The sequence below is a fragment of the Streptomyces sp. NPDC002784 genome (genome assembly GCF_053592135.1).
Map to the genome: position 1 here is coordinate 1 of NZ_JBSFVD010000003.1, position 55,920 is coordinate 55,920.

The following is a 55,920-nucleotide window of genomic DNA, read 5'->3' on the forward strand; positions in this document are numbered from 1 at the left end:
CCGCTGTTCCTGCGCGCCGGGCGCACCCTGGGCGCCACCGGCCTGAAGGGCACCTGGCACATCGTGATGCCGGGAGCCCTGCCGGGCTATCTGGCCGGTCTGAAGCAGGGCTGGGCGTTCTCCTGGCGCTCACTGATGGCCGCCGAGATCATCGCCTCCTCCCCCGATCTGGGCGTCGGGCTCGGCCAGTTGCTGGAGAACGGCCGCAACAACGCCAGCATGTCCCAGGTGTTCCTGGCCATCTTCCTGATCCTGCTCGTCGGCATCGCCATCGACCTGCTGATCTTCAGCCCCCTGGAGCGCTGGGTGCTGCGCACCCGCGGTCTGCTCGCGAGGAGCTGATCCGCACCTCAGGTCAGCGGCTTCTCCAGTACGGCCTTGCGGTGACTGAACGTCTCGATGGAGTAGCGGCCGTGGTAGTTGCCCGTGCCGCTCTCCCCCACCCCGCCGAACGGCAGGTCGGAGACGGTGAGATGGGCGAGCGGGAGACCGAGCCCGAGGCCGCCGGATGACGTCTCGGCGGCGATGCGCCCACGCGTGTCGCCCGACTCGGTGAAGACGTACAGGGCGAGCGGCTTGTCGCGGTCGTTGATGAAGCCGATGGCCTCGTCCAGGCCGGGAACGGTGACGATCGGCAGGATGGGGCCGAAGATCTCCTCGCTCATCACCGGCGAGGCGGGGTCGACGTCGGCCAGCACGGTCGGCGCGAGGTACTTCGACGCGCGGTCACCGGAGCCGCCCACGACCACCCGCCCCGAGTCGAGCAGCCCGCTCAGCCGGTCGAAGTGCCGTTCGTTGACGATACGGCCGTACTCGGGCGAGGCCGCCGGGTCGGTGCCGTACAACGACTCCACCGCGCGGACGAGTTCGCGCTCCAGCGCGGCGGCGGTGGCCGGGTCGGTGAGGACGTAGTCGGGCGCCACGCAGGTCTGCCCCGCGTTGAGGAACTTGCCCGCGGCCAGCCGGTCGGCGACGACCTTCAGGTCCGCGTCCCGGTCGACGAACGCCGGTGACTTGCCGCCGAGTTCGAGGGTGACCGGGGTCAGGTGCTCGGCCGCGGCGCGCATCACGATGCGGCCGACCGTGCCGTTGCCCGTGTAGAAGATGTGGTCGAAGCGCTCGGCCAGCAGGGCCGTGGTCTCGGGAACTCCGCCCTCGACGACCGCCACCGCCTCCGGATCCAGATAGTCCCGCAGCAGCCGGGCCAGCACCGCCGAGGTCGCCGGGGCCAGCTCGCTGGGCTTGGCCACGACCGCGTTGCCCGCGGCGAGGGCGCCGAGGAGCGGGGTCAGCAGGAGTTGCGCCGGGTAGTTCCAGGGGGCGATGACGAGGACGACGCCGAGCGGGTCGTACTGCGTCCAGGCGCGCGCGTCGGCTCCGAGGTGGTCCGGGACGGGGGCGGGCTCGGGGCGCAGCCAGCCGTCGAGGTGATCGAGGGTGTGGTCGATCTCGCGGACGGTGAAGCCGATCTCGGTGCGCCGGGCCTCGGTGGCGCTCTTGCCGAGGTCGGCGTGGAGGGCCGCGGCCAGCTCCGGGGCGTTCTCGGTGAGCATCGCGCGCAGCCGGCGCAGTTGCGTGACGCGCCACTCGACGGGCTTGGTGCGGCCGGTGCGGAAGGCGGCGCGCAGTCGCGCCACGGTGTCGGCGGGGTGGTTCACGGTGCCTCGCTGAGGATCGACGTATTGATGCATAGGCCAACCATTGTGGCCCGCACATCATTCCCGTACTCGCCTTCCCTCCCTCCCGTCTCTACACATAAAGGATAAATAAGAGCAGAATGTAGAAATGCGGCGCTGTCCGCATACCGCACCAGACGCGGTCAGGCCTAGTCGAAGGAGACGAGTGATGGCCAACGTCTCGCCCACCAGAGGTGACATCACCAGCCACCCTGACGCACCCGAAATGCGGGATCGGTACGCCCGCATGCTCGGCGGTCGCGATGTGGCGCTCGTGGACGGACCGGTGTTCCTGCTCGGTCTGTACTGCGCCGTATCCCCCTGGGTCGTCCACTACACGACCAGCCAGCCGGACCTCGTTCCGCACAACCTGGTCATGGGCATCGCGATCGGCCTCCTGGCCCTCGGGTTCACCCGCGCCCCGGAGCGCATGTACGGCCTGAGCTGGGCCATGTGCGCGCTGGGCGTCTGGATGATCGTCTCGCCGTGGATCGTCGGGGACGGCCCTGACGCGGGCGTGGTGTGGAACAACATCATCATCGGCGCCCTGGCGTTGATCCTCGGCCTGGTGTGCGCCGGTACGGCGGCGAAGAGCGTCCCCCGGCCGTAGAGCCACGAAGGCCGCAGAGCCACGAAGTGAGGAACGAGAGTCAGAAGGAGGACGCGTCGGCCGGTCCGTGACGACACGGGCCGGCCGGCGCCCTGTGTCCGCGGTCAGTCACCCCGCCGGGTCGCTGACACACCCTCTCCTCCGCCCAGGAGCGCTCGACCGAGTTCCCGGCGATGGTCCGCCACCCAGTCGTGAGCCGCCCGCACCTGCTCCACCACACCCTGGTCCCGCAGGGCGACCATGGCCTCCTCCCCCCGCTCGGCCCCGGCCGCGATGCCCCGTCGGCACCGGTCCTGCCACCACAGCACGGTGTCGATCAGGCCGTCGAGGTCACCCTCGCCGTACGTCTCGCGCACGAGCCCGATCCGCCGGGCCACCTCGGGCACGTCGGTCACGCCCGGGCCGAGGTCGAGGTACTGCCAGCAGACATGGGCGACGTCGTGCACCCGCTCCCCCGGCGCGGCGAGGTCCCAGTCGATGAAGGCCCTGGGCCGCCCATCGTCGTCGTAGACGGTGTTCTTCGGGGCGAGGTCGTTGTGGCAGACCACGTCCCGGTCGCCGGCCAGGGGTGTGCCGTGGGTCAGGTCGTGGAACTCCCGGACCAGCCGGACGGTCCGCACCAGGGCGGCGTCCGTGCGGGCCGCGGCCCGCTCCTCGGGGCTCACCGCCGCGCGTCCCTCGATGAAGTCGAAGACCTCCCGCCCCCGCTCGTCGGTGCCGAGGAAGCGCGGGGCGCCCGGCCACCGGTGGCGTTCGAAGTGGGCCAGCAGGCCGCGTACGTACGCCGATCCCGGTGACGGCTCGCGCCGGACCGTCGCTCCCACCCGTACGACCCTGTTGACGGCCCCGCCGTCCAGCGCGTGTTCCTTCATACGCCCGAGTATCGCCAGTGCCCGGAAGGCGACGGCATCGCGGCCACCCTGCCCGGTTCGACCCCGCCGATCAGAGCCGGCCGAGCCATGCGGCGTACCAGGCCACCGTGGTGTCGATGGTGTCGGCCAGGGGGGTCGGGGCCGCGCCGAAAGCCCGCTCGAAGGCCGAGGAGTCCATGATCTGGGGCTCGGTGTGCTGGTAGAACATCTCCGCGTACTCGGCCATGAACTCCTCGTCGAAGGGGCCGAAGGGGCGGGCTTCGGGCACGGGCACGATGTTCAGCGGCCTGCCCGCCCGCTTCTCGATCATGGCGAGGATCTCGCGGGTGCTGACGGCGGGCGCCGTGGGCAGGTGCCAGACGCGGCCGTCGCCCTCGGGCCGCTCGCCCAAGGTTGCGAGACCGGCGGCCACGTCCTCGATGTTCGTGTAACTGTGCGGCAGGTCGATGTCACCGAGGCCGGGCACCTCACCGCCGGTCAGGGCGGCCGGGAACACGGCACCGCCGAGGGTGGAGTTGAGCACGCCGGGGCCGACGAAGTCGGCTGACCGGCCGAGGACGACGCGGGCGCGGCCCTCCCGGTGGGCGGCGAGGTACTTCTCGTCGAGTTCGGCCCGCATCCGCCCCTTGCGGGTGGTGGCCTGCCACGGCGAGTCCTCGGTCATCACCGCTCCGCCGGTCTCGCCGTACGGATACAGCGTGTCCAGCACCACCAGGCGGGCGCCGACGGCCTCGACGGCGGCCAGGACGGCCTCCTGGATCCGGGGCATCACCTCGACCTGGAGGTGATAGCCGACGTTGACGCAGTGGTAGGCCACGGCGGCTCCGGCCACGGCGGCCCGCGCGCCCTCGGCGGTGGACACATCGGCGGCGAACCGCTCGACCCCGTCGAGGGTGGGCCCCTCCCCCTTGCGGTCGACGAGCCGCACCGGGTGACCGCGGCGGACCAGTTCCCGGGCGAGCGCGGTTCCGGCGGGCCCGGAGCCGAGGACGACGTGCAGAGGGCGTGCGGTGGCAGTCATGGCTGACCCCTCCTGGAGGGTGAGTTATTCAGTGTCGTTTCTGTTAGAGACTATAACTCTCGCGAGAGGGTATGGCAATGGGCGGCCAGGCGTAGGGTGCGCAGGAAGATCACCTGCGTGAGAAGGGGCGTACGCCATGGTCGTGAAGGACGCCGAACTGCCGCACCTGCGCCGCTGCGTGGAGCTGGCGGCCGAGGCGCTGGACGCCGGGGACGAGCCGTTCGGTTCGGTGCTCGTCGGGGCGGACGGTTCGGTGCTCGCCGAGGACCACAACCGGGTGGCCTCCGGCGACCGCACCCGGCATCCCGAGTTCGAACTGGCCCGCTGGTCGGCTGCGCACCTCACCCCCGAGGAGCGGGCGGCGGCGACCGTCTACACCTCCGGTGAGCACTGCCCCATGTGCGCGGCCGCTCACGGCTGGGTGGGCCTCGGCCGCATCGTCTACGTCGCCTCCAGCGAGCAGCTCGGCTCCTGGCTGAGCGAGCTGGGCGTGCCCGCCCCGCCGGTGCGCACGCTGCCGGTCCGTGAGGTCGCGCCCGGCGTGACCGTCGAGGGCCCGGTGGCGGAGCTGGTGGACGAGGTGCGCGCCCTGCACGTCCGCTTCCACCGCCGGCAGGGCTGACCCGGGGCGCCTTCCCGCCGAGATGCAGGGCCGGTGCGGCCATGACGACACACAACGACGACGTGGACTGGAACCGCTGGCCGGTCGCGGACCACCTCGCCGAGAACTACCGGGAGGTGCACCCCTCGGACGCGGCGGTCATCGCCCACCACTCGGCGTTCTACCGGCGGCCGGCCCCCGGATCGGTGGCCCGCTCGGTGGAGTCCGGGGCGGGACCGAACCTGTATCCGCTGACGCTCGCCGCCGCCGTGAGCCGCCGGATCGAGGCCGTGGAGGCCGGGGCCGGGAACATCGCCTATCTGGAACGGCAGATCCTGTACGGCCCGGAGGCGAGCCGGCTGCCCTTCCACGCCCTGTGCCGGCGCCTCAACCCGGCGGTGCCGGCCACCCCGGCGCAGGCACTGGCGCAGGTTCAGATCGGGCAGCCGGGCCAGCGCGAGGCGGGTCCGATCCGGTACGTCGGCATGTTCTCCATGAACGCCGCCACCAGATACCCGACCCGGACCGGGTCACCGAGGTGTTCGCGCCCCTGACCCGGGAGCTCACCGTCACCCGCATCGGCTCGGACCCGACGCTTCCGGACCGCGACGGCTCCGGGACGGCGCGCTGAGCACGGCGAAGGCCCCACCGGTCGCGCGCCCGGTGGGGCCTCGCCTGCCTGGCGTCAGCGCGCCGTCCGGACGCGGGAGCGCCGGTAGAGGACGGCGCCGCCGAGGACGAGGGCGGCGCTGCCCGCCAGCGCGGGAACGGTGTGGTCCGCCCCGGTGTGGGCGAGCGAGGCCCCGGGACGGTCGGGAGCCTCCTCCGCGGGCTTCGGACCCGGCTGTGCGCGGGGCGGCGCGGGCGGCCGGGGGGCAGGTTCCGCGGGGCGGTCGGGTCGTACGGGGCGGTCGCCGGAGGAGTTCTCCGACTCGTTGCCGACGGCCGCGTTGCCGAGGCCGACCACGTTCACACTGTTGCCGCTGACGTTCACCGGGAGCTGGACCGGCAGCTGCACGCCGTTGCCGGAGACCACACCGGGCGAATCCTCTGCTCCGCCCCGCGCGGACGCTCCGCCCCCGGCGGACGCTCCGTCCCCGGCGGACGCTCCGTCCCGGGCCGACGCTCCGCCCGGTGCGCCGCGCTCGTCGCCCGCGCTCGTGTTGGCGCAGGTGTTCCCCGCGGCCGGGTTGAGCAGCCCCACCACGTTCACGGTGTTCCCGCACACGTTCACCGGGACGTGCACCGGGAGCTGGAGGGTGTTGCCGGAGATCACTCCGGGCGAGCCGACCGCGGCGCCGTCGGCCCCGGAGTCGGCCTGCGCGGGCATCGTCACAGCCATCGCACCGGACACGGCGGCGACGGCGATCACACCGTTTCGGGTAACCCGTCTCATAGGTTCCCTGCCTTCCAGAGATGGACGCGGGCGCTCACCCGCACCGGATTAAACGCAGGCGAACCATCGGAGTTATGGCTAATCGGCCTTTCACCCCATCGAGTGGCAGGCTTATCGAACTAGCGGCAAAGCTGCTGTATGTGGATTCAGTGCCGCGTATGTGCATGCAACGGGCGGCGAGGAGAGCGCGGACAGCGGCCTGCCGCGGGCGCTCCCGCTCGCCCGGAGACGGAGCCCCGGAGACGGAGCCCCGGAGGCGCAGCCACGGAGGGCCGCTTATCGTGATCGAGGGCGCCGGATCCCGGTCCGCCGACGGGCGCCCGTGGAGGCATCGATGCTGGGCAAGCTGTCGAAACGGCCCGCCCTGCGGCACTTCGCCGTCATCTCGGCCGTAGGGCTGACCGTGCTCGGGCTGGGACTGCCGGCGGCCGACGGTGACGAGCCGGATCTGACGCGGTTCTACCGTCAGAAGGTGGCGTGGGGGAAGTGCCAGGGCATGGAGGCGCCCAAGGACCTGCAGTGCGGCAAGGTCACGGTCCCCCTCGACTACGCGGACCCGGAGGCCGGGACGCTCGACCTGGCGCTGGCCCGCTACCGGGCCACGGGTGAGGCGCGCGGCTCGGTGCTGCTGAACTTCGGCGGTCCCGGCGGTGCGGGCGTCGACCAGCTCGCCTACGGCGGCAAGGACTTCATGGGCCTGACGGACGACTACGACGTGGTGACCTTCGACCCGCGCGGCGTCGGCCGGTCCTCGCCGGTCAGCTGCGGCGACGGCGCCGAGGCGACCGCCGACTCGACCGACGACAGCACCGAACTCGACGCCGATCCGCAGGCGGTGCTGGAGCAGATACGCGCCACGGCCGCCGCGTGCGCCAAGCACTCCGGGCCCGTACTGCCCCACATAGGCACCGTGAACGCCTCCCGAGACCTCGACGTGATGCGCCGAGCGGTCGGCGACAGCAAGCTCAACTACCTCGGCTTCTCCTACGGCACCCGGCTCGGGGCGGTCTACGCGAAACAGTTCCCCGACAAGGTGGGCCGCATGGTGCTCGACGGCGTGGACACCCTCACCGAGCCGCTCACCGAACAGGGCGTGGCGGGCGCCCAGGGGCAGCAGAAGGCGCTGGAGGAGTTCGTCGACTGGTGTGCCGAGGACATCGGCTGCCCCTTCGGACAGGATGCCCGCACCGCGCGCGAGGAGGTCGAGCGGCTCGTGGAGTCGCTGGACGAGGATCCCGTGCCGACGGACTTCGGGGACGAGTTCACCGGCCAGGACCTGGTGGGCGCCATCGGGCAGGCGCTGTACAGCGAGGACCTGTGGCCGTCGCTGCAGCGCGCCCTGACCTCCCTGGTGGAGGACGGCGACACCCGGGGCGTGCTGGGCTTCGCCTCGGGCGGTATGACCGTGCCCGGCCGCAACGGCGACGACGACGGCCACAGCGGTCTCGTGGACACCGAGGACGTCCCCCTGGACAACCTCCCCGCGGCGCTGATGGCGATCAACTGCGCGGACGATCCCGACCGGCCCAGCGCCGAGGACATCACCCGCAACCTCGACCGGCTGCGCGCCGCGTACGAGCGGGCCTCCCCGGTGTTCGGCCGCTACCGGCTCACCGAGGTCCTGATGTGCTACGGCCGCCCCAAGGGCACCGACTTCATCCGCGAGAAGGTCAAGGACCTGGACGGCCCGAAGATGCTCCTGATCGGCACCCGGGGCGACCCGGCGACGCCGTACCGCTGGACCACGCAGACCGCACGCCGCCTCGGCCCCTCGGCCGTGGTGCTCGACAACCGCGACGGCGGCCACACCGGGTACGCCTCGTCCAAGTGCGTGCACGAGAAGGTGGACGCGTTCCTGCTGTACGGCTCCCTGCCGGCGAACGGCAGTTCCTGCGGGCCGGCGCAGGAGGACTGAGGCGGCCCGCTCAGTCCTCCCGGTACGCGATCCGGTGCAGGGCGGCCGCGGTCCGGCCGAAGCCGTCGTCGCCGAGCAGTTCCCGCAGTTCGGCGTTGAAGCGGTCGATCTCGGGGCGGGCCGCGCCCAGGGCGGCGGTCCCGGCCTCGGTCAACTCCAGGACCACGGCCCGGTGTTCGCCGGGGTGCGCCCGCTTGGCGAGGAGTCCGGCCGTGGTCAGCCGGGTCACCAGGCCCGTGACGGCCGACTCCCGCAGGCCGAGCGAGCGCGCCAGCTGCTGCTGGGTGATGCCCGGGCGGTCCTCGACGGCGAACAGCGCGCCGAGCTGGGCGGTGGTGATCCCGGCGGCGGCCACACAGCGCCGGTCGGCGGTGGTGCGCAGCCGGTGCGCCGCTCGCTGCAGCAGGAAGTAGAGGCGCTGATCGGGCTCGGACATGGCCCGATCTTGACAGAGGCGGCATCCCCGCGCCACTCTCACTTCACTACTGAAGTGAGGTTCTGATGACCGAGTCCCTGGACCTGGCGTCGGCCAGGAACGTACTGGCCGCCCAGCCCTTCAGCGCCCTGCTCGGGGCCCGCCTGACAGCGTTCGGCGAGGGCGCGGCGACCCTGGAACTGGACATCCGCGACGAGCTGCTGCAGCAGTTCGGCTACGTCCACGGCGGGGTGCTCGGCTACGCCGCGGACAACGCGACGGCCTTCGCCGCCGGAACCGTGGCCGGGCCCCGGCTGACCACCTCCGGGCTCACGCTCGACTTCCTGCGCCCGGCCAAGGGCGAACTCCTGCGGGCGCACGCGGAGGTGGTCCGCGCGGGCCGCACCCGGGTGGTGTGCCGCTGCGATCTGGTCACCGTCGACAGCCAGGGCACGGAAACACTGTGCGCGGTGTCCCAGGGCGCCGTCGCGGTGACCTGAGCGAGGTTAGCGGTGAAATGCCCGGAACGCCTGTCCCGTTTGCCCCCCATGCCCTATTCGCGAATCAGTCCTATCGTGCTGTCATGGAGCATGCACTGAGTCCCGCCACACTCGCCGAGCTGCGCCGCCCGCGCCCCTACCCCGCGGTGTCCGTACTGACCCCGACGCACCGCAGGGAGCCCGACAACGCCCAGGACGCGGTCCGGCTGCGCAATGTCGTGGCCGACGCCAAGAAGCGGCTGGAAGCGGATCCCGCGGTCAGCCGGGAACGGCGGATCGACGTCGTCCGGCAGCTGGAGGAGGCGCTCACCGAGGTCGACCTGACGCACGCCGAGGACGGCCTGGCGATCTTCGCCGCGCCGGGTGAGCACCAGGTGTGGTCGCTGGCGCGCCCGGTGCCCGAGCGCGTGGTCCTCTCCGACACCTTCCTCACCCGCAACCTCGTCTCGGCGCAGGCCGCCGAGCGGCCGTTCTGGGTGCTCTCGGTCTCCGCCGACCGGGTCGCGCTGTGGAGCGGCGGAACCGACCGGGTGGTGGAGGAACACATCGGCGGCTTCCCGCTCACCCGGAGCACGGACAACTTCGACGCCGAGCGCCAGGAGCGGATCGGCGATCTGCCGAGCACCTTCCGCGACGAGGACACCCGGCACTTCCTGCGGGAGGCCGACACCGCGATCGGCGGGCTGCTGCGCGACGATCCGCGCCCGCTGTACGTCACGGGCGAGACCGCCGCGCTGTCCCTGCTCGACGAGGTCGGCAGCGTCACCAAGGACGCCGTCCACGTCCGGCACGGCGGCCTCTCGCACGCGACCCCGGACGCGGTGTGGCAGGCGGTACGGCCCATGGTCGCGGCCGACGGCCGTAAAACCGTCGACGAGGTGGCCCGGGAACTGGAGACGGCCCGGGGCCGCAAGGCGTACGCGGCCGGTCTCGACGAGGTCTGGCAGAGCGCCCGCGAGGGCCGGGTCCGGCTGCTGGCGGTCGAGGAGAACTACCGCGCGACCGTCCGCGACGACGCCGGCGACCATTTGGTCCCGGCCGACAGCGGCGACCTCGACGCCCGCGAGGACATCGTGGACGAGATCGTCGAACAGTGCCTGGAGACCGGCGCCGACGTCCGCTTCGTACCGGACGGCACCCTGGACGACGCCACCGGCATCGCGGGCGTCCTGCGCTACTGAGCCGGGTCACACGCTCCCGAAGAGCGCGCTGAGCCCCTCGTCCACGGCCGACCCGACGTCCTCCTGGCCGACGGCGACGACCGCGCAGCTGCGCGCCAGGAAGCGGCGCAGCGCCGAGGTGTCGAACTGCAGCAGGGCCAGCCCGTACGGCGAGTGGAACTCCAGCACCGTACGGGCCGGGCCGCACGGCCAGATGTGCACGTCCCCCGCTCCGGCCGGGCCGTGCAGCCCCTCCGCCAGCAGCGAGCGGGCGAAGGTCCAGGTGACGCCCTCGCCGTCGAGGGACACCTCGGACGGGAAGTCGATGTGCACGGCCAGCGGGTCGGCCGAGCTGTACCGGAGCGTGGCGGGAGCGGGCAGCGTCTCCTCGTCGGCGGTGATGAGACGAGCGCGGACAGGCTGCTCAAAGGTGACGTCCATAACGATCTCCCCCGTGGTGATCGATGAGGTCGGACCGGCGAAAGCCGGGATGTCTTTAAGACCTCGCAGACGCCCTTCGCATTACCCCTGCGCCGGATTCCCTTGAGTGACCTGCGTCACGCCCAGCTGGAGCATTCTCGCCTTACCCGCCCGAAGCCACCCGAAGCCCCCGCGACAGACGCGGGCCCCCTCGAACAGACTGCCGTCGAACACGAGGGTGGGCTCCTCATCGTCGGCCCGACGCCCCGTCAAACCACGTACCCTGTCTACGACTTGACCCGGCGGAACAGTACGCCATCGGCATGGCGGGACCGGCCCGTGAAGACACTGGCATATGCCAGAAGCACCACCGGATCGGGTGTTGCCGAATCCCTTACAGCGCGTCTCGGGCTGTGCAACAGTCGTAACGGTCCCTCCGTCAATCTGGTCGTACCGTCCCCTTCACCGGAGTGCGTCATGCCGTCCCATCTCTCTGCGGACCGCCCAGCCGCCCAGCCGCCCGGACGCGGCTCGGTCGACGCGCTGATAACGCAGGCGCGACGCCTCAAGGGCGACGTGGACGCGGTACGCCGGGACACGCCCGGTGACGGTTCGGACCCGCAGGACCGCTGGCAGCGCGCGCTGTACGACCTGGCCCTCACCCAACTCGACGACCTCGACGCCCACTTGGCCCAGCTGCGGGAGGGACCGCCGCCGGTGCCCACCGCATCGGCGACGCCCGCGGCCCCCGAGCCCGCGCCGCCCGGCGCATCGCTGCTCAGCCGCGTCGGCAGCGCGGAGTGGAACCTCCTGACCGACGAGGCCAGTTGGTCCGGCGAGCTGTACCAGATCCTGGGCCGGGACGCCTCCGCTCCCCCGCTCACCCTGGACGAACTGCCCTCCCTGGTCCTCGACGAGGACCGGCCGCGGCTGACCGCGATGGTCACCGACTGCCTCGTCGACGCCAAGCCGATCGACGGGGAGTTCCGCGTCGTCCGCCCGGGCGGCGAGGTACGGACCGTCCACATGATGGGCGAGCCGGTGCTCGATGCCGACGGCAGCACCGCCTCGATGTGGGCCGTGCTGCGGGACGTCAGCGAACTGCGCCGCAGCCAGCGCGAGGTGAGCGAGACCCGTGACTCGCTCCAGCGCCAGCGGCACCGCGCGCAGACCGAGCACCGGCTGGCGGTCGAGTTGCAGGAGGCTGTGCTGCCGCCGTGGCGCGGCTCCCTGCGCCTCCCGCGTCAGGGCCCGGAAACCCTGGACCTCGCCGCCCGTCACCTGCCCTCCACCAACGGCTCGCCGATCGGCGGCGACTGGTACGACGCCCTCGAACTCCCCAGCGGCGAGACGCTGCTGAGCGTCGGCGGCCTCACCGGCCAAGGCGTGGCCGCGGCCTCGGGCATGGCGACCCTGCTGGGTGCCGTGCGCGGCATGGCGATGGCCGGCACCGCGCCCGGCCAGCTGATGTCCTGGCTCAACCAGTTACTCGACGCCACCGTCCAGCCCGCCCTCGGCAGCGCCGTCTGCTGCCGCTACCGGCCCGCCACCCGCACCCTGGTCTGGGCACAGGCGGGACACCCCGCCCCGCTGCTGTTCCGCGGCGGGACGGGGCGCAGACTGGCCGCACCGGACGGCGTCCTGCTGGGCGCCACGCCCGGCGCCTCCTACGACCAGGCCGAAGTGACCCTGACCGGCGGCGACCTGCTGCTCCTGCACACCGATGGACTGGTGTCCGGGCAGGGCGGAGCCGACGTGTCGGACCGTCTCCTCGATCTGGCTCCGCGCTTCGACGCGGCGCACTCCGCGCAGGACTGCGTGCGGATGGTGATGGAGGAGTTCGGCGCGACCGAGCGCGCGGACGACGCCTGTGTGCTGGTCGCCAAAGTCATGTGAGCCTGATGATGTGAGCAGGGATCGAGCGCACGGGACCCTGTACCCGTGCCATCCCCTTATGCCCGTGCGCTGCTACCGCCCTTCGCCGGCTTGGGCAGGGCCACTCTGATCTCCTCCCGCAGCTCGTGGATTTGCGGATAGCTGGAGTACTCGGCGGTCAGCCGGTACATCTGACGCAGCCGGTCCCAGGTGCGGTGGGAGGAGTTGGATCCCATCGACACCAGCGCGAGGCGCGCGTAACGGTCGGCCTGTTCGGGGTCGTCGGCGATGAAGCAGGCGGAGGCCATGGACAGGAAGTCGAAGATCTTCGACCGCTGCCGCCCGTCGACCCGCAGGGACAGCGCCTTCTCCGCGTAGTGCTGGGCGTGCACGGCCGCCTGCGGCTCGAACTCCGCCAGCGTGCGGTAGGCCAGGGCCTGCATGCCGTACAGGTCCGCCTCCTTGAAGGTCTGCATCCAGCTCGGGGGCGGCACATCGCCCTTGTCGGAGACGAACAGGTCCTCCGCCTGTCCGAGGGTGCGGCGCATCGCCTGGCCCTTGCCCATCGAGGCCTGGGCCCAGGCCTCGATGGTGTAGAGCATCGCCCGGGTCCGCGGCAGCACCTCGGCGCCGGAGCCGGACTGGGCGAGCTTCATCAGGTCCAGTGCGTCGTCGGGCCGGCCCAGGTGCACCATCTGGCGAGCCGCTCGGGAGAGCGCCTCCCCGGCGCGGGGCCGGTCGCCGCCCTCACGGGCCGCGTGGGCGGCGATGACGAAGTACTTCTGCGCCGTGGGCTCCAGGCCGACGTCGTGTGACATCCAGCCCGCGAGGACGGCGAGATTGGCGGCGACGCCCCACAGGCGCCGCTGGAGGTGGTCCGGATGCCGGTAGGCGAGCATGCCGCCCACTTCGTTGAGCTGTCCCACGACCGCCTTGCGTTGCAGCCCGCCACCGCGGGCGGCGTCCCAGGCACGGAACACCTCTACGGAACGCTCCAGTTCCTCGATCTCCTGCGACCCGATGGGGGCGGCCTCGTAGCGGTCGAACCCAGCGGGGTCGGCGTGCAGGGGATCGTCGAATCGGGGAGCGTCGGCCTTGAGAGTCGGATCGGAGAGCAGCCAGTCGTGCATGGCGCTGCTGAGTGCGGATCCCGCGGCGAGCGCGGCACCCGCGCCCACCAAGCCGCGTCGGTTGAGCATGAGGTCCATTCCCGTGAATTCGGTGAGGACCGCAGCTGTCCGTTCGGGCGCCCACGGCACGCCGTCGGGATGTTCCACACTCCCGCCGCCCTGCCGTTTCCCCGCACGCCCGTGCCGGACCAGACCGAGGTCCTCTATGGTCACGACACGGCCGAGTCGCTCGGTGAACAGAGCCGCCAGCACCCGCGGCACCGGATCGCGCGGGATCTCTCCCATGTCGATCCAACGCCGCACCCGCGAGGTGTCGGTCGACAGCTGGGGGTGGCCCATGGCCGCCGCCTGCCGGTTGACCAGCCTCGCGAGTTCACCCTTGGACCAGCCGGCCAGGCCGAACAGGTCCGCGAGGCGGGAGTTGGGTTGTCCGTTCACGTCAAGCCCCCAGGTTCTCGGCTGAGTTGACAGTAGCCCGGGGAGAGTTGCCGGGCGACTATTCGCCAGGGTTCGCCAGGGTGCGCCAGATGGTGTGCCACTGGGCATCGGGTGTCAGGTAGGAACGCGCCACCCCGACCCGGTCGCCGCTCTGCAAAGGGCGCACTCCCCAGGGTGCACTCCTGCGGCCGGGCCGGGTAGCGCGCTTGCGCAGAACAGGCAGTGAAGGCACACGAAGGGATCTGTTTCGCCCATGTACGCAGCATCGTCCTCCGTGTCCGCCCCGCCCCGGACGCTGTACCCCCGCCCGGCGGGCAGCGGCCCCTACCTCGACCCCGCCCGCTCGGCGGCGGCCCCCGTCATCGGTACGGGCCGTACCCGCCGCGCCACGGGGCTCGGCACCCAACCGCTCAGCGGGAGACTCGACTTGTCCGGCCCTCAGGGCGCCCAGCTGCGTACGGCCATCGCGTCGGTGCACCGGATCTGCCCGGAGTTCGCCCCGGTCCAGGTCCTGCGCCGGAGCGGGCGGTCCGTGCTCCTCGTGGGGACGACAGGACGCAGCACGGCCGTCGCCAAATGTTTACTGGATCAATCGCCGGTCTGGGCCGAGCGGATCAGGCACGAAATAGCTGCCTACCGCTCGTTCGTCCGGCACCGCCCCCCGGTGCGGGCGCCCCGGCTGATCGCGGCGGACCCGGACAACTGCACGCTGGTCATCGAGCGGATGCCGGGGCGCGTGGCGGCCCTTCAGCGGCACCCCTCCGAGGCCCCGCCCCGCACGGATGTCAGGGCGGCCCTGGGGGCGATCTGCCGGCTCAACGCCTGGCGGCCGCCGGCGGGCACCTTCGACGCCCCGCTGGACTACGCCTCGCGCATCTCCCGCTACCACGAGCTGGGGCTGCTCACCGACCGGGACATGGGAGACCTGCAGAAGCTGCTGCACGGCATCACGCATTCGGCGGGCCGGCAGGGCATGGGCCAGTTCTGCCACGGCGAGGCACTGCTGTCGAACATCCTGCTCTCCCCGGCCGGTCCCGTACTGGTGGACTGGGAGCACGCGGGCTGGTACCTCCCGGGTTACGACCTGGCCACCCTCTGGTCGGTCCTCGGGGACGCACCGGTCGCGCGCCGGCAGATCAGCCAGATCGCCCAGTCGGCGGGTCCGGCCTCACGGGACGCGTTCCTGGTGAACCTGATGCTGGTACTGACCCGCGAGATCCGTACCTACGAGACGGCCGTGCAGCGTTCGATGCACGACCCGGCCCCGGCGGCACCGGGCACGGCCCACCCGGGTGCCGCGCCGTCCGGCGAGGAACAGCGCCTGCTGCTCAGGCGGCTGCACGACGACTGCCAGATGGCCCGACGGGCCGTACGGGCCGCGGTCGGCACTCGCTGAGGGGGACGGCGGTCCGCGGTGCGCCCTGAGCAGCGGCGCACCGCGGACCTTCGTATGCCCGCCTCTTCCCCTGCTCCTGGGCATGATTGACGGATCGTCGGCAGGCCGGTACCACGGACGCAATGCCCGGCCCCGCACGGCTCATCGCGCCACACCGTCCCAGGAGGCTGCATTGCGACGATCCGTCACCGCCCTGAAGAGAGCCGCCGGTCCGGTGGCCTGCGCCGCCCTGGTGCTGCCGCTGCTCGGCGCGGCCCCTGCCCCGGCCCCGTCGCCCGCACTGCTCCTGCAGTCGGCGTTCACCTCCGCCGCCGCCGAGTACGGCGTGCCGCGGAGCGTGCTGCTGGGCGTCTCCTATCTCCAGTCCCGTTGGGACACGCATGCCGGAGCGCCGAGTGTGACCGGCGGCTACGGCCCGATGCATCTGACCGACGCCCGGACCGCGCTCGCCGGCGCGGCCCATCACAGCGAGGGCGCGGAGGACGCCCGCGGTGACGAGGCCCGCGCCCCGCTCGTCCCCGAGGAGCGGATCCCCGAGGAAGGTGAGATCCCGGCGCGGCTGCGGACGCTGCCGAAAGCCGCGGAGCTGACCGGCCTGAGCCCCAATCGGCTCCGCACCGATCCCGCCGCCAATGTCGCGGGCGGTGCCGCGCTGCTCGCCGCCGCTCAGCGGAGCCTGGGCGAACCGGCGAGCGCGGACCCGGCGGACTGGTACGGCGCGGTGGCCCTGTTCTCCGGCGCCGACGACCGCGCCACGGCGGCGGCGTACGCGAACGACGTCTACGACGTGATCCGCACCGGCGGCGCCCGCCGCACGGACGCCGGTCAGCAGGTCGCCCTGGCGGCCCGGCCGGACCTGGCGCCCGACACCGCGCCCCTGGAGGACGCCGGACTGCGCGCCCCGGCCGCCGGTGACACGGAGTGCCCGGCGTCGGTGTCCTGCGAGTGGATCCCGGCGCCGTACGAGGAGTTCGGGGACGGCGACTACGGCAACCACGACCTCGGGAACCGGCCGGAGTCCCAGAGCATCGAGTACATCGTCGTGCACGACACCGAAGGCGCCTGGGAGGGTGTCCTCCGGCTCGTCCAGGACCCGACCTACGTCTCCTGGAACTACTCCCTGCGCTCCACCGACGGCCATATCGCCCAGCACCTGAAGGCGAAGGACGTCGGCTGGCACGCGGGCAACTGGTACGTCAACGCCAAGTCGATCGGCCTGGAGCACGAGGGTTTCCTGGCGAACCCGGACGCCTGGTACACGGAGGCGATGTACCGCTCCTCGGCCCGGCTGGTGAAGTACCTCGCCAAGAAGTACGACATCCCGCTGGACCGGCAGCACATCCTCGGCCATGACACGGTGCCGGGACCGACCGCCGCGACGATCAGGACCATGCACACCGACCCGGGCCCGTACTGGGACTGGCAGCACTACTTCGAGCTGCTCGGCCGGCCGTTCGCACCGACCGCCGGGAAGAAGGGCGGCATGGTGACGATCCGCCCGGACTACGCCGAGCACCGGCCCGCGTACACGGGCTGCACGGCGGCGGGCCAGCCCTGCGCACCCCATGGTTCGAGCGCGGTCCGGCTGTACTCCGGGCCGGGGACGTCGTACCCCTTGATCAAGGACATCGGCCTGGGGAGGACCCCGTCCACCGGGGTGAACGATCTGTCCTCGCGGGTCTCCACCGGGCAGCAGTACGCGGTCGCCGGGCGGGACGGGGACTGGACGGCGATCTGGTACCTGGGCCAGAAGGCCTGGTTCCACAACCCGGCTGAGCAGCCGACGGCCGTGCACGCGACGGGCCTGGTGGTGACGCCGAAGGACGGTCTGGAGGAGGTCCCGGTGTACGGGCGGGCCTATCCGGAGGCGTCCGCCTATCCGGAGGGGGTGCCCGCCCAGCCGGTGTCGCCGCTGCCGTACCGGCTGCCGAAGGGCCAGAAGTACGTGGTCGGGGACAAGGTGCCCGGCCAGTACTACTACGCCGTCACCTTCGACGAGACCGCGCACCGGGTGGTGACCGGCAAGGAGCTGTACTACGAGATCCAGTTCGGCCACCGGGTGGCGTTCGTGCGGGCCGCGGACGTCGAGGTCGGCTCCGCGGCCGGGTAGCGAGCCGCCCCTCAGCCCTGCTGGAACAGCTCCGCGGGGAGCGGCTTCAGCAGGGCGTAGAGGTCGTCGGTGATGGGGCGGTCCCAGGCGGCGATGGTCACCAGGACGTTGTCGCTGCGGTCGAACTGCACGCAGGAGATCCGGCTCTCGGAGAGCTTGAGGCGGCGCACGATCAGGAGGTTGTCGCCCTGCATCACCGGCACGTCCTCGGTGCCGACGACGGTGATCTCCTCGTCGTTCTCCAGCGCCAGCAGCAGCTGGGCGACCTCGAAGGGGATCTCTCCCTCGGCGATGTCACGGGCCGGGGAGCCCTCCGGCAGATTGCCGATGATCATCGCGGGGCCGCGGCCGCCGAACAGGTCGTAGCGCAGGAAGACGCCCTGGCAGCTGCCGTCGGGGGCGGGCAGCAGCCCGGCGCCCAGATTGCCGGGCCAGTCGCCCGGATCCATGGCCAGGACGTCGAAGTCGGGCCCGGCGGGCGTGGCGCTGCGGCGGCGGAGGAACGACATGTCGCCCATGCTACTTGGCCGTGGGCGCTGCCGGGTTGCGGCCCTGTGCCGTCCCGGGTGCGGCACCGTCGTGGTTCGTCGCGCGGTTCCCCGCGTTTCTGACCGGTACGCCCGCCGTCACTCCTCCGGCGGAGAGGGGGGCACCACCGCGACCGGGCTCGCCGCGTGCAGCAGGACGGCCTGGGTGACGGAGCCGAGCAGCCGGGCCGGGGCCAGCAGGCGGCGCCGGTGGCGGCCGACGACGACCAGGTCCGCGTCCTTGGAGGCGGCGACGAGGTGGCCGGCCGCGTCGCCCGGGGCCACGTACGGCTCGGCGGTGACGTCCGGGAACCGGGCGGCGTGCGGGGCGAGGAAGCCCTCCACCAGGGCGCGGGTCTCGTTCTCGACGGCCCGGTCGTCGACGGGCGGGGGCACGATCTGGGCGGGGGCGGCGGTCCAGATCTGTACCGGGGACGGGTAGGCGGCCACCACCTGGAGCAGGGCCCCGCGCCGGGCGGCCTCGGCGAAGGCGAAGCCGAGGACGGCCTCGTCGGAGCTGTCGACCTGGAGGCCGACCACGACTCTGGGTCCGGGTGCGACCGGCACGCCCTCGTGGACCTCGCGCCCGGGCCGGGGCACCACCACGACGGGGCACTCGGCGTCCCGGGCGGCGGCCATGCCGTTGGAGCCGAGGATGAGACTGGCGAAGCCGCCCCGGCCGCGGGAGCCCAGCACCAGCAGCTGGGCGGTGGCGCCCAGTTCGGACAGTACGGCGCTGGGGGCGCCCTCCAGGGCGACGTACTCGGTGTCCGGCTGCTCCGGCTCGGCGGCCAGGCGGGCGCGCACCTGGCCGAGGACCGGATCCTCCTCCGCCGCGGGCGGTCCCGCGACGAGGACGTCGGCCTGCATCCAGGCCGCGTACTGCCGCACATGGACCACGCGCAGCGGCGCATCACGGCGGCGGGCGGCGTCGAGGGCCCAGTCCAGGGCCCGCAGGCTGTCGTCCGAGCCGTCGACCGCGGCGATGACCGGCAGGGTGCTCATGGGTTCCTCGCTTCCCGAGTACGACCGTCCCCCTCCCGGGTCAGCCTGGCTCAGGGCCCGGTCCCGGGAGGGTGGTGGAGGTCGCGTGTCCGGAAAAACGGGCGGAACACCCCCGGATCGGCCCGCCGGACCGGCTCCGGCGGGGGTGGCTCAGGTGAGGTCGAACTCTCCCTCCCGTGCGCCCGACACGAAGGCCCCCCACTCGGCGGGGGTGAAGATCAGCGAAGGGCTCTGTGGGCGGCCGCTGTTGCGCATCGCGATGAAACCCTCGACAAAGGCGATCTGGACGTCCCCCAGACCGCGACTGCTCGAGTGCCACTCGGCGCTGCTGAGGTCCAGCTCCGGCTTGTCCCAGCCCGTGAGCGGCTGCTGCTGGATGGTGCTCTCGGCCACGTCCGTGCTCCTCCCGGTTCGTCGTCCGCGGCCAGCCTAGCGATCGGTCCGGGGTGCCAACGGGCCACGTGAGGGGGACCCTTCACGCGGCCCGCTCAGGAGTCGGGGGGCCGGGCTCCCACGAGCCACATGGAGAAGAACTGCGAGCCGCCGCCGTAGGCGTGTCCCAGTGCCCGGCGGGCGCCCGCCACCTGGTGCTCCCCGGCCTGTCCGCGCACCTGGAGGGCGGCCTCGGCGAACCGGATCATGCCGGAGGCGCCGATGGGGTTGGACGACAGGACGCCGCCCGACATGTTGACGGGCAGGTCGCCGTCCAGCTCGGTCACCCCGGACTCGGTGAGCTTCCAGCCCTCGCCCTCGGCGGCGAAGCCGAGGTTCTCCAGCCACATCGGCTCGTACCAGGAGAACGGCACGTACATCTCGACGGCGTCGATGTCCCGGCGCGGATCGGCGATGCCGGCCTGCCGGTAGACATCGGCGGCGCAGTCCTTGCCGGCCTGCGGGGACACGGCGTCCTTGCCCGCGAACAGGGTGGGTTCGCTGCGCATCGCGCCGCCGTGCATCCAGGCGGGCGGCCGGGGCGCGCGGGCGGCTCCGGCGCGGTCGGTGAGGACCATGGCGCAGGCGCCGTCGGAGGAGGGGCAGGTCTCCGAGTAGCGGATGGGGTCCCAGAGCATGGGCGAGGCCTGGACCTTCTCCAGGGTGATGTCGTGCTCGTGGAGGTGGGCGTAGGGGTTCTTCAGGGCGTTGCGGCGGTCCTTGTAGGCGACCAGGGAGCCGACGGTGTCGGGGGCGCCGCTGCGGCGCATGTAGGCGCGCACGTGGGGGGCGAAGAAGCCGCCGGCGCCGGCGAGCAGGGGCTGCTGGAAGGGGATCGGCAGGGACAGGCCCCACATCGCGTTGGACTCGGACTGCTTCTCGAAGGCGCAGGTCAGGACCGTGCCGTGGACGCGGGAGGCGACGAGGTTCGCCGCGACGAGCGCGGTGGAGCCGCCGACCGAGCCGGCCGTGTGCACGCGCAGCATGGGTTTGCCCACCGCGCCGAGCGCGTCGGCGAGGTACAGCTCGGGCATCATGACGCCCTCGAAGAAGTCGGGGGCCTTGCCGATGACGACGGCGTCGATGTCGGCCCAGGTCAGCTCGGCGTCGTCCAGGGCCCTCCGGGACGCCTCGCGCACCAGCCCGGCGATGGACACGTCCCGGCGCGCCGCCACGTGCTTGGTCTGGCCGATCCCGACGACGGCCACGGGTTCCTTGCTCATCGCGGATCCCCTTCCAGTACGGCGACCAGGTTCTGTTGCAGGCAGGGGCCGGAGGTGGCGTGGCCGAGGGCGCCGTCGGACTCGCCCCGGTGGATGCCGGCGGCGGCCTCTCCGATGCGGATCAGCCCGGCGGCCATGACCGGGTTGGCGGCGAGGGCGCCGCCGGAGGGGTTGACGCGCACGCTGTCGTCGAGCCGGAGGGCCTTGCGCAGGACGACCTCCTGGGCGGTGAAGGGCGCGTGCAGTTCGGCGGTGTCGACGGGCCGGGCGAAGGCGCCGGCCCGCTCGGCGGCGCGGCGGGTGGAGGGTGAGTCGGTGAGGTCGCGGACGCCGAGGGAGTGGGCCTCGATGCGGTGGTCGATCCCGCGGATCCAGGCGGGCCGGGCGCACAGGTCCCGGGCGCGGTCCCCGGCGGCGAGGATCACGGCGGCGGCGCCGTCGCCGATGGGCGGGCAGTCTCCGGTGCGCAGCGGGCGTACGAGATAGTCGCCGTGCGGCACCGGGCCCCGTAGCTGGGCGTGCGGGTTGCCGGTGGCGCGGCTGCGGGCGGCGATGGCCGCGAGCCGGGGTTCGTCCGTCTCGCCCGCGTCGATGAGGGCCTGTGCCTGGAGGGCGGCCAGGGCGACGGAGTCCGGCCACAGGGGGGCGAGGTAGTACGGGTCGAGCTGGCGGGTGAGGACGTCGCGCAGCGGGCCCGGGGAGGATTTGCCGTAGGAGTAGACGAGGGCGGTGTCCGCGTCGCCGGTCAGGAGTTTGGTCCAGGCCTCGTACAGGGCCCAGGCGCCGTCCATCTCGACGTGCGACTCGGAGATCGGCGGCCAGGCGCCCACCCCGTCGAGGGCGAGGGTGAAGGAGAAGGCGCGGCCCGCCAGGTAGTCGCTGGAGCCCGAGCAGGTGAAGCCGATGTCGGCGGTCTTGAGGCCGGTGCGGTCCAGGACCCGGTGCAGGACGGGCATCAGCATCTCGACCTCGGAGAGGTCGTCGCTGGTGCGCCGGTGGTCGGTCTGGGCGAAGGCGACGACGGCGATCTCGCGGGTCACAGCAGCTCCCGGTAGGTGTCGTAGTCCGCGTCGGGTTCGCCGGTGGGCCGGTAGTGGTCGGGGTAGCGGGAGTTCTCGGTCCACACCGGTTCCACCCGCAGTCCCATGCGGACCTGGTCGTAGGGGATGCCGGCGATCCGGCCGTGCAGGGCGAGCCCGGCGCCGTCGAGGGCGATGTGGGCGTAGACGTAGGGCACGTCGATGTCGAGGTTCTTGGCCTTGATGTTGACGATGCAGAAGGTGGTGACGGTGCCGTGCGGACCGACCTCGACCTGTTCCGTGGTGGCGACGCCGCAGGTGGGGCAGGCGCCCCGGGGCGGGACGTACACCTTGTGGCAGGACGGGCAGCGTTCGCCGACGTTGCGGTGGTCGGCTAGGGCGTTGATGTAGGCGGTCTGGGCGCGGCCGGGTGAGTAGGTGTAGTCGAGCCGGGCGGGGGCGACGATGCCGGTGACCATGTTCGCGAACTCGCCCGTGTGGCCGCGGGGTCGGGCCGGTTCTCCGTCGTACGGCTCGAAGCAGGCGATGTCGGTGATGGCGCCGGTGCGGTCCTCGGCCCAGCGGACGCGGACGCGCAGGCCGGTGCGGACGGCGTCGGGTCCGGGGGCGTCGAGGGCGTGCAGCAGGGCGGTGTCGGCGCCGTCGAGGCGGACCAGGACCCAGGCGAAGGGGGTGTCCAGGGGCTGGCCGCGGCGGGGTGCGTGGTTCCAGGCCCAGGTGGTGACGGTGCCGGTGGGGGCCACCTCGACGAGGTCGCGGATCTCCTCGGCGGTGACCGGGTCGTACTCGACGGGCGGGACGAGGGTGCGGCCGTCGGTGGTGCGCACGCCGAGGACGACGCGTTCGCGCAGGCCGGTGAGGAAGGCGCTCTGCACGGGGCCGAGGGAGCGGGTGAAGGGGAACTCGACGACGAGGGGGGCTTTGAGGACTTCGGGCACGGGGGCTCCTCAGGCGCGCTTGTAGTGGGGCGGTCGCTTCTCCGCGAAGGCGCGGGCGCCCTCCTTGGCGTCGGCGGTGTCGAAGATCGGCCGGCCGCGCTCGAGTTCGGCGGCGAGGCCCTCGGTCTCGGTCAGCTCGGCGGTCTCGTACACCGACGCCTTGACGGCCTCGACGGCGAGCGGGCCGCAGGCGTTGATCTGTTCGGCGATCTCCAGGGCCTTGGCGAGGGCGGTGCCGTCGGGGACGACATGGCCGATCAGTCCGATGCCGGCGGCCTCCTGGGCGCTGTAGGGGCGGCCGGTGAGCAGCATTTCCAGGGCGTGGGTGCGCGGGATCTGGCGTGGCAGCCGGACCGTCGAGCCGCCGATCGGGAACAGGCCCCGCCTGACCTCGAAGAGGCCGAAGGTCGCGGAGTCGCCGGCGACGCGGATGTCGGTGCCCTGGAGGATCTCGGTGCCGCCGGCCACGCAGTGCCCCTCGACGGCGGCGATCACCGGTTTGCGGGGGCGGTGGTGGCGCAGCATGGCCTTCCAGTGCAGGTCGGGGTCGGCGGTGAGCCGGTCCCGGTACCGCTCGCCCGCCATCCCGCTGCCCGCCAGGGCCTTGAGGTCCATGCCCGCGCAGAACGCGCCGCCCGCGCCGGTCAGCACGACGGAGCGGACGGTGTCGTCCTCGTCGGCCTCGATCCAGCCGTCGTACAGGCCGACGAGCATGGGCAGCGAGAGCGCGTTCCTGGCCTCGGGCCGGTTCAGCGTGAGCACGAGTGTGGCGCCCTCGCGCCGCACGGTGAGGTGTTCGGTTCCACTCATCGCCCGTCTCCCCTCATGAGAACGAGAACAGGTTGCAGGAGCCGGCGGAGCACTTCAAGAGTTTTCTGACAGACAGTCAGATTTGTTGTGCGCGGAGGCTTCCCAGTCATGCCGCCCTTTGCTCTGATGACCGGCAACCGAGGGACAGCGAGGTCAGGAGGAGCGGTGGAGTACAACCTTGCCGACCTGTTCGAGTCGGTCGTGGACGTGGTGCCGGACCGCGAGGCGCTGGTGTACCTCGACCATCCGGGCACGGGCGCGGAGCGCCGGCTGACGTACGCCGAGCTGGACGCGGCGGCCAACCGGATCGGGCACCATCTGCTGGACAGCGGGATCCGCCCCGGCGAGCACCTCGGACTGCACCTGTACAACGGCGTCGAGTACCTCCAGACGGTCCTGGGCTGCCTGAAGGCCCGGATCGTGCCGGTGAACGTCAACTACCGCTATGTCGCCGAGGAGTTGGTCTATCTCTACCGGGACGCCGATCTGGTGGCGGTCGTCTTCGACGCCGAGTTCGAGGACCGGGTGGCGGCGGCACGGCCGCGGACGGAGCGGCTGCGGCATCTGGTGCGGGTGGGGGACGGCTCCACCGGCATCGCCTTCACGCAGGCGGAGGCCGGGGGTTCACCGGAGCGGGGGTTCCCGGCGCGGTCGGGCGACGACCAGTTCATCATCTACACCGGCGGCACCACCGGGATGCCCAAGGGGGTCATGTGGCGCCAGGAGGACCTGTTCTTCGCGGGGCTCGGCGGCGGGGCGCCGACCGGTGAGCCGGTGAAGACGCCCGAGGAACTTGCCGAGCGGGTCGCGGCCGGCGGGTCCGGGATCACCTTCTTCCCCGCTCCCCCGCTGATGCACGGCACCTCCACGCTCACCGCGTTCATCGGCTTCAACTTCGGTCAACGCGTCGTGCTGCACCGCCGGTTCGTGCCCGAGGAGGCACTGCGCACGATCGAGAAGGAGAAGGTCACCAGCGTGTCACTGGTCGGCGACGCGATGCTGCGGCCGCTCATCGACGCGCTCGGCGGACCGCTGCGGGGCACCGACTGCTCGTCTCTGTTCAGCGTGTCGTCGTCCGGGGCGATCATGTCGGAGACCGTACGGCGGCAGTTCCTGGAACTGGTGCCGCACGTGATGCTGCTGGACAACTTCGGCTCCTCGGAGTCCGGCTTCAACGGCACGGCCACCGAGGACTCGGGTCCCGGGCGCGGCTTCCGCATCCGCGTCAACTCCCGCACCCGGGTGGTCGATCCGGCCACGCGCGAGCCGGTCGGGGTCGGCGAGGCGGGCCGGGTCGCGCAGTGCGGGCACGTGCCGCTCGGCTACTACAACGACCCGGCGAAGACCGCGGAGACCTTCTTCGAGAAGGACGGGCGGCGGTGGGTGCTGCTCGGGGACATGGCGACCGTCGACGAGGAGGGCGTGGTGACCGTCCTCGGCCGGGGTTCGCAGTGCATCAACACCGGCGGCGAGAAGGTGTACCCGGAGGAGGTGGAGCAGGCGCTCAAGTCCCATCCGGACGTGTACGACGCGCTGGTCGCCGGGGTCCCGGACGCGAAGTGGGGCCACCATGTGGCGGCCGTCGTCCAGCTCCGCGAGGGCGCGGACCGGCCCTCCCTGGAAGACATCCAGAACCACTGCCGGTCCCGTCTCGCCGGGTACAAGATCCCGCGCCGGCTGGTGGTCACGGACGCCGTCCGCCGCTCGCCGAGCGGCAAGGCGGACTACCGGTGGGCGCGGGAGGTGGCGGCCGCCGCGGACCGGTGACCCGGCTGGGCCGGTACGGTGAATCGCGGGGCGGTGCGGGTTGAACCGTAGGTGACGTGCGAGCGTACTGATGGTGGCGGGCGGGCTCGCCATGCCGTCGCCCGGTTTCGCACGGTTCGCAGGAAGGTCCTTCGTGTCGCTGTTCACGCGCCCTCGTCAGCAGATCGTCCCCGAGGTCGCGGACGAGGACGGTCCGCCTGGGGCGGCGGGCCGGTTCCGCCTGCGGCAGCGGTACCCGCGGGCGGCTCGGGGCGTGTCCGTCGGTACGACCGTGCTGGCCGCCGCCCTCGTCCTGTTCGCCCTGCTGCTGCCGAACCGCCTGGAGCGGATGTCGGTCGACATGTTCGTGCGCATCCCCGCCGAGGGCGTCCTGCTCGCCGGGCTGCTGCTCCGGCTTCCGCCCCGGGCCCGGCGGATCTCCGCGGGAGCCGCGGGGGCGCTCCTCGGTGTGCTGACCGTGCTGAAGTTCGTCGACATGGGCTTCTACTCGGTGCTGGCCCGCCCCTTCGACCTGGTACTGGACTGGATCCTGTTCGACGACGCCGCCGAGTTCCTGCGCACGTCGGCCGGCCGCACCGGGGAACTGCTGGCGATCGGGGCGGTGATCGTGGGAGTCATCGCCGTGCTGGTGCTGATGACGCTGGCGGTGCTGCGGGTGACCTCGCTGATGGTGCGCCACCGGCCCCTCGCCGCCCGTACGACGCTGGTCCTCGGCACCGCGTGGATCACCTGCGTCACGCTGGGCGTCCGGTTCACCGAGGTGCCCGTCGCCTCGAAGATCAACGCCGACTACGTCGAGAACCGCGTCGAGCAGGTCCGGGCGGGGCTGCGGGACGCGGAGGTGTTCGAGAAGCAGGCGGCCGTGGACGCCTTCGCCGACACCCCGCCCGAGCAGTTGCTGACCGGACTGCGGGGCAAGGACGTGCTGTTCACCTTCGTCGAGAGCTACGGACGGGTCGCGATCGACGATCCGGCGATGGCAGGGCAGATCGACACGGTGCTCGACGAGGGCACCGAGAGGCTCGGGGCCGCGGGATTCGCCTCGCGCAGCGCCTGGCTCCGGTCCCCGGTGACGGGGGCGGGCAGCTGGCTCGCGCACTCCACGTTCCTGTCCGGACTGTGGATCAAGAACCAGCAGCGGTACCGGAGTCTGACCACCAGCGACCGCGCGACGCTGGGCAGTTACTTCCGCAAGACGGGTGCGTGGCGCACGGTGGGCATCGTGCCGGGGGTGCGCAGGGCCTGGCCGGAGGGGAAGTTCTTCGCCCTGGACCACATCTACGACTCCGAGCAGCTCGGCTACCACGGCCCGTACTTCAGCTGGACGCCCGTGCCGGACCAGTTCAGCCTGGAGGCGTTCGAGCGACTGGAGCGCGGCAGGAAGGACCGTGAGCCGATCATGGCCGAGATCATCCTGGCCTCCAGCCACAACCCCTGGGCACCGGTCGCCCGCATGATCGCCTGGGAGGATCTCGGCGACGGCTCGGTCTTCCACCGGATCAAGGAGGAGGGCAAGGACCCCAAGGAGGTCTGGAAGAACCCCGACAGCGTGCGCGCCGAGTACGCCAACGCCATCGAGTACTCGCTGCGCAGCCTCGTCGAGTACGTCGAGCGCTACGGCGACGACGACACGGTGCTGGTCTTCCTCGGCGACCACCAGCCGGTACCGACGGTCACCGCGGGCAGCCGCAGCAAGGACGTCCCCGTCACCATCGTCGCCCGCGACCCGAAGGTCCTGGACCGCATCTCCGACTGGAACTGGACGGACGGCCTCAAGCCGGCCGAGGACGCCCCCCAGTGGGGCATGCACAAGTTCCGGGACCGCTTCATGACGGCGTACGGGCCGGGAACGGCTCCCCGGCGCTGACGGTTCCGCGGCCGGGGCGGCGTCCTACGACCGACCCGCCCCGTCCAGGAACCTTCCGACGCGCTCCGCGAACCACTCCGGGTCGTCCAGCCACGGGAAGTGGCCGGCGCCGGGCTGCACCGCCACTTCGGCGTGCGGAAAGACGTCCGCCGTGCGGTGGGCCAGGGCGGGGTTGGGGGCGCCGTCGAGTTCGCCCGCCAGGACGAGGACGGGGGCGGGCAGACGGGAGAGGGCGGCCCGGGTGGCGGGTGGGTCGTAGGCGCCCTCGGAGCCGTACACCCCGGCGGCCTCGTCGTTGTACTCCTCGTCCGCGCGGGCGTCGTGCTCCTGGGCGGCCCGGTCCCAGCGGCCGTAGAAGAAGGGCGAGAGTTCGGGTACGAAGTCCCCGGTGCCCCTCAGCCAGGCCTCCAGCGCCGGGAACGCCTCCTCGAACCAGGGCTCCGACGTGCGCAGCCGCGCCGCCGCGAGGCGGTCCTCGGGCGTCGCCGGGGTGCCGAGGGCCCATGGGTTGGGGGTGACCAGCACCAGCCGCCGGATCCGCTCCGGGTGGCGGGCGGCGTGGAGCATGGCGAGACTGCCGCCCGCGGAGTGGCCCAGCAGGTCGACCCGGTCCAGGCCCAGGTGGGCCCGGAGCGCCTCCACGTCGTCCACGAGCCGGTCGCAGCGGTACGTCGCCGGATCCGCCGGGACGTCCGAGTCCCCGGTGCCGCGCAGATCGAGCCGGATCAGGGTGCGCCCGGCGGCCAGTCCGCCCAGGTCACCGAGGTAGGAGGAGGCGCGCATCGGCCCGCCGGGCAGGACGATGAGCGGCTCGCCCTCGCCCTGCCGGTGATACGCGAGGCGGGTTCCGTCGGAGGCGGTGAAGATCGGCACGGCGTCGATCCTAGGAGCCGGCGAACCGGTCCCGCAGCTCCCTCTTCAGAATCTTGCCGCTGGCGTTGCGGGGCAGCGCGTCCACGAAGACCACCCGCTTGGGCGCCTTGAAGTGCGCGAGCTTCTCGCGGGCGTGGTCGATCAGTTCGGCCTCGGTGACCTCGCCGCGCGGGACGACGACGGCGGTGACCGCCTCGATCCACCGCTCGTCGGGCAGCCCCACCACCGCCACCTCGGCCACCCCCTGGTGCGTGTAGAGCGTGTCCTCGACCTGGCGCGAAGCGACCAGCACCCCACCGGAGTTGATGACGTCCTTCACCCGGTCGACGATCGTGAAATAGCCCTCGGCGTCCTTCACGGCCAGGTCCCCGGAGTGGAACCAGCCGTCGCGGAAGGCCTCGGCGGTCTCCTCGGGCTTGTCCCAGTACCCCTCGCACAACTGCGGTGAGCGGTAGACGATCTCGCCGGGCGTGCCGTCGGGCACGTCCTTGCCGTCCTCGTCGACCACGCGCGCGTCGACGAAGAGCACCGGCCGGCCGCAGGAGTCCATCCGCCCCGCGTGCTCGTCGGGGGCGAGGACGGTCGCCAGGGGGCCGATCTCGCTCTGGCCGAAGCAGTTGTAGAAGGCCAGCTCCGGCAGCCGTTCGCGCAGCCGCTCCAGTACGGGCACCGGCATGATCGAGGCACCGTAGTACGCCTTGCGCAGACCGCCGAGGTCGCGGGTGGTGAAGTCGGGGCGGTTGGCCAGGCCGATCCAGACCGTGGGCGGCGCGAACAGGCTGTCCACGCGGCCGGCTTCGATCAGGTCGAAGAGCCGGTCGCCGTCGGGCGCGTCCAGGATGACGTTGCGGGCGCCGACCGCGAGATAGGGCAGCAGGAAGACGTGCATCTGCGCCGAGTGGTACAGCGGCAGGGAGTGCGCGGGCCGGTCCCCCGCGCCCAGGTCGAGCGCGGTGATGGCGCTCAGGTACTCGTGCACCAGGGCGCGGTGCGTCATCATCGCGCCCTTCGGCAGGGCGGTCGTCCCCGAGGTGTACAGCAGCTGCACCAGGTCCTCGCTGCGCGGCTCGGGGCCGTCGTACGCGGGGGCCGAGGCCAGCAGGTCCAGCAGGGACCCTTCGGCGTCGCGCAGCGGCAACGTCCGTACCCCGTCGGGCAGCCGGTCCGCCAGGTCCGGGTCGGTGAGGACGAGCGCGCTGCCGGACTGGCCGACCAGATAGGCCAGGTCGTCACCGGTGAGGTTCTGGTTGACCGGCACGTGGACGAGCCCGGCGCGGGCGCAGGCGAGGAAGCCGATGAGATAGGCGTCGGAGTTGTGGCCGTAGGCGCCGACGCGGTCGCCGGGTGCGAGGCCCCGGTCGAGCAGGACGCTCGCCGCGCGGGAGACGGCCGCGTCGAACTCGTCGTACGTCCATGTCCGGTCGCGGTACTCCACCGCGACGCGTGCCGGGGTGCGGCGGGCGCTGCGCCGCAGCACCCCGTCGACCGTGCTGCCGTGTCCGGGCGTCATGACAGGTGATCCTCGGCCCCCGCCGAAAGGAGGTCAAGACAGCCGACGACGACACGCCCCATGGACACATACCGGTTGGTACGCTCAACCGCCCCTTCCCGCCCGAAGACGTTGGGAGGCTTGATGCGCATCAGCCCGAGACGGCTCGCCGTCGCGGCCCTGGCCCTGCTCACCGCCACGGCCACACTGCCCGCGGCCGCGGCCGACCGCCAGGACCGCCGTGACCACCCTTCGCACGGCGGCCTGTCGGCCGTGATCCGCTACACCGAGTACGGCATTCCGCACATTCTCGCGAAGGATTACGCGAACCTCGGCTTCGGCACCGGATGGGCGCAGGCCGCCGACCAGGTGTGCATACTGGCCGACGGTTTCGTGACCGTGCGCGGCGAGCGCTCCCGCTACTTCGGCCCCGACGCGGCGACCGACTCCTCGCTGTCCTCGGCGACCCGGAACCTCTCCAGCGACCTGTACTTCCGTGGCGTACGGGAGGCGAAGACGGTCGAGAAGCTGCTCGCCGAACCGGCGCCGCGCGGTCCCAGCCGCCAGGTGCAGGAGCTGATGCGGGGCTTCGCGGCCGGGTACAACGCCTGGCTGCGCCAGAACGAGATCACCGATCCGGCGTGCAAGGGCGCCGCCTGGGTGCGCCCGGTCACCACGCTCGACGTGGCCACGCGCGGCTTCGCCCTGTCGGTGCTGGGCGGTCAGGGCCGGGCGGTGGACGGCATCACGGCCGCGCAGCCGCCGACGGGCGCGGCGGCAACGGCGCCCGACGCCCAGGACACCGCCCGCGCCGCGCGCGAGCTCCTCGCCGCCGACACCGCCGACATGGGCTCCAACGCCGTCGCCTTCAGCGGCGCCACGACGGCGAACGGCCGCGGGCTGCTGCTGGGCAACCCGCACTACCCGTGGCAGGGCGGCCGCCGCTTCTGGCAGTCGCAGCAGACCATCCCGGGCGAGCTGAACGTGGCGGGCGGTTCGCTGCTCGGCAGCGCGACGATATCGATAGGGCACAACGCCCATGTGGCCTGGAGCCACACCGTCGCGACGGGCGTCCCGCTCAACCTCCACCAGTTGACGCTGGATCCGGCGGATCCGACGGTGTATCTCATCGACGGGAAGCCGGAGCGCATGACGAAGCGCACGGTCACGGTGGCGGTGAAGGACGGCGCGCCGGTGACGCGGACGCAGTGGTGGACGCGGTACGGGCCGGTCGTCACCTCGCTCGGCGCCGCGCTGCCGCTGCCGTGGACGGCCACCACGGCGTACGCCGTCCACGACCCCAACGCGGTCAATCTGCGCGGCTCCGACACCGCGCTCGGCTTCAGCAAGGCCCGCGGCACCGCGGACGTCCTGGGCTCGTTGCGGCGCAGCCAGGGTCTGCCCTGGGTGAACACCATCGCCGCGGACTCCTCCGGGCACACCCTGTTCACGCAGTCGCAGGTGCTGCCCCGGATCACCGACGAGCTGGCGCAGAACTGCTCCACCCCGCTGGGCGAGGTCACCTACCCCTCCGCGGGTCTTGCCATCCTCGACGGCTCGCGCGGCGCCTGCGCGCTCGGCGCCGACCCCGACGCCGTACAGCCGGGGATCTTCGGGCCCGCGAAGCTGCCGACGCTCACGGACGCGCCGTACGCGGAGAACTCCAACGACAGTGCCTGGCTGTCCAACGCGGACCGGCCGTTGACGGGTTACGAGCGGGTCTTCGGCACGATCGGCACGCAGCGCTCGATGCGGACGCGCGGCGCGATCGAGGACGTCGCGGCGCTGGCGGACCGCGGTGAGCTGACCGTACGGGATCTTCAGCAGCAGCAGTTCGCCAACCGGGCGCCGGCGGGTGATCTGGCGGCGGCGGACGCGGCGGCGGCCTGTGCGGCGCTGCCCGGCGGTACGGCAACGGCCAGTGACGGCAAGGCGGTTGACGTCTCGGCCGCCTGCGCGGTGCTGGCCGCGTGGGACCGCACGACCGACACCGGGAGCCGGGGCGCCCTGCTCTTCGACCGCTTCTGGCGCAAGCTGACGGCCACGGTCCCGTCGGCCCAGCTGTGGAAGGTGCCGTTCTCGGCGTCCGACCCGGTGGGCACCCCGAACACCCTGAACACCGCGGCGCCGGGCCTCACCACGGCCCTGGCGGACGCGGTCGCCGAGCTGCGGGCGGCGGGCATCCCGCTCGACTCCCCGCTAGGTGAGCACCAGTTCGTCGTACGGGACGGCAAGCGCATCCCCGTCCCGGGCGGCACCGAGTCGCTGGGCATCTGGAACAAGATCGAGCCGGTGTGGGACGCGTCGAAGGGCGGCTACCCGGAGGTGACGACGGGCTCCAGCTACATCCAGGCGGTCGGCTGGAACGGCACCCGCTGCCCGGTGGCCCGCACGCTGCTGTCCTACTCCCAGTCCTCGAACCCCAACTCGCCCCACTACAGCGACCAGACGAAGCTGTTCTCGGCCGAGAAGTGGGTGACGTCCCGCTTCTGCGAGAAGGACATCCTGACGTCACCGTCCCTCCGGTGGGTGGTGGCACGGGAGCGCCGGTGAGGGTGCCTGATCGCGTACGGCGGTGACCTGAGCCGCCGCGGCCCGTCGGGAGCGGTACCGTACGACCGGAGTTCGGCAGCGCGGCCGGGGCATCACACCGCCCGCGTCCGCCCCTCCCAGTACGGGTCCCTCAGCCTCCGCTTGTACAGCTTGCCGTTCGGGTCGCGGGGCATTTCTGTGGTGAAGTCGATGGACTTGGGGCGTTTGTAGGCGGCCAGGCGGTCGGCGCAGTGGGTGAGGAGAGTCGTGGCGAGGTCGGGGCCCGGTTCGTGGCCCGGGGCCGGTTCGATCACCGCCTTCACCTCCTCGCCCCAGTCCTCGTGCGGTACGCCGAAGACGGCCGCGTCGGCGACCGCGGGGTGGGCGAGGAGGGCTGACTCGATTTCGGCCGGGTAGATGTTGACCCCGCCGGAGATGATCATGTCGATCTTGCGGTCGCGGAGGAAGAGGTAGCCGTCCTCGTCGAGGCAGCCGAGGTCGCCCACCGTGAAGAAGTCGCCGATGCGGTTCTTCTTCGTCTTGTGTTCGTCCTTGTGGTAGGCGAAGCCGCCGGTGGTCATCTTCATGTAGACGGTGCCCAGTTCGCCCGGCGGGAGGCGGTTGCCGTCGTCGTCGAAGACGGCCAGTTCGCTGATGGGCCAGGCCTTGCCGACGGTCCCGGGTTTCTTCAGCCAGTCCTCCGCCGTGGCGAAGGCGCCGCCGCCCTCGCTGGCCGCGTAGTACTCCTCCACGCAGTGGCCCCACCAGTCGATCATCGCTCGTTTCACATGGTCGGGGCAGGGGGCGGCGCCGTGGATGGCGTGCCGCATCGCGGAGACGTCGTAGCGGGACTTCACCGGGTCGGGCAGGGCCAGCAGGCGGTGGAACTGGGTGGGGACCATGTGGGTGTGGGTGCACCGGTGGGTGTCCATCAGGCGGAGCATCTCCTCCGGGGTCCACTTGTCCATCAGCACCAGCCGGTGACCGATGTGCAGGGACGCGCCCGCGAACTGCAGGACCGCCGTGTGGTAGAGCGGGGAGCAGACGAGGTGCACATTGCCGTCGTAGGGCTTGATGCCGAAGATGCCGAGGAAGCCGCCGAGGTAGGCCTCCTCGGGGAGCTTGCCGGGCAGCGGGCGGCGGATGCCGCGCGGGCGTCCCGTGGTGCCCGAGGTGTAGTTCATGACCCAGCCGAGGGTGCGGTCGGCGGGCGGTGACTCCGGTTGTCCGTCGAGGAGTTCGGCGTACGGCCGGAATCCCTCGACCGTGCCGATCGCGTACCGGTGGGTGGCCGGGAGCCCGGCCTCGTCGGCCGCTCGGCGGACCGGTTCGGTGAACCGTTCGTGGGCGATCAGCACCTTGGCGCCGGAGTCGGCGACGATCCAGGCGATCTCCGGTCCCACGAAGTGGTGGTTGACCGGCACGAGGTAGAACCCGGCCTGACTGGCGGCCAGATACGCGGTGAGGAATTCGACGCCGTTCGGGAGGACGACCGCGAAGGCGTCCCCGCGTTCGAGCCCCGCGGCACGCAGGCCGTGGACGAGGCGGTTGGCGGCGGAGTGCAGTCGTCCCGCGGTCCACTCCTCGCCGTCCGGGGCGACGAGAACCGTGCGGTCGGGGTCCTGGGTCGCCTGGGCCCAGAAGCCCACGGGCGGTGAGCCGGTCACTGGCCGCTCCTTCCGGCGATGCGGTTGATGCGGTCCACCGCCCGCTCGAAACCCCGGGTGAGGTCGTCGAAGACGGCCTGGACGCTGCGTTCGCCGTTCATCCGGCCGACGATCTGGCCGACGGGCGTGCCCAGCAGCGGCTCGACCTCGTACCGCTGGATGCGGGAGACCGCGTCGGCCACGAGGAGCCCCTGGAGGGGCATGGGGAGGGTGCCGGGTCCGGCCGGGTCGTCCCAGGCGTCGGTCCACTCGGTGCGCAACTGGCGGGCCGGTTTGCCGGTCAGGGCGCGGGAGCGGACGGTGTCACCGGAGCCCGCGGCGAGGAGCTTGCGGGTCAGCGCCCGCGAGTGCAGGTCGGCCTCCGTGGTGGTCAGCCACAGGGAGCCCAGCCACACGCCCTGGGCGCCGAGCGCGAGTGCCGCGGCGGCCTGCTCTCCGCTGCCGATGCCGCCGGCGGCCAGCACGGGCAGCGGGGCGACGGCCTCGACGACCTCGGGGGTGAGCACCATGGAGGCGATCTCGCCGGTGTGGCCGCCGGCCTCGTAGCCCTGGGCGACCACGATGTCGATGCCGGCCTCCTGGTGCTTACGGGCGTGCCGGGCGCTGCCCGCGAGGGCGGCGACCAGGACGTCCTGGTCGTGGGCGCGGTCCACGACGTCCGCGGGCGGTGAGCCGAGGGCGTTGGCGAGCAGGGCGATCGGGTAGTCGAAGGCGACGTCGAGCTGGGTGCGGGCGACCTGCTCCATCCAGCCGGTGATCCGCCAGCCGGACGCCTCGCCCTCGGCGAGCTCGGGCACGCCGTACTTGGCGAGGGTGTCCTGGACGAACGCGCGGTGCTCGTCGGGGATCATCGCCTCGACGTCGGCCTCCGTGACACCTTCCACCTTCTTCGCGGGCATGACGACGTCCAGCCCGTAGGGCTTGCCGTCGACGTGCTCCTCGATCCAGTCGAGGTCGCGTTTGAGCTCGTCGGGGGCGGTGTAGCGGACCGCGCCGAGCACCCCGAAGCCGCCGGCCCGGCTGATGGCCGCGGCGACGGCGGGGAACGGCGTGAACCCGAAGACGGCGTGCCCGACTCCCAGTTGCTTGCTCAGCTCCGTCTGCATGGGCGCAGGATGCCGGAGTCCTCCGGAGGACGGAAGGGTATTCCTGATGGTCTGTCAGATTTATGGCGCCGAACGCCTGGTTGACACGACCTCCGTCTGACAGGAAAGTTTCAGCGCGCACGGTGATCCCGGAAAGATACTTTCAGGCGGACTCGCGGGAGGAACCCGATGACCGACGACCGACACGGCCTGACCCGGCGTCAACTGGCCCGAAGAGCCCTGGCCCTGGGCGGCGCCCTGGCCCTCGTCCCCTTCCCGGCGGGTCCGGCGGCCGCGTCCACCGGCCGCAGCACCCTGCGGTACGGCTCACCCGAGCGGGCCGGACTCCTCCCCGCCCACCTCCGTCAACTCGTCACCGACGCGCGCGCCTTCCTCGGCCCCTCTCCCAAGCACCCCTGGTACGCGGGCGCCGTGCTGCTCGCCGGGCGGGGCGGCACCGTGGCGCTGCACGAGCCGATCGGGATGGCGGTGCGCTACTCCGCGTACGACGAGAAGACCGACACCGGCGTCGAGTTCCCCGCCGACCGGCAGATCCCGATGGCCGAGGACACCGTCTTCGATCTCGCCTCGGTGTCCAAGCTGTTCACCTCGATGCTCGCCGTGCAGCAGATCGAGCGGGGCGCGCTGGAGCTGGAGGCGAAGGTGCCCTCCTATCTGCCGGAGTTCGGCTCGGCGGGCAAGGGCGAGATGACCGTCCGTCAACTCCTGACGCACACCTCGGGCTTCCGCGCCTGGATCCCCCTTTACAACGCACCCACCTACGAGGAAAAGCTCCGGCTCATCTGGAACGAGGCCCCGCTGAATCCGCCGGGCACCCGCTACCTGTACTCCGACCTGAACCTGATCTCGCTCCAGCTCGTCCTGGAGGAGATCACCGGCCGCCCGCTGGACGTCCTGCTCCACGACGACATCACCGGTCCGCTCGGCATGGACCGCACCCGCTACAACCCGCCCGCCTCCTGGAAGCCCCGGATCGCCGCCACGGAGGACGCCCGCAAGCCCTGGTCGGGGCTGGACCGGGGTCTGGTGTGGGGCGAGGTGCACGACGAGAACGCCTTCGGTCTCGGCGGGGTCGCCGGGCACGCGGGCGTCTTCTCCTGCGCCTGGGACCTGGCGGTGCTCGGCCGGACGCTGCTCAACGGCGGCACCTACGGCCGGACGCGGATCCTCGAACCGGAGTCGGTGGAGCTGATGTTCACCGACTTCAACACCGCCTTCCCCGGCGACGAGCACGGTCTCGGCTTCGAGCTCCACCAGCACTGGTACATGGGCGCGATGGCCACTCCGCGCACCGCGGGCCACACCGGGTTCACCGGCACCTCGCTGGTCCTCGACCCGACGACCGACTCGTTCCTGGTGGTGCTCGGCAACTCGGTGCACCCGGTGCGCAGTTGGCGGTCCGGATCGGCGCCCCGGGTGGCCGCCGCCAACAACCTGGCGCGGGCCGTCCCGGTCCGCCCACGCCATGGCCGTACCGCCTGGTTCTCCGGCATGGCCGCCTCCGCCACCGGCATCCTCGCGCTGCCCGCGCTGGACACCTCGGCGGGCGGGGCCCGGCTGCGCTGCGCCCTGTGGTGGGACACCGAGCCGCAGGCGGACGCCCTCGTCCTGGAGGCCAGCGCGGACGGCGGGGCGACCTGGCAGCCGGTGCCGTTCACCACCGCACTCCCCGGCGGGGAGCCGCAGGAGCGCCCGGCGGGAACGGTCACCGGCTGGTCCGGCCGTGTCTGGCACCGCCTGACCGCGGACCTCCCGGCCGCGCGGCAGCTCGCCCTGCGCTGGCGGTACGCCACGGACCGGCTGTACGTGGGCCGGGGCGCCTATGTGGACGGCCTGCGGGTCGCGGACCCGGACGGGGTCCTGTTCGACGAGGCCCGCCCAGCGGACGCGGCACGCATCACGGCATCCGGCTGGACGGCGTCAGGGGACTGACGGGCCGGTGAACGCCGTGTCAGCCCTCCCACACCTCGGGACCGCCGCCCTGCCAGTCGATCAGCGAGGACTGCACGACGTCCATCTCGTCCCAGTCCTGCAGCCCGGCCTCCTGAAGGAACGCCGTGACGTCGAGCAGCCGGTAGGCGATACCGACGTACCGGCCGTCGATGCGGACGCGCCGACCACCGTCCGCGGTGGGCGGGAGGACTGCGACGGGGTGATCGGTGGCCATGAGGCCAGCGTGCCGGTAGGGCGGCCGGGGCGCACGATGTGCTGCTCCGATCGCCGGTTCAGCGGGCCGCGCGGCGCCCGGCATCATCGACGAGCTCAGCGCATGGGCAGAGCGGTCTGACGCTCAGGCTCCGCCCTGTTCCAGCACCGCCATCGCCGCGTTGTGTCCGGGCACCCCGCTCACTCCCCCGCCGCGCACCGCGCCCGCTCCGCAGAGCAGGACGTTCGGATGCCCCGTCTCCACGCCCCAGCGGCCGGTGCCGTCCTGGGCGTGGGGCCAGGACAGGTCGCGGTGGAAGATGTTGCCGCCCGGCAGGCGCAGGTCGCGCTCCAGGTCGAGCGGGGTCTTCGCCTCGATGCACGGCCGCCCCTCGGCATCCGTCGCCAGCAGCTCCGCGAGCGGTTCGGCCAGGTGCGCGTCGAGCTGCGCCAGCGTCGACTTGAGCAGTTCCTCGCGTACGGCGTCGTTGTCCCGCGCGAAGAGCCGGGCCGGGGTGTGCAGGCCGAAGAGGGTCAGCGTGTGGTAGCCGCGGTCGACGAGGCCCTGGCCGAGGATCGTGGGGTCGGTGAGGGAGTGGCAGTAGATCTCCGAGGGCGGGGCGGCGGGCAGTTCACCCGCGGCGGCCTGCGCGTGGGCGGCGGCCAACTGCTCGTAGCCCTCGGCGATGTGGAAGGTCCCGGAGAACGCCTCGCGGGGGTCGACGGAGCTGTCCCGGAGCCTGGGCAGCCGCTTGAGCAGCATGTTCACCTTGAGCTGGGCGCCCTCGGCGGGCTCCGGTGAGGTGCCGCCGGTCAGCTCGGCCAGGTCGCGCGGGGAGGCGTTCACCAGGACGTGCCGGGCGGCGACGACGCCCTCTCCTTCGGCGGTGCGGTACCTGACCTCGGCGGTTGCGCCGTCCGTGTCGATGCGTACGGCCTCGTGGCCGGTGGCGAGGACGGCGCCGGCCGCCCGCGCCGCCGTCGCGAGGGCGTCGGTGAGGGCGCCCATGCCGCCGACGGGCACGTCCCAGGCGCCGGTCCCGCCGCCGATGACGTGGTAGAGGAAGCAGCGGTTCTGCTTCAGGGACGTGTCGTGGGCGTCGGCGAAGGTGCCGATCAGGGCGTCGGTGAGGACGACGCCGCGCACCAGGTCGTCCGAGAAGCGGTCCTCGATCGCGGCGCCGATGGGCTCCTCGAACAGGATCCGCCAGGCTTCCTCGTCGTCCACCCGGCGGCGCAGCTCCTCGCGGGTGGGCAGCGGTTCGGTGAGCGTGGGGAAGACCCGCTTGGCGACCTCGCCGGTCAGGCCGTAGAAGCGCTGCCAGGCGGCGTACTCGCGCTCGTCGCCGGTGAGCTTCGCGAACGCCTCCCGGGTGCGCCGCTCGCCGCCGCCGACCAGCAGTCCGGTGGCCTGTCCGGCGCGTTCGGCCGGGGTGTACGAGGAGATGGTGCGGGCGCGGACCCGGAAGGTCAGGTTGAGGTCCCGCACGATCTTCTTGGGCAGCAGGCTGACCAGGTACGAGTAGCGGGACAGCCGTGCGTCGACGCCCGCGAAGGGACGGGTGGAGACGGCGGCGCCGCCGGTGCGGTCCAGCCGCTCCAGCACCAGCACGGACCGGCCGGCCCGGGCCAGATAGGCGGCGGCGACCAGGCCGTTGTGCCCGCCTCCGACGATGACTGCGTCGTACGCGCGATGTCCCGGGTGTCCCTCGTGTGCAGGCATGGTTCTTGGTAACACGGGCTGATCCAGGTCGGCCAGGGCTGGACGGCGGCCCGGCCCGCTCAGGGGCCGCCGGTCGCTCGCTGCTGCCGCACTGCCGCGACCTGGCGGTACAGCTCGGCCGCCTCGGCCATTCGGCCGAGCTGTTCCAGGCAGTGGGCCTCGTCGTTGCGGCCGGCCAGGGTGTCGGGGTGGGCGGGGCCCAGGACGCGGTCGCGGGCCGCGGCCACCTTGCGGTACTCGGTGAGCGCGTCGGGCCAGCGGCCCAGCCAGCCGAGGCCGACGGCGACCTCGCGGCGGCTGACGAGGGTGTCCGGATGGTCGTGGCCGAGGACCCGCTCGCGGATCGCGCACACGTCACGGGACTCGGCGAGGGCCTCCTCCCAGCGGTCCAGGCGGCCGAGGTTGACGCCGAGGCCGTGGCGGGCGCGCAGGGTCTCGGGGTGGGTGGCGCCGTGCACCCGGGTGCGGTCGGCGATCAGTTCGCGGTACAGCCGGCGGGCCTCTTCGCTGCGGCCGAGCCGGCCGAGGCTGATGCCGACCTCGTAGCGGGCGGCGAGGGTGTCGGCGTGGTCGGGGCCGAGCGCCCGGGCGCGGGTTTCGGCGACCTCCCGGTAGGCGTGCAGGGCCTCCGCCCAGCGGCCCAACTGGCCGAGCGCGTAGGCGACTTCGTAGCGGGTGACCAGGGTTTCGGGATGGTCGGGGCCGAGCACCCGGGCGCGGGCCGCGGCCACCTCGCGGGCCATGCGGTACGAGTCCTCCAGGCGGCCGAGGCGGCTGAGGTTGAAGGCGAGGTTGTGGCGGCAGCGCAGGGTGTCGGGGTGCTCGGCGCCCATGGTCCGCTCGCGGGCGGCGAGTACCGAGTCGTACACCTGGTGGGCGTCGAGGTGGCGGCCCAACTGGCCCAGTACGTACGCCATTTCCTGGCGGGCGGCGAGCGTCTCGGGGTGGTCCGGGCCGAGGGCGAGGCTTCGGGCGCGGGCGACGTGCTTGTACTCGCGCAGGGCGTCGGCCGCGCGGCCGGTGCGGCTGAGGGTGAAGGCGACCTCGTAGCGGCTGGCGAGGGTGTCGGGGTGCTCGGGTCCGAGCAGGTGCTCGCGCTCGGCGGCGACCGCCCGGTGCACCTCCCCGGCCTCCGCCCAGCGTCCGAGGCGGCCGAGGCTGAGCCCGGCGTTGTGCCGGCCGGCCAGCGCGGTGAGCACCGCCGGGTCGGGGACGGGCGGGTCCTCGGCGGCGGGGTCGGGCCGGCCCGGGGCGGGGCGCGGGATCCACTCGCCGGTGAGTCCGGCTCCGGCGTCCGGGGGCGTGGTGCGCAGTCCGGCGCCGGTGGCCTTGTGGCCGGTGGTCATGCCCTGGGTCCAGGACGGCAGCCGGACCTCGCGGCCAGTGTGCTCGGGCGGCCGGAGCGCCGGGCGCGGACTGAGGACGGTCGGCACGTACGTCGGTGTGCCGCGGCCCAGGACGATGCGGCGGCCCACCTCGCGTGCGTCGCGCGGCCGGTCCTCGGGGCGTTTGGCCAGCAGGTCCAGGACGATTTTCTCCATGAACCCGGGCAGGTCGGGGCGGTGTTCGCGGGGCGGGCGCGGCGGGGTGTCGCGGTGTCCGACGAGGACCGCCCAGGCGTCGTCGAGGTCGAAGGGCGGTGCGCCGGTGGCGATCTCATAGAGCACACAGCCCAGCGAGTACAGGTCGCTGCGCTGGTCGACCTCCGCGCCGCCGATCTGCTCGGGGGACATGTAGTGCGGGGTGCCCATGGCGATGCCGGTGCCGGTGAGCCGGGAGGTGAGGCCGATGTCGGCGCCGAGGCGGGCGATGCCGAAGTCGCAGATCTTCACGGTGCCTTCGGTCAGGCGCACGATGTTCGCGGGCTTCAGGTCTCGGTGCACGATGCCCTGCTGGTGGGTGTAGGCCAGGGCCGCGGTGACCTGGTCGGCGATGTCCACGACGGCGGGCACCGGCAGCGGATGGTGGCCGCTGTCCTCCAGGAGCTGGCTGAGGTTGCGGCCCTCCAGCAGTTCCATGACGAGGTAGAGGACGCCGTCGGACTCCCCGAAGTCATGGACGACGGTGACACCGCGGTGCTGGAGGGCCGCGGCCACCCGGGCCTCCCGGCGGAACCGCTCCCTGAGCACGCGGGTGAACTGCTGGTCGTGGTGCGGGCCCAGCGGTTTGAGGCACTTCACGGCGACCTGACGGCCGAGCGACTCGTCGCGCGCCCGCCACACCTCGCCCATGCCGCCGCGTCCGATCAGGTCCAGCAGCCGGTACCGGCCGTGGATCAGCCTGCTCTCCCCCATCTCCCGCGCCCGCCCCCGTCGCTGTGGTCCCCCGCCGGCCCCTGGCTCGTCCAGTATGGCGAGCTGTCGTCCGACTTTGTACGGTGCCGAGCGGGGGGGGGTGAGCGGGCTAGCGCCGTACGCGTGGCATGCCCAGGCCGATCCAGGAGATGATCTCCCGCTGGATCTCGTTGTTGCCGCCGCCGAAGGTGAAGATGACGGCGGAGCGGTAGCCGCGCTCCAGTTCGCCGTGGAGGACCGCGCCCGCCGAGCCCTCCTTCAGGGCGCCGGGTGCGGCGACGATCTCCATCAGCCAGGCGTAGGCGTCGCGGCGCGCCTCGGAGCCGTAGACCTTGACGGCGGAGGCGTCCTGCGGGGTGAGGGTGCCGTCCTGGACGGCCTGCACCATCTGCCAGTTGAGGAGTTTCAGGGCGTCGAGGCGGACATGGGTCCGCGCGAGCAGGCGCCGCACCCAGGGCAGGTCGACGACGCGGCCGCCGTCGGCGAGCTTGGTCCGCGCCGCCCAGCGCTGGACGTCGTGCAGGGCGCGGATCGCCATGGTGCCGTGGGCGGCGAGGGTGACGCGCTCGTGGTTGAGCTGGTTGGTGATCAGCCGCCAGCCCTGGTTCTCGGCGCCGACGCGCCGGGCGACGGGGACGCGGACGTTCTCGTAGTAACTGGCGGTGGTGTCGTGGCCGGCGAGGGTGTTGATCAGGGTGCAGGAGTAGCCGGGGTCGTCGGTCGGCACCAGCAGCATGGTGATGCCCTTGTGCGGCGGGGCGGCCGGGTCGGTGCGCACGGCGAGCCACACCCAGTCCGCGGTGTCGCCGTTGGTCGTCCAGATCTTCTGCCCGTTGACGACGTACTCGTCGCCGTCGCGCACCGCGCGGGTGCGCAGCGAGGCGAGGTCGGTACCGGCGTCGGGCTCGCTGTAGCCGATCGCGAAGTCGAGTTCGCCGGAGAGGATCCGCGGCAGGAAGTACGCCTTCTGCTCGTCGGTGCCGAACTGCATGATCGTCGGGCCGACGGTGTTCAGCGCCATCAGGGGCAGCGGTACGCCCGCCTGGGCGGCCTCGTCGAAGAAGATGAACTGGTCCATCGCGCCCAGGCCGCGCCCGCCGTACTCCTCGGGCCAGCCCACCCCGAGCCGGCCGTCGGCGCCGAGGCGCCGGATGGTCTCGCGGTAGAAGCGCTTCTGGGCGGCGGGGTCCGCGTGGCGGGCGTGGGCCGTGTCCGGCACCAGCTCGGCGAAGTAGGCGCGCAGGTCGGTGCGCAGCCGTAGCTGCTCGGGCGTGTGGTCCAGATGCACGGCGCCTCCAGGGTTCCCCTTGGCCGGTCCTGACGGCGCACACCGTAGAACGTGTTACAGAAATTGGGAATGCCGGGGACGCCTCACATGCGTCTCGCCCGCGCGCAGGGGTGTCTCACGTCAGCGTCTCCAGGAAGTCCGTGCACGCCTGGGCGCACTCACGGCACGCCTTGGCGCCGTCCTCGGCGCCCAGCCAGCCGTCGAACACGTCCGCGGTCTCCAGGCACACCGTGCGGCACCACTCCAACTGGACGCGGACGCTCTCCTCGTCCGTGAGGCCCTGCTCGGAGAGCATGCGGCAGGTCGCGTCGCACACCTCCGCGCACATGATGCCCTTACGCCGTACGCGTTCTTCTTCCGCCGTCCCGTCGGGTTCCGCGAGGCTCGCGCGCAGCGCGCAGGCCCGCGCACACTCGGTGCACGCCTGGGCGCACGCGAAGCGGTCCTCCAGGTACTGGAAGAGCTCCTGCTGCGAAGTAGTCGAGGTCACAGGGTGCGGGTAGCCGCCGCTCGGGGGGTCAAACCCGGTTGGATTCGAGCACCAGGGGTACTCGCGAGTTCATGAATACGACCTGGCTGGACTTGGCCGCCGAGAGCGGCGCCCTCGGAATCGGACTGATCGTCGCTGGCGTGGTCGTCGTGTCGCTGCTCCTCGGCGCCTTTGTGCTGGGCTCCCGGATCAGGCGCCGGGAGCCCGGGCCGCCGCGCCCCGACGAGCAGCCGCGGATGCCCGCCGACGGCCCGGTGCGCGAGGTGCGGGAGACCCGCGAGCCGAACGAGATGCCCCGCAGCGACCACCGCCTCACCCCGCACGAGATGCCCGGGCACGGCAACATGCCCTCCCGCTCGAACCCGGAGAAGGAGCGCCCGCGCTGGGACCAGGACAGCGGCGGCTCCTTCGGCAGCGGCGGCCCGGGCGGCACCTGACGCCCGTAGACCGGGGCTGGGCGGAGCGCCTCCCCCTCAGGGCCCATCGGCCCTGAGGGGGAGGTTTCTGTTTCTCAGGCGTTCCAGCTCCACTCCGCGATCTCCGGCATGTCACTGCCGTGCTCGCGGATCCAGGCGTGGTGGCGGGTGCGGGCGTCGGCCATCTCCTGGCGCACGGCCGCGGCGCGCACCGCGAGGCCGGGGACGCGGTCGATGACGTCCATGACCAGGCGGTAGCGGTCGAGGTCGTTGCGGACGACCATGTCGAACGGTGTGGTCGTGGTGCCGTACTCCTTGTAGCCGCGCACGTGCAGGTGCTGGTGGCCGTTGCGGCGGTAGGCGAGGCGGTGGATCAGCCAGGGGTAGCCGTGGTAGGCGAAGATCACCGGCTTGTCGGCGGTGAACAGGCCGTCGTACTCGCGGTCGCCCATGCCGTGCGGATGCTCCTCCTTTGGCATCAGCCGGGCGATGTCGACGACGTTGACCACGCGGACCGCGAGCTGGGGCAGATGGCGGCGCAGCAGCTGGGCGGCGGCCAGGACCTCCTGGGTGGGGACGTCACCGGCGCAGGCGAGGACCACGTCCGGCTCGCCGCCGTTCTCGCTGCCCGCCCACTCCCAGATGCCGGCGCCCCGGGCGCAGTGGGCGCGGGCGTCGTCCATCGACAGCCAGTCGAAGCAGGGCTGTTTGCCGGCGACGATGACGTTGACGTAGTCGCGGCTGCGCAGCACGTGGTCGGCCACCGAGAGCAGGGTGTTGGCGTCCGGCGGGAGGTAGACCCGGACGACCTCGGGGCTCTTGTTCAGGACGTGGTCGACGAAGCCGGGGTCCTGGTGCGAGAAGCCGTTGTGGTCCTGGCGCCACACATGGGAGGTCAGCAGGTAGTTGAGGGAGGCGATGGGCGCCCGCCAGGACAGCTCGCGCGAGGTCTTCAGCCACTTGATGTGCTGGTTGACCATCGAGTCGACGATGTGCACGAACGCCTCGTAGCAGGAGAACAGCCCGTGCCTGCCGGTCAGCAGGTACCCCTCCAGCCAGCCCTGGCAGGTGTGCTCGGAGAGGATCTCCAGGACCCGGCCGTGCCGGTCGAGGTGCTCGTCGACGGGCAGGATGCCGGCCTGCCATGCCTTGCCGCTGCTGTCGAAGACGGCCTGCAGCCGGTTGGAGGCGGTCTCGTCCGGGCCGACGACCCGGAAGTCCCGGCGGTCCGCGGTGTCCTTCATGACCTGGGCGAGGAGATCGCCGAGGACCCGGGTGGGTTCGTGCAGGGTGGTGCCGGGCTTGTCGACGGGCACCGCGAACCGGTCGAGCGAGCCGATCGGCAGCTCCCGCACCAGCAGGCCGCCGTTGGCGCGCGGGGTGGAGCCCAGCCGGCGGGTGCCCTCCGGCAGACAGGCCAGGACGTCCGGGACGGGCCGTCCCTGGTCGTCGAACAGTTCCTCGGGCCGGTACGAACGCAGCCATTGCTCCAGCCGGCGCAGGTGCTCGGGGTTCTCGCGGACCCCGGAGAGCGGGACCTGGTGGGCGCGCCAGGTGCCCTCGACGGGGAGGCCGTCGACCTCGGCGGGCCCGGTCCAGCCCTTGGGGGTGCGCAGCACGATGACGGGCCACCGCGGGCGCTCGGTCGCCCCTTCCTCGCGGGCGCCGCGCTGGAGTCCGGCGATGCGGTCCAGGGCGGTGTCGAGGGTCTGGGCCATGGCACGGTGCACGGCGGCGGGGTCGTCGCCGGAGACGTACAGCGGGTCGTGGCCGTAGCCGCGCAGCAGCTCGTCGAGTTCCGGCTCGGGCAGCCGGGCGAGCACGGCGGGGTTGGCGATCTTGTAGCCGTTGAGGTGCAGGATCGGCAGGACGGCGCCGTCGTGGACCGGGTCGAGGAACTTGTTGGAGTGCCAGGAGGCGGCCAGCGGGCCGGTCTCCGCCTCGCCGTCGCCGATCACGCAGGCGACGACCAGACCGGGGTTGTCGAAGGCGGCGCCGTAGGCGTGGGAGAGCGCGTAGCCCAGCTCGCCGCCCTCGTGGAGGGAGCCGGGGGTCTCGGGCGCCACATGGCTGGGCACCCCGCCGGGGAAGGAGAACTGCCGGAACAGCCGGCGCATGCCCTCCGCGTCCCGCCCGATGTCGGGGTACGTCTCGCTGTAGCTCCCCTCCAGCCAGGAGTTGGCGACCACCGACGGCCCACCGTGTCCGGGGCCCCACACGCACAGCGCGTCGAGGCCGCGGGCCTTGATCACCCGGTTGAGGTGGGTGTACACGAGGTTCAGACCGGGCGAGGTGCCCCAGTGGCCGAGCAGACGTGGCTTGATGTGCCCGGCGCTCAGCGGCTCGCGCAGCAGCGGGTTGGCGAGCAGGTAGATCTGTCCGGCGGCCAGATAGTTGGCCGCGCGCCAGTGGGCGTCCAGGGTGCGCAGCTCGTCGTCGGTCAGTACGGTGCTGTTCTGGTGTTCGACCGTGGACATACGGTGACTCCTGGGTCATCGACAGGGTGACGGGCGGTGGGAGGCGGCATGGCCGGTGACAAGGCGAAGAAGCTGCCGCGCAAGGCGTACGAGCAGGAACTGCTGCGGCTGCAGACCGAATTGGTGCAGATGCAGGAGTGGGTGCGTGCGCAGGGCGCCCGTCTTGTCGTCATCTTCGAGGGACGGGATGCGGCGGGCAAGGAGGCGCCATCAAACGAGTCACGGAGCACCTCAATCCGCGCGTGGCGCGGATCGCGGCCCTGCCCAAGCCGACCGAGCGGCAGCGCACCCAGTGGTACTTCCAGCGGTACGTGGAACAGCTCCCCGCCGCCGGGGAGATCGTGCTGTTCGACCGCAGCTGGTACAACCGGGCCGGCGTCGAGCATGTGATGGGCTTCTGCACCAAGGCGGAGTACCAGATCTTCCTGAGGCAATGCCCCATTTTCGAGCGGATGCTCGTGGAGGACGGGATCCTGCTGCGCAAGTACTGGTTCTCGGTCAGCGACGCCGAGCAGCAGGACCGCTTCCGGCGCCGGCTGGCGGATCCGCTGCGGCGCTGGAAGCTGTCGCCGATGGACCTGGAGTCGATCACCCATTGGGAGGACTACTCCCGGGCCAAGGACGACATGCTGGTCCACACCGACATCGTCGAGGCGCCCTGGTTCGTGGTGGAGAGCGACGACAAGCGCCGCGCCCGGCTGAACATGATCGCCCACCTGCTGGACTCGGTGCCCTACCAGGACGTACCGCCCCAGGTGCTCGACCTGCCGGAACGGCCGCCGTCGACCGGCTACGAGCGCCCGCCGCGCGATCTGCAGACCTACGTGCCGGACCACGCGGCGAGCCTGGGACCGGACCCCGCCTGACCCGGTGACGTACGGCGCCGGTCACTTTCCCGCGGCGCGTACGACGGCGACCGGGCAGTCCGCGTGGTGCAGCACGGCCTGGCTCACCGAGCCGAGCAGCAGCCCGGTGAAACCGCCCCGGCCGCGCGCCCCGACCACGACGAGCCCGGCGTCCGCGCTGGCCTCGATCAGCGTGTGCCGGACCCGGCCGCGCACGAGGCGGCGCCGCACCTCGACGTCCGGGTACTTCTCGCGCGGCCCGACGAGCGCCTCGGCGAGCACCCGCTCCTCCTCCTGGCGCAGCCGCTCCTCGTCGTAGGTGACGAAGGGCGGGTCGCCCGGGGCGTCGTAGACCCGCTCGGTGTGGGTGTTCCAGGCGTGCAGCGCCACTAGGGCCGTGCCGTGCCGCGCGGCGTGCGCGAAGGCGAACTCGACGGCGGGCTCGGCGTGGGGCGAGCCGTCCACGGCCAGCAGGACCGGGCCCGCGGGATCCGGTCGGCCGCGTACGACCAGGACCGGACAGGCGGCGTGGGCGGCCAGGTGCGCGGCCGTGGACCCGAGCAGCAGGCTGCCGAAGCGGCTCAGGCCCCGGCTGCCGACGACCGCCAGGGACGCGGTCCGCGTCTCCAGCTCCAGCACCATCACCGGCTCGCCGACGACGACCTCACGGGAGATCTCCAGGTGCGGTGCGGTCGCGCGCGCACGCCGTTCCGCCTCGGTGAGGGTGCCGTCGACCAGTTCGCGCACTCCGGCGGTCGCCGGGCTCCAGGGCGGCACGTGGACCGACGGCCCCCCGAAGGCGTGCACCAGCCGCAGCCCCACGCCGCGCAGCGCGGCCTCCCGCGCGGCGACCCGCACCGCGGTCAGGCTCGCCTCCGAGCCGTCCACGCCCACGACGACAGGACCGTTCACGACGCCAGGACCGTCCATCGCCGGTCTCCCTTCTCAGTCCGGCAGCTTCAGCCGCGTCGACTCCCCCGGTTCCAGGACGACCGTGCGGTCCGGCAGCCGCAGGTCGATCGGGGGCGCGTCGGAGAACGGCACGGAGATGTCCAGCTGTCCGTGCTCCAGGTGCAGCCGCACGCCCCAGTGCCCTTGGTAGCGCAGGCCGAAGCCGTACGCGGACAGCTCCGGCAGCGGCACCGGGTCCAGCCACAGTGCCCCGTCGCGGGTCTCCAGGCCGGTCAGCCCGCGCTGCACCAGGTCGAGGGTGCCCGCCATGGCGCCGAGGTGGATGCCCTCGCCGGTGGTCCCGCCCTGGACGTCCGCGATGTCGCCCTGCAGGGCCTCCTGGCAGAACGTCCACGCCTCCGCGCGGCGGGCCCGGGCCAGCACCCAGCCGTGCACCAGGCCGCTGAGGGTGGACCCGTGGCTGGTGCGGTGCAGGTAGTAGTCGACGGTACGGTGCCAGATCTCGTCGTCGAGCCGCAGACCCAGCCGGCGGAACAGGCCCCGCAGTTCGGCCGGGGCGAAGAGGTAGCCGAGCATCAGCACGTCCGCCTGCTTGGAGGCCTGGTAGCGGTTGACGCTGTCGCCCTCCGCCTCCAGGATCCGGTCCAGGCGGCGGATGTCGCCGTACCGCTGCCGGTAGTCGTTCCAGGGCAGCTCGGCCAGCTCGCCGTAGCCGTCGAACTGGCTGATGACACCGGAGTGGAAGGGCACGTGGAGCGTGCGCGAGACCTCCTGCCACAGCTCCAGTTCGGTCCCGTCCAGGCCCGTGCGCTCGGCGAGTTCGCGGCGCCTCGGTTCCGGCAGGGCGTCGATCAGCTCCAGGGCGCGCATGAGCACCCAGGCGGCCGTGACGTTGGTGTAGGCGTTGTCGTCGAGGCCGGGGGCGCTCGCGCCGGGATAGGCGTCGTGGTACTCGTCGGGGCCGACCACACCCGTGATGCGGTACCGGCCGAGGCCGTCGTCGTACTCGGCGGCGTCCGCCCAGAAGCGGGCGATCTGGAGCATCATCTCGGCGCCCTTGGTGTGCTGGAACTCCATGTCGCCGCTGGCCTCGCAGTACTGCCAGACGTTGTACGCGATGGCCGAACCCACGTGGTACTGCAGATGCGAGTGGTCGGGCAGCCAGCGCCCCGAGCGCGGGTTGAGATGCAGCTGCTGGGTCTCCTCGCGGCCGTCGCTGCCGCTCTGCCACGGGAACAGGGCGCCCCGCCGGCCGACGGCCCGCGCCGAGGTGCAGGCCTTTTCCAGGCGGCGGTGGCGGTAACGCAGCAGGGCCCGGGCGACCTCGGGGAAGTGCAGGTTGAGGAACGGCAGCACGAACAGCTCGTCCCAGAAGACATGCCCCCGGTAGGCCTCGCCGTGCAGTCCCCGCGCGGGCACGCCCACGTCGAGGTCGGCGGTGTGCGGGGAGAGCGTCTGCAGCACATGGAACAGGTGCAGCCGCAGGATGCGGCCCGACTCCCCGGCGACCTCCAGGGCGGCCCGCCGCCAGAGCTGGTCCCAGGCGGTGAAGTGCGAGGTGAGCAGGTCGTCGAAACCGGGCGCACGCCCGACCCGGTCGACGGCGGCGTGCAGCGGATCGCTGATGGCCGGGTCGCGCGAGGTGTACAGGGCGACGATCTTGTCGACGGTGCGGGCGCGGCCGTCGGTGAGCGCCAGGACGGTGTGCTGGGTGGTGCGCCGGTTCTTGTTGCGGACGGCGACCAGTGCGTCGGAGGTCAGCCGGGCGGCCATGCCGATGCGGACGTCCGAGGTGCGGGTGCGGCAGCGCAGCCACACGATCTCCGGGGTGGCGGTGCCCGTCTGCGCATGGATGAGGTGGTGGCCGTCCAGGTCGCGGTAGCGCGGTACGCCGGAGTTGGTGACGCCGCCGTCGAGGGACGCCTCGACCTCCAGTTCGCCGGAGAAGCCCTCGGCGGTGAACTCGGTGCGCAGCGCGGCCAGATGCGGGTCCGCCATGTGCACGATCCGCCGCTGGTGGACCGCCAGGACGCGGCCAGCGCCGAGGTCGTAGCGGGTGCGCCGCTCCAGCATCCCGGAAGCCAGGAGCAGCCCCATGCGGTGCTCCACCAGCGGGGCGGTGTCGGGGGTGAGCCAGGGCCCGCCGCGCAGCCGGAAGCGCAGCGGCAGCCAGTTGGGGACGTTGACCATGTCCTCGTTCTCGACCTGGCGTCCCGCCACGGTGGAGGTGAGCCGGTTGTAGCAGCCCGCGACGTACGTGCCCGGGTAGTGGATGTCGTCGGCCGTGCACTCCGGCAGCGCGCCCCGGGTGGCGAAGTAGCCGTTGCCCAGGGTGCACAGGGACTCGCGCAGCCGCTCGTCCGTGGGCTCGTAGCCCTCGTACTCCCAGGTCCATCCCGTCACGTCGACTCCTCACCGAGCAGTTCCGCGAGATCTCGTACGACGATGTCGGCACCGTGGCTGCGCAGTCTGTCCGCCGAGTCCCCCGAGGCGGTCCGGTCCACGCCCACCACCAGGGCGAACCCGCCCCGTCTGCCCGCCTCCACGCCCGCCAGGGCGTCCTCCACGACGGCGCAGCGGCCGGTGGGGACGCCGAGCCGGCCGGCGGCGGTGCGGAACAGATCGGGCTCGGGCTTGCCCGGCAGGCCGAGGCGGGCCGCCTCGCCGCCGTCCACCAGGACGTCGAACAGGTCGCGCACACCGGCCCCGGTGAGCAGTTCACCGGCGTGCCGGGAGGCCGAGGCCGCCGCGACGGGGACCCCTGCCCGGCGCAGGGCGCGCACCAGTCGCACGGTGCCGGGATAGGCCGCCACGCCGTGCTCGCGCAGGCGCCGGGTGAACAGTTCCTCCTTGTGGGCGGCGACGGCCCGCACGGTGTCGTCCGAGGCCTCGGCGGCGCGGGAGGCGAGGAAGGCGGCGGCGCCGTCGAGGCGGGACCTGCCGTCCACGAACCGCAGGTAGTCGTCCTGCACGTCGAAGGGCCGCCGCTGCCCGGGATCCTCGGGCGGATGCGCCTCGAGGAAGGCGTCGAACGCCTCTTTCCAGGCCGCCGCGTGCACCCGCGCGGAGTCCGTGATCACCCCGTCGGTGTCGAAGACGACGGCTCGGACGCCGGTCAGCGTGGGGGCGAGGCGCTCCATGGTCACTCCCGCTGGGGTACGACGGCGACGGGGCGGGCGGCACGGTGCGGCGGGGCGGGGCAGCGCCGTGCCGCGCTGCTCCGTCTCCACGGTCGCACGGGTGCCCGGGAAACCGCAGGCGGGCGGGTCGGCCACGGCCGGTCCACGAGTTCTGTGCAGGAGCGGCACACAGGCTGCACACGGCCTCTGGAAAGGCTCGCTACGGTTCTGGCCGATCGACCCCCCGTGCGAACGCCGAGTCAGAAAGACCGCGGATGGACTACTGCTCCACATGCCGTCGGCATCTCAACGGTGCCCTGGTGTGCCCCGGGTGCGGCGCCTACGCCCCGGACATCGCTCCGCCGATCGCGCAGGCTCCCGCGGTGGCCCGCTCCGACACCATCTGGCCCGCCGTGGAGACCCCCGACGAGGAAACCCCCGCCGAGGAGACCCCCACCGAGGAACAGGTCCCGTACGAGGAGCCGCAGGCCCTGCCCGACGCGCCCTCGGGCCGGGCGGCGCGCCGACGCCGGCGGGCGCGCTGGAAGAAGAACCAGCGCAAGGCCGTGGTGGCCACCGCGGTGGCGCTGGTCGGCGGCGGGCTGACCCTCGCCTCGCTGGGCCAGCAGTCCGGGGACCGGGCTCAGGCGGCCACGGCGCCCGACACCACCGCCATGGGCACCGGCGAGGAGCAGGCCGGTGCGGCCGATGAGCCGACCCCGGCGGCGTCGGCACCGCCGGAGACGCCCCGTTCCCGGCCCGACACCCCGCCCGCCCGGCCCTCGGCCACCCACGCCCCGCGCGAACAGGCCGTCGCCACCGCCCCGGCCACGGCCCAGCCGCACACCCCCGCCGCTCCGCCCGCCGCGGCGCCACCGGCCGCCCAGTCCCAGGCACTCCCCGCCGCCACCGGCCCGGCCCCCGAACCGACGGCCACGCCCACACCCACGCCCACACCCACCGAGAGCACGCCCGCACCGGCGGCCCCTTCGCCCTCGGCGACCGCCCCGTCGGGACTCTGCCTGCTGGTGCTGTGCGTCAGCTGATCCCGGTTCACTCGTCGCGGTACAGGCCCGTCAGCAGTTCGATCACCGCCTGGGTCGCCGGATGGGGGTCCTCCCGCCACCAGCCGAGTCGTACGGCGATGGGCTCGGCGTCCCGCACCGGGCGGTAGACCACGCCGGGGCGCGGGTACTGGTTGGCGGTCGCCTCGGCGGTCATGCCGACGCAGCGGCCGGTGGCGATCACGGTGAGCCAGTCGTCGACGTCGTGGGTCTCCTCCGTCGCCGGGCGGGCGTCCGGGGGCCACAGGTCCGCCGTGGTCGTGCCCGTGCGCCGGTCGACGAGCAGGGTGCGCCCGCCCAGGTCGGTGAGCCGGACCGAACGGCGGCGGGCCAGCGGATCGTCGGCGGCCACCGCGCACAGCCGCCGCTCCAGACCGACGATCGCGGAGTCGAACCTGCGGTCGTCCAGCGCCCGGCGGACGACGGCCAGGTCCGAGGCGCCCTCCGCGAGACCGGCGGTGGCCGAGTTGACGCGCACCAGCTGCAGGTCGGTTCCGGGGTGCGCGGTGGCCCAGCGGCGCAGAAACGGCGGGGTGTGCCGGCCGAACGCCGCCCAGGCGTAGCCGATCCGCAGCCGGGCATGGCCGGAGGTGGCCTCCCGGACCAGGTCGTCGACCTCCCCCAGCACGCGGCGGGCGTGCGCCAGTACCCGCAGTCCCGTGCCCGTCGGGGTCACCTCCCGGGAGGTCCGGCGCAACAGCCGTACTCCCAGGCCGCGTTCGAGGGAGGCGAGGGTCCGGGAGACGGCCGCCTGGGAGACGCCGAGCGCCAGGGCGGCATCGGTGAAGCTGCCCTCGTCGACGATGGCGACCAGGCAGCGCAGCTGGCGGAGTTCCACATCCATGACTCAAGCGTATAGATGGCTCGGCGTACGCATTTTGCGCATACGGCGGCCGGCGCCACGCTGTCCGCATGCGCTCCGCCTCCGCCGCCGAAGCCGCCGATGCCGCCCTCCCCCACGTCGAGTGCGCGCCCGGCAGGCTCGCCGGTGTGGCCACCATGATCGCCAGCGGGCTGTCGAACCAGACCGGCGCCGCGATCGGTTCGCTCGCCTTCCCGGTGCTCGGTCCGCTCGGTGTGGTGGCGGTGCGTCAGTACGTCGCCGCCCTCGTCCTGCTGGCCGTCGCCAGGCCCCGGCCGCGTGCCTTCACCCGGCACCAGTGGTGGCCGGTCGCCCTGCTGGCGGTGGTCTTCGGCACCATGAACCTGTCGCTGTACACCGCCATCGACCGGATCGGTCTGGGGCTGGCGGTGACCTTGGAGTTCCTGGGCCCGCTCGCCATCGCGCTGGCTTCGTCCCGGCGGCGCCTGGACGCGCTGTGCGCGGTGATCGCGGCGGCGGGGGTGATCGCACTGCTGCGTCCGGGGCCCTCCGCCGACTACGTCGGCCTGGGCCTCGGCCTGCTGGCCGCCGTCTGCTGGGCGTCGTACATCCTGCTCAACCGCACCGTGGGACAGCGCCTGCCCGGCGCGCAGGGTGCGGCCGCCGCGGCCACGCTGTCCGCCCTGCTGTTCCTGCCGGCCGGGATCGTCCTCGTCGTACGACAGCCCCCGACGGCCGCGGCCGTGACCTGCGCCGTGGCCGCCGGGGTGCTGTCGTCGGCCGTCCCCTACCTCGCGGACCTGCTCACCCTGCGCCGGGTCCCGGCCCGGGCGTTCGGGCTGTTCATGAGCGTCAACCCGGTGCTCGCCGCGCTCGTCGGCCTGGTCGGGCTCGGGCAGGGCCTCGGGTGGGCGGAGTGGGCGAGCATCGGGGCGATCGTGGCCGCGAACGCGATGAGCATCCTGACCTCGCGCGTGCCTCAGGCGGAGGCCTGATCGCTGTCCTTGTGCGCGCCCCAGCCGTGCCAGCGCTCGACCTCGATCCAGGCGCTGGTACGGGGGCGGACCCGGTTGGCGTAGGGCTTGCCGGTGTAGTGCGAGGCGATCCGGTCGATGTCGGCGAGCCCTTCGTCGCCGTAGGTCTCCACGACGCGTCCGATGAGGGTGACGTGCGTGTACCAGTCCTCGCCGTCGAGCACGGTGAGCGTCACGCGCGGGTCGCGGCCCAGGTGTTTCAGGCGTACGCGGCCGTCGTCCAGGCTGATCAGCACGCGGCCGTCCTCCCACAGGTACCAGGTGGGCGTGGAGACGGGCGTGCCGTCGGAGCGCAGGGTGGCCATCACGGCCGGGTTGGGGCGGCGCAGCAGTTCCTGCGCCTCGCCGGGCAGCGGGGGCTTGGACATCTGGGTCCTCCTCGGTTCGGTGCGGTTCAACTCTGGTCGTCGAAGGTGGCGAGGTGTCGAGGGTCCGGTGCGGTCAGCTCTGCTCGTCGGCGGTGGCGTCGAAGCTGGCGAAGTAGGCGGCGGCCATGTCCTCGTCGCCGTGGCCGAGGGCGGCGGCCCGCTCCAGACGGGCGGCGCCCGCCTCGGCCACGTCCAGACGCACCCCGCCCCGCTCGCCCGCCTCGACGATCAGCCGCGCGTCCTTGGCGGCGGTGGACACCGCGAACTGGGCCGGGGACAGCCGCTCCTCGATGATCAGCCCCGACTTGGCGCGCAGGTACCCCATGTCCAGCGGGCCACCCTCGATCAGATCGAAGAACCTGCGCGGGTCCACGTCGAGGGCCCGTGCCAGGGCGAGCGTCTCCCCCGCCGCCGCGGTGGCCGCGATGACCCAGCTGTTGGCGACCAGCTTCAGCCGGGTCGCGGTCCCCGCCGCGCCGTCCTCGCCGGTCCACACCGTGCGGGCGCCGACCGCCTCGAAGACCGGTGTGACCTTGTCCCGGGCGTCGGCGGGCCCGGCCGCCAGCACGGTGAGCTGTCCCGCCTCGGCGGGCCCGCGGGTGCCGAGCACGGGGGCGTCGTAGAAGGCCAGCCGGTGCTCACCGGCGAGGTCCGCCAAGGCGGGGAGGGCGTCGAGGCCGACGGTGGTGGACTGCACCCAGGCGGTGCCGGGGCCCAGGGCGGGGGCGGCCTGGCGCATCACGTCCAGGGCGGCGGGGCCGTCGTGCAGGACCGTCAGGACGACGTCGGCGTCCTGGACGGCCTCGGCGGGGGTGCCCGCGACGGAAGCGCCGTCGGAGGTGAGCGGTTCGGCCTTGGCACGGGTGCGGTTCCAGGCGCGGACGGTGTGTCCGGCGCGGGCGAGGTTGCGGGCCATCGCGGCCCCCATGATCCCGGTGCCCAGCACCGCCACGGTGAGCCTGTCGGTCATGGCGTTCGCCTTCCTGTCTCGTCCCCGGGTACGGCGCCGGGCCGCGTCTCCTAGGTGAGGATCCCTACCACGTTGTCCCGGTATATGCCGTTCAATCCCGCAAGACCAGAGCCAGGAGCCCGGGAAAGCGTGCGTCGAACTCCTCGCGCCGCAGCCGGTTCACCCGCTTCGGCCCCTCGTCGCGCTGCTCGACCAGCCCCGCGCCGCGCAGCACCGAGAAGTGGTGGCTGAGCGCGGCCTTGCCGACCGGGACGTCGAAGCTGCCGCAACTGCGCGTCCAGTCCGCGGAGTTGGCCAGCTCACGGATGAGCTGCATGCGCACCGGGTCGGCGACCGCGGACAGCGCGGTCTGCACCGAGACGTCCTCGGGATCCGTGTGCACCGGCGCGGCGCGATGACCGCCGCCCGCCACCTGGTTCGCCATGTTCCGCTCCCCGTGCCGCTTGCCGAGTGTTCGATGCGTATCTTACAGTCCGGGTGTTCGCTTCCCGTCGAACAGTCAGGTCGGCAGGTCACGGTCGACACGTCACAGAAGGGCCGATCCGTCATGCGCGCAGTGGAGTTCGAGGAGTACGGCGATCCCGAGGTGCTGAAGGTCGTGGAGGCCGACGTCCCGGAACCGGGGCCGGGCCGGGTGACCGTCGAGACCGCCTACGCCGGGGTGAACTTCGCGGACCTCAAGGCGCGGGCCGAGGGGTACCGGGTGGACGCGCTGCCCTACCGCCCGGGTCTGGAGCTCTCCGGGCGTGTCCGGGCCGTCGGTGCGGGTGTCGAGGGCCTGCGGCCCGGGCAGGAGGTCGCCGCGCTGGTCGGCGGCGGCGCCTACGCCGAGGTGGTCGTCGCCGACGCGGCGACCGTCTTCCCGCTCCCCGAGGGCATGGACCTGCGGACGGCGGCCACGCTTCCCACGGTCGTGCCGACGGCGTACGCCCTGCTGCACGAGGTGGGCCGGCTGCGCGCCGGGGAGAGCGTGCTGGTGCACGGCGCGGCGGGCGGCATCGGCACCGTGGCAGGGCAGCTGGCCCGGGCGGCGGGCGCCGGGGCGGTGTACGGCGTCGCCTCCTCGGCGGGCAAGGCCGAGTACGCCCGCGGGCACGGCTACGACGCGGTGTTCAGCGCCGAGACCTTCTCCGAGGACGTC

At 72.6% G+C, this 55,920-nt stretch carries 47 protein-coding genes and 3 pseudogenes (1 of these 50 only partly in view); 19 read left to right on the forward strand and 31 right to left on the reverse strand.

The features are described from left to right. On the forward strand, positions 1-342 hold a 342-nt coding region (locus tag ACWD1Z_RS07325), incomplete at its 5' end, for an ABC transporter permease (protein ID WP_451116355.1). Between the two features lie 8 nt (positions 343-350). On the opposite strand, the gene ACWD1Z_RS07330 is transcribed toward ACWD1Z_RS07325, so the two are convergent. After that, positions 351-1,691, reverse strand: a complete 1,341-nt coding sequence (locus tag ACWD1Z_RS07330; RefSeq protein ID WP_451116357.1) for an aldehyde dehydrogenase family protein — start codon at positions 1,689-1,691, stop codon at positions 351-353. Positions 1,692-1,845: 154 nt separating this feature from the next. Here ACWD1Z_RS07330 and ACWD1Z_RS07335 point away from each other — a divergent pair, with 154 nt between their 5' ends. Beyond that, positions 1,846-2,286: an SPW repeat protein gene (locus ACWD1Z_RS07335; protein ID WP_451116359.1), complete on the forward strand. Its 441-nt coding sequence runs from the start codon at positions 1,846-1,848 to the stop codon at positions 2,284-2,286. A 104-nt stretch (positions 2,287-2,390) separates the two neighbouring features. Here the strand turns inward: ACWD1Z_RS07335 and ACWD1Z_RS07340 are convergent, their stop codons facing one another. Together ACWD1Z_RS07340 and ACWD1Z_RS07345 are read right to left on the reverse strand one after the other, a co-directional pair. Continuing rightward, positions 2,391-3,158, reverse strand: a complete 768-nt coding sequence (locus tag ACWD1Z_RS07340; RefSeq protein ID WP_451116360.1) for a phosphotransferase — start codon at positions 3,156-3,158, stop codon at positions 2,391-2,393. Between the two features lie 70 nt (positions 3,159-3,228). Then, the gene (locus ACWD1Z_RS07345; protein WP_451116362.1) at positions 3,229-4,179 is read right to left on the reverse strand and encodes an NAD-dependent epimerase/dehydratase family protein; all 951 of its coding nucleotides are present in this window, start codon (positions 4,177-4,179) and stop codon (positions 3,229-3,231) included. A gap of 136 nt (positions 4,180-4,315) precedes the next feature. On the opposite strand from ACWD1Z_RS07345, the gene ACWD1Z_RS07350 reads away from it, so the two are divergent. Together ACWD1Z_RS07350 and ACWD1Z_RS07355 are read left to right on the forward strand one after the other, a co-directional pair. After that, positions 4,316-4,801: a nucleoside deaminase gene (locus ACWD1Z_RS07350; protein WP_451116364.1), complete on the forward strand. Its 486-nt coding sequence runs from the start codon at positions 4,316-4,318 to the stop codon at positions 4,799-4,801. A 41-nt stretch (positions 4,802-4,842) separates the two neighbouring features. Continuing rightward, positions 4,843-5,411: pseudogene (locus ACWD1Z_RS07355) on the forward strand (class I SAM-dependent methyltransferase). Between the two features lie 54 nt (positions 5,412-5,465). Here the strand turns inward: ACWD1Z_RS07355 and ACWD1Z_RS07360 are convergent. Further along, on the reverse strand, positions 5,466-6,152 hold the full coding sequence (locus ACWD1Z_RS07360) for a chaplin (protein ID WP_451116366.1): 687 nt from the start codon (positions 6,150-6,152) through the stop codon (positions 5,466-5,468). Positions 6,153-6,510: 358 nt separating this feature from the next. Here ACWD1Z_RS07360 and ACWD1Z_RS07365 point away from each other — a divergent pair, with 358 nt between their 5' ends. Beyond that, positions 6,511-8,091 (forward strand): alpha/beta fold hydrolase, encoded by a 1,581-nt coding sequence (locus ACWD1Z_RS07365; RefSeq protein WP_451116367.1) that lies wholly within the window; start codon positions 6,511-6,513, stop codon positions 8,089-8,091. Positions 8,092-8,101: 10 nt separating this feature from the next. Here ACWD1Z_RS07365 and ACWD1Z_RS07370 read toward each other — a convergent pair whose 3' ends face one another. Then, the gene (locus ACWD1Z_RS07370) at positions 8,102-8,527 is read right to left on the reverse strand and encodes a MarR family winged helix-turn-helix transcriptional regulator (RefSeq protein WP_451116369.1); all 426 of its coding nucleotides are present in this window, start codon (positions 8,525-8,527) and stop codon (positions 8,102-8,104) included. Positions 8,528-8,592: 65 nt separating this feature from the next. On the opposite strand from ACWD1Z_RS07370, the gene ACWD1Z_RS07375 reads away from it, so the two are divergent. Together ACWD1Z_RS07375 and ACWD1Z_RS07380 are read left to right on the forward strand one after the other, a co-directional pair. After that, on the forward strand, positions 8,593-9,006 hold the full coding sequence (locus tag ACWD1Z_RS07375; RefSeq protein ID WP_451116371.1) for a PaaI family thioesterase: 414 nt from the start codon (positions 8,593-8,595) through the stop codon (positions 9,004-9,006). 83 nt (positions 9,007-9,089) lie between these two features. Further along, positions 9,090-10,187 (forward strand): baeRF3 domain-containing protein, encoded by a 1,098-nt coding sequence (locus ACWD1Z_RS07380; RefSeq protein ID WP_451116372.1) that lies wholly within the window; start codon positions 9,090-9,092, stop codon positions 10,185-10,187. A 6-nt stretch (positions 10,188-10,193) separates the two neighbouring features. On the opposite strand, the gene ACWD1Z_RS07385 is transcribed toward ACWD1Z_RS07380, so the two are convergent. After that, positions 10,194-10,607, reverse strand: coding sequence for an SsgA family sporulation/cell division regulator (locus ACWD1Z_RS07385; RefSeq protein WP_451116373.1), 414 nt, complete (start codon positions 10,605-10,607; stop codon positions 10,194-10,196). A gap of 456 nt (positions 10,608-11,063) precedes the next feature. Between ACWD1Z_RS07385 and ACWD1Z_RS07390 the strand changes: the two genes are divergently transcribed. Beyond that, positions 11,064-12,482: a PP2C family protein-serine/threonine phosphatase gene (locus ACWD1Z_RS07390; protein ID WP_451116375.1), complete on the forward strand. Its 1,419-nt coding sequence runs from the start codon at positions 11,064-11,066 to the stop codon at positions 12,480-12,482. A gap of 56 nt (positions 12,483-12,538) precedes the next feature. On the opposite strand, the gene ACWD1Z_RS07395 is transcribed toward ACWD1Z_RS07390, so the two are convergent. After that, positions 12,539-14,029 (reverse strand): DNA-binding protein NsdB, encoded by a 1,491-nt coding sequence (locus ACWD1Z_RS07395; protein WP_451116377.1) that lies wholly within the window; start codon positions 14,027-14,029, stop codon positions 12,539-12,541. 253 nt (positions 14,030-14,282) lie between these two features. Between ACWD1Z_RS07395 and ACWD1Z_RS07400 the strand changes: the two genes are divergently transcribed. Together ACWD1Z_RS07400 and ACWD1Z_RS07405 are read left to right on the forward strand one after the other, a co-directional pair. Continuing rightward, entirely contained in the window at positions 14,283-15,425 is a 1,143-nt protein-coding gene (locus tag ACWD1Z_RS07400) for an aminoglycoside phosphotransferase family protein (protein WP_451116379.1), read from the forward strand. An 82-nt stretch (positions 15,426-15,507) separates the two neighbouring features. After that, positions 15,508-17,535 carry an N-acetylmuramoyl-L-alanine amidase gene (locus ACWD1Z_RS07405; RefSeq protein WP_451116381.1) on the forward strand — a complete coding sequence of 676 codons (2,028 nt, stop codon included), beginning with the start codon at positions 15,508-15,510 and terminating at the stop codon, positions 17,533-17,535. 11 nt (positions 17,536-17,546) lie between these two features. Here the strand turns inward: ACWD1Z_RS07405 and ACWD1Z_RS07410 are convergent, their stop codons facing one another. The 7 genes from ACWD1Z_RS07410 to ACWD1Z_RS07440 form a co-directional block, all read right to left on the reverse strand. After that, on the reverse strand, positions 17,547-18,044 hold the full coding sequence (locus tag ACWD1Z_RS07410) for a hypothetical protein (RefSeq protein ID WP_250072606.1): 498 nt from the start codon (positions 18,042-18,044) through the stop codon (positions 17,547-17,549). 117 nt (positions 18,045-18,161) lie between these two features. Then, the gene (locus ACWD1Z_RS07415; RefSeq protein ID WP_451116383.1) at positions 18,162-19,067 is read right to left on the reverse strand and encodes a universal stress protein; all 906 of its coding nucleotides are present in this window, start codon (positions 19,065-19,067) and stop codon (positions 18,162-18,164) included. Between the two features lie 150 nt (positions 19,068-19,217). Beyond that, positions 19,218-19,460, reverse strand: coding sequence for a DUF397 domain-containing protein (locus tag ACWD1Z_RS07420; protein ID WP_250072611.1), 243 nt, complete (start codon positions 19,458-19,460; stop codon positions 19,218-19,220). Between the two features lie 95 nt (positions 19,461-19,555). After that, positions 19,556-20,722, reverse strand: coding sequence for a thiolase domain-containing protein (locus tag ACWD1Z_RS07425; protein ID WP_451116384.1), 1,167 nt, complete (start codon positions 20,720-20,722; stop codon positions 19,556-19,558). Further along, positions 20,719-21,762, reverse strand: a complete 1,044-nt coding sequence (locus ACWD1Z_RS07430; protein WP_451116386.1) for a thiolase domain-containing protein — start codon at positions 21,760-21,762, stop codon at positions 20,719-20,721. The genes ACWD1Z_RS07425 and ACWD1Z_RS07430 overlap by 4 nt, the downstream gene beginning before the upstream one ends. Next, on the reverse strand, positions 21,759-22,700 hold the full coding sequence (locus ACWD1Z_RS07435; protein ID WP_451116388.1) for a Zn-ribbon domain-containing OB-fold protein: 942 nt from the start codon (positions 22,698-22,700) through the stop codon (positions 21,759-21,761). The genes ACWD1Z_RS07430 and ACWD1Z_RS07435 overlap by 4 nt, the downstream gene beginning before the upstream one ends. 9 nt (positions 22,701-22,709) lie before the next feature. Beyond that, positions 22,710-23,510, reverse strand: a complete 801-nt coding sequence (locus ACWD1Z_RS07440; RefSeq protein WP_451116389.1) for a crotonase/enoyl-CoA hydratase family protein — start codon at positions 23,508-23,510, stop codon at positions 22,710-22,712. 165 nt (positions 23,511-23,675) lie between these two features. On the opposite strand from ACWD1Z_RS07440, the gene ACWD1Z_RS07445 reads away from it, so the two are divergent. Both ACWD1Z_RS07445 and ACWD1Z_RS07450 read left to right on the forward strand, forming a co-directional pair. Continuing rightward, positions 23,676-25,277 (forward strand): acyl-CoA synthetase, encoded by a 1,602-nt coding sequence (locus ACWD1Z_RS07445; RefSeq protein ID WP_451116391.1) that lies wholly within the window; start codon positions 23,676-23,678, stop codon positions 25,275-25,277. Positions 25,278-25,605: 328 nt separating this feature from the next. Continuing rightward, complete coding sequence (locus tag ACWD1Z_RS07450) at positions 25,606-27,144, forward strand: sulfatase (protein WP_451117120.1); 1,539 nt, start codon at positions 25,606-25,608, stop codon at positions 27,142-27,144. 24 nt (positions 27,145-27,168) lie between these two features. Here ACWD1Z_RS07450 and ACWD1Z_RS07455 read toward each other — a convergent pair whose 3' ends face one another. Both ACWD1Z_RS07455 and ACWD1Z_RS07460 read right to left on the reverse strand, forming a co-directional pair. Further along, positions 27,169-28,017 carry an alpha/beta fold hydrolase gene (locus tag ACWD1Z_RS07455; protein ID WP_451116392.1) on the reverse strand — a complete coding sequence of 283 codons (849 nt, stop codon included), beginning with the start codon at positions 28,015-28,017 and terminating at the stop codon, positions 27,169-27,171. Between the two features lie 10 nt (positions 28,018-28,027). After that, entirely contained in the window at positions 28,028-29,527 is a 1,500-nt protein-coding gene (locus ACWD1Z_RS07460; RefSeq protein WP_451116393.1) for an acyl-CoA synthetase, read from the reverse strand. A 123-nt stretch (positions 29,528-29,650) separates the two neighbouring features. On the opposite strand from ACWD1Z_RS07460, the gene ACWD1Z_RS07465 reads away from it, so the two are divergent. After that, positions 29,651-32,059 carry a penicillin acylase family protein gene (locus tag ACWD1Z_RS07465; protein ID WP_451116395.1) on the forward strand — a complete coding sequence of 803 codons (2,409 nt, stop codon included), beginning with the start codon at positions 29,651-29,653 and terminating at the stop codon, positions 32,057-32,059. A gap of 92 nt (positions 32,060-32,151) precedes the next feature. On the opposite strand, the gene ACWD1Z_RS07470 is transcribed toward ACWD1Z_RS07465, so the two are convergent. Both ACWD1Z_RS07470 and ACWD1Z_RS07475 read right to left on the reverse strand, forming a co-directional pair. Next, positions 32,152-33,705 carry an acyl-CoA synthetase gene (locus ACWD1Z_RS07470; protein WP_451116396.1) on the reverse strand — a complete coding sequence of 518 codons (1,554 nt, stop codon included), beginning with the start codon at positions 33,703-33,705 and terminating at the stop codon, positions 32,152-32,154. Continuing rightward, the gene (locus ACWD1Z_RS07475) at positions 33,702-34,811 is read right to left on the reverse strand and encodes an NAD(P)H-dependent flavin oxidoreductase (RefSeq protein WP_451116398.1); all 1,110 of its coding nucleotides are present in this window, start codon (positions 34,809-34,811) and stop codon (positions 33,702-33,704) included. Before ACWD1Z_RS07475 ends, ACWD1Z_RS07470 begins: the two co-directional genes overlap by 4 nt. Before the next feature lie 168 nt (positions 34,812-34,979). Here ACWD1Z_RS07475 and ACWD1Z_RS07480 point away from each other — a divergent pair, with 168 nt between their 5' ends. Further along, positions 34,980-36,743, forward strand: coding sequence for a serine hydrolase (locus tag ACWD1Z_RS07480; RefSeq protein WP_451116399.1), 1,764 nt, complete (start codon positions 34,980-34,982; stop codon positions 36,741-36,743). A gap of 19 nt (positions 36,744-36,762) precedes the next feature. Here the strand turns inward: ACWD1Z_RS07480 and ACWD1Z_RS07485 are convergent, their stop codons facing one another. The 5 genes from ACWD1Z_RS07485 to ACWD1Z_RS07505 form a co-directional block, all read right to left on the reverse strand. After that, positions 36,763-36,978, reverse strand: coding sequence for a hypothetical protein (locus tag ACWD1Z_RS07485; RefSeq protein WP_250072661.1), 216 nt, complete (start codon positions 36,976-36,978; stop codon positions 36,763-36,765). Between the two features lie 123 nt (positions 36,979-37,101). Continuing rightward, entirely contained in the window at positions 37,102-38,679 is a 1,578-nt protein-coding gene (locus tag ACWD1Z_RS07490) for a phytoene desaturase family protein (protein ID WP_451116401.1), read from the reverse strand. Positions 38,680-38,738: 59 nt separating this feature from the next. Then, the gene (locus ACWD1Z_RS07495) at positions 38,739-40,973 is read right to left on the reverse strand and encodes a tetratricopeptide repeat protein (RefSeq protein WP_451116403.1); all 2,235 of its coding nucleotides are present in this window, start codon (positions 40,971-40,973) and stop codon (positions 38,739-38,741) included. A 109-nt stretch (positions 40,974-41,082) separates the two neighbouring features. Further along, complete coding sequence (locus tag ACWD1Z_RS07500) at positions 41,083-42,261, reverse strand: acyl-CoA dehydrogenase family protein (RefSeq protein ID WP_451116405.1); 1,179 nt, start codon at positions 42,259-42,261, stop codon at positions 41,083-41,085. Between the two features lie 115 nt (positions 42,262-42,376). After that, positions 42,377-42,751 carry a ferredoxin gene (locus ACWD1Z_RS07505; protein WP_451116407.1) on the reverse strand — a complete coding sequence of 125 codons (375 nt, stop codon included), beginning with the start codon at positions 42,749-42,751 and terminating at the stop codon, positions 42,377-42,379. Positions 42,752-42,822: 71 nt separating this feature from the next. Between ACWD1Z_RS07505 and ACWD1Z_RS07510 the strand changes: the two genes are divergently transcribed. Then, positions 42,823-43,188 carry a DUF6479 family protein gene (locus ACWD1Z_RS07510; RefSeq protein WP_451116409.1) on the forward strand — a complete coding sequence of 122 codons (366 nt, stop codon included), beginning with the start codon at positions 42,823-42,825 and terminating at the stop codon, positions 43,186-43,188. Between the two features lie 74 nt (positions 43,189-43,262). On the opposite strand, the gene ACWD1Z_RS07515 is transcribed toward ACWD1Z_RS07510, so the two are convergent. Continuing rightward, positions 43,263-45,644 (reverse strand): phosphoketolase family protein, encoded by a 2,382-nt coding sequence (locus tag ACWD1Z_RS07515; protein WP_451116410.1) that lies wholly within the window; start codon positions 45,642-45,644, stop codon positions 43,263-43,265. A gap of 129 nt (positions 45,645-45,773) precedes the next feature. Between ACWD1Z_RS07515 and ppk2 the strand changes: the two are divergent. After that, positions 45,774-46,510: pseudogene (gene ppk2, locus ACWD1Z_RS07520) on the forward strand (polyphosphate kinase 2). 21 nt (positions 46,511-46,531) lie between these two features. On the opposite strand, the gene ACWD1Z_RS07525 reads toward ppk2, so the two are convergent. From ACWD1Z_RS07525 to ACWD1Z_RS07535, 3 genes are read right to left on the reverse strand one after another with little or no spacing between them, the layout of a single operon-like run. Continuing rightward, complete coding sequence (locus ACWD1Z_RS07525; protein ID WP_451116411.1) at positions 46,532-47,419, reverse strand: universal stress protein; 888 nt, start codon at positions 47,417-47,419, stop codon at positions 46,532-46,534. Between the two features lie 15 nt (positions 47,420-47,434). After that, on the reverse strand, positions 47,435-49,804 hold the full coding sequence (locus ACWD1Z_RS07530) for a glycoside hydrolase family 65 protein (RefSeq protein WP_451116412.1): 2,370 nt from the start codon (positions 49,802-49,804) through the stop codon (positions 47,435-47,437). Next, positions 49,801-50,541: an HAD family hydrolase gene (locus tag ACWD1Z_RS07535; RefSeq protein WP_451116414.1), complete on the reverse strand. Its 741-nt coding sequence runs from the start codon at positions 50,539-50,541 to the stop codon at positions 49,801-49,803. Before ACWD1Z_RS07535 ends, ACWD1Z_RS07530 begins: the two co-directional genes overlap by 4 nt. Before the next feature lie 254 nt (positions 50,542-50,795). On the opposite strand from ACWD1Z_RS07535, the gene ACWD1Z_RS07540 reads away from it, so the two are divergent. Continuing rightward, entirely contained in the window at positions 50,796-51,566 is a 771-nt protein-coding gene (locus ACWD1Z_RS07540) for an SCO2400 family protein (protein WP_451116416.1), read from the forward strand. Positions 51,567-51,573: 7 nt separating this feature from the next. On the opposite strand, the gene ACWD1Z_RS07545 is transcribed toward ACWD1Z_RS07540, so the two are convergent. Next, the gene (locus ACWD1Z_RS07545; RefSeq protein WP_451116417.1) at positions 51,574-52,428 is read right to left on the reverse strand and encodes a LysR family transcriptional regulator; all 855 of its coding nucleotides are present in this window, start codon (positions 52,426-52,428) and stop codon (positions 51,574-51,576) included. A 68-nt stretch (positions 52,429-52,496) separates the two neighbouring features. Between ACWD1Z_RS07545 and ACWD1Z_RS07550 the strand changes: the two genes are divergently transcribed. Next, a complete protein-coding gene (locus ACWD1Z_RS07550) occupies positions 52,497-53,402 on the forward strand; it encodes an EamA family transporter (RefSeq protein ID WP_451116419.1) in 906 nt (301 codons plus the stop codon). Here the strand turns inward: ACWD1Z_RS07550 and ACWD1Z_RS07555 are convergent. From ACWD1Z_RS07555 to ACWD1Z_RS07565, 3 genes and pseudogenes are all read right to left on the reverse strand, one after another. Beyond that, a complete protein-coding gene (locus tag ACWD1Z_RS07555; protein WP_451116420.1) occupies positions 53,387-53,809 on the reverse strand; it encodes a PPOX class F420-dependent oxidoreductase in 423 nt (140 codons plus the stop codon). The genes ACWD1Z_RS07550 and ACWD1Z_RS07555 overlap by 16 nt on opposite strands. Before the next feature lie 73 nt (positions 53,810-53,882). After that, positions 53,883-54,782 (reverse strand): annotated as a pseudogene (locus ACWD1Z_RS07560) (NAD(P)-dependent oxidoreductase); the annotation flags it as partial. Between the two features lie 88 nt (positions 54,783-54,870). Continuing rightward, the gene (locus ACWD1Z_RS07565) at positions 54,871-55,203 is read right to left on the reverse strand and encodes an ArsR/SmtB family transcription factor (protein WP_451116422.1); all 333 of its coding nucleotides are present in this window, start codon (positions 55,201-55,203) and stop codon (positions 54,871-54,873) included. A gap of 123 nt (positions 55,204-55,326) precedes the next feature. Here ACWD1Z_RS07565 and ACWD1Z_RS07570 point away from each other — a divergent pair, with 123 nt between their 5' ends. Beyond that, positions 55,327-55,920 carry the 5' portion of a quinone oxidoreductase family protein gene (locus ACWD1Z_RS07570; RefSeq protein WP_451116423.1) on the forward strand. The gene runs 384 nt beyond the window's last position, so 594 of the gene's 978 nt are visible here — the first part of the coding sequence; the start codon lies at positions 55,327-55,329; its stop codon lies beyond the right edge, outside the window.

What these genes read in the sequence shown, in the direction of transcription:
- ACWD1Z_RS07405 (WP_451116381.1), top strand. Translation starts at nt 15,508, where the DNA reads ATGATTGACGGATCGTCGGCAGGCCGGTACCACGGACGCAATGCCCGG.
- ACWD1Z_RS07400 (WP_451116379.1), top strand. Translation starts at nt 14,283, where the DNA reads ATGTACGCAGCATCGTCCTCCGTGTCCGCCCCGCCCCGGACGCTGTAC.
- ACWD1Z_RS07390 (WP_451116375.1), top strand. Translation starts at nt 11,064, where the DNA reads ATGCCGTCCCATCTCTCTGCGGACCGCCCAGCCGCCCAGCCGCCCGGA.
- ACWD1Z_RS07485 (WP_250072661.1), bottom strand. Translation starts at nt 36,978, where the DNA reads ATGGCCACCGATCACCCCGTCGCAGTCCTCCCGCCCACCGCGGACGGT.
- ACWD1Z_RS07380 (WP_451116372.1), top strand. Translation starts at nt 9,090, where the DNA reads ATGGAGCATGCACTGAGTCCCGCCACACTCGCCGAGCTGCGCCGCCCG.
- ACWD1Z_RS07540 (WP_451116416.1), top strand. Translation starts at nt 50,796, where the DNA reads ATGGACTACTGCTCCACATGCCGTCGGCATCTCAACGGTGCCCTGGTG.
- ACWD1Z_RS07555 (WP_451116420.1), bottom strand. Translation starts at nt 53,809, where the DNA reads ATGTCCAAGCCCCCGCTGCCCGGCGAGGCGCAGGAACTGCTGCGCCGC.
- ACWD1Z_RS07565 (WP_451116422.1), bottom strand. Translation starts at nt 55,203, where the DNA reads ATGGCGAACCAGGTGGCGGGCGGCGGTCATCGCGCCGCGCCGGTGCAC.
- ACWD1Z_RS07415 (WP_451116383.1), bottom strand. Translation starts at nt 19,067, where the DNA reads ATGAGCACCCTGCCGGTCATCGCCGCGGTCGACGGCTCGGACGACAGC.
- ACWD1Z_RS07535 (WP_451116414.1), bottom strand. Translation starts at nt 50,541, where the DNA reads ATGGAGCGCCTCGCCCCCACGCTGACCGGCGTCCGAGCCGTCGTCTTC.
- ACWD1Z_RS07475 (WP_451116398.1), bottom strand. Translation starts at nt 34,811, where the DNA reads ATGCAGACGGAGCTGAGCAAGCAACTGGGAGTCGGGCACGCCGTCTTC.
- ACWD1Z_RS07330 (WP_451116357.1), bottom strand. Translation starts at nt 1,691, where the DNA reads ATGCATCAATACGTCGATCCTCAGCGAGGCACCGTGAACCACCCCGCC.
- ACWD1Z_RS07550 (WP_451116419.1), top strand. Translation starts at nt 52,497, where the DNA reads ATGCGCTCCGCCTCCGCCGCCGAAGCCGCCGATGCCGCCCTCCCCCAC.
- ACWD1Z_RS07465 (WP_451116395.1), top strand. Translation starts at nt 29,651, where the DNA reads ATGCGCATCAGCCCGAGACGGCTCGCCGTCGCGGCCCTGGCCCTGCTC.
- ACWD1Z_RS07480 (WP_451116399.1), top strand. Translation starts at nt 34,980, where the DNA reads ATGACCGACGACCGACACGGCCTGACCCGGCGTCAACTGGCCCGAAGA.
- ACWD1Z_RS07440 (WP_451116389.1), bottom strand. Translation starts at nt 23,510, where the DNA reads ATGAGTGGAACCGAACACCTCACCGTGCGGCGCGAGGGCGCCACACTC.
- ACWD1Z_RS07495 (WP_451116403.1), bottom strand. Translation starts at nt 40,973, where the DNA reads ATGGGGGAGAGCAGGCTGATCCACGGCCGGTACCGGCTGCTGGACCTG.
- ACWD1Z_RS07365 (WP_451116367.1), top strand. Translation starts at nt 6,511, where the DNA reads ATGCTGGGCAAGCTGTCGAAACGGCCCGCCCTGCGGCACTTCGCCGTC.
- ACWD1Z_RS07510 (WP_451116409.1), top strand. Translation starts at nt 42,823, where the DNA reads ATGAATACGACCTGGCTGGACTTGGCCGCCGAGAGCGGCGCCCTCGGA.
- ACWD1Z_RS07370 (WP_451116369.1), bottom strand. Translation starts at nt 8,527, where the DNA reads ATGTCCGAGCCCGATCAGCGCCTCTACTTCCTGCTGCAGCGAGCGGCG.
- ACWD1Z_RS07525 (WP_451116411.1), bottom strand. Translation starts at nt 47,419, where the DNA reads ATGGACGGTCCTGGCGTCGTGAACGGTCCTGTCGTCGTGGGCGTGGAC.
- ACWD1Z_RS07385 (WP_451116373.1), bottom strand. Translation starts at nt 10,607, where the DNA reads ATGGACGTCACCTTTGAGCAGCCTGTCCGCGCTCGTCTCATCACCGCC.
- ACWD1Z_RS07545 (WP_451116417.1), bottom strand. Translation starts at nt 52,428, where the DNA reads ATGGATGTGGAACTCCGCCAGCTGCGCTGCCTGGTCGCCATCGTCGAC.
- ACWD1Z_RS07425 (WP_451116384.1), bottom strand. Translation starts at nt 20,722, where the DNA reads ATGAGCAAGGAACCCGTGGCCGTCGTCGGGATCGGCCAGACCAAGCAC.
- ACWD1Z_RS07335 (WP_451116359.1), top strand. Translation starts at nt 1,846, where the DNA reads ATGGCCAACGTCTCGCCCACCAGAGGTGACATCACCAGCCACCCTGAC.
- ACWD1Z_RS07450 (WP_451117120.1), top strand. Translation starts at nt 25,606, where the DNA reads ATGTCGGTCGACATGTTCGTGCGCATCCCCGCCGAGGGCGTCCTGCTC.
- ACWD1Z_RS07410 (WP_250072606.1), bottom strand. Translation starts at nt 18,044, where the DNA reads ATGTCGTTCCTCCGCCGCCGCAGCGCCACGCCCGCCGGGCCCGACTTC.
- ACWD1Z_RS07460 (WP_451116393.1), bottom strand. Translation starts at nt 29,527, where the DNA reads ATGACGCCCGGACACGGCAGCACGGTCGACGGGGTGCTGCGGCGCAGC.
- ACWD1Z_RS07350 (WP_451116364.1), top strand. Translation starts at nt 4,316, where the DNA reads ATGGTCGTGAAGGACGCCGAACTGCCGCACCTGCGCCGCTGCGTGGAG.
- ACWD1Z_RS07490 (WP_451116401.1), bottom strand. Translation starts at nt 38,679, where the DNA reads ATGCCTGCACACGAGGGACACCCGGGACATCGCGCGTACGACGCAGTC.
- ACWD1Z_RS07345 (WP_451116362.1), bottom strand. Translation starts at nt 4,179, where the DNA reads ATGACTGCCACCGCACGCCCTCTGCACGTCGTCCTCGGCTCCGGGCCC.
- ACWD1Z_RS07515 (WP_451116410.1), bottom strand. Translation starts at nt 45,644, where the DNA reads ATGTCCACGGTCGAACACCAGAACAGCACCGTACTGACCGACGACGAG.
- ACWD1Z_RS07375 (WP_451116371.1), top strand. Translation starts at nt 8,593, where the DNA reads ATGACCGAGTCCCTGGACCTGGCGTCGGCCAGGAACGTACTGGCCGCC.
- ACWD1Z_RS07340 (WP_451116360.1), bottom strand. Translation starts at nt 3,158, where the DNA reads ATGAAGGAACACGCGCTGGACGGCGGGGCCGTCAACAGGGTCGTACGG.